55 protein-coding genes (1 of these 55 only partly in view) are annotated in these 56520 nt (G+C 66.7%); 29 read left to right on the forward strand and 26 right to left on the reverse strand.

The features are described 5' to 3' along the window. Positions 1–51 precede the first annotated feature (51 nt). From A5779_RS14100 to A5779_RS14125, 6 genes are all read left to right on the forward strand, one after another. Entirely contained in the window at positions 52–936 is an 885-nt protein-coding gene (locus tag A5779_RS14100; RefSeq protein WP_064882855.1) for a polysaccharide deacetylase family protein, read from the forward strand. A gap of 70 nt (positions 937–1006) precedes the next feature. Further along, positions 1007–1987, forward strand: coding sequence for an Acg family FMN-binding oxidoreductase (locus tag A5779_RS14105; protein WP_064882857.1), 981 nt, complete (start codon positions 1007–1009; stop codon positions 1985–1987). Positions 1988–1996: 9 nt separating this feature from the next. Further along, positions 1997–2449: a universal stress protein gene (locus tag A5779_RS14110; RefSeq protein WP_064882859.1), complete on the forward strand. Its 453-nt coding sequence runs from the start codon at positions 1997–1999 to the stop codon at positions 2447–2449. A gap of 10 nt (positions 2450–2459) precedes the next feature. After that, positions 2460–3101, forward strand: a complete 642-nt coding sequence (gene dosR, locus A5779_RS14115) for a hypoxia response regulator transcription factor DosR/DevR (protein WP_064882861.1) — start codon at positions 2460–2462, stop codon at positions 3099–3101. 77 nt (positions 3102–3178) lie between these two features. After that, entirely contained in the window at positions 3179–3613 is a 435-nt protein-coding gene (locus A5779_RS14120; protein ID WP_064882862.1) for a pyridoxamine 5'-phosphate oxidase family protein, read from the forward strand. A gap of 42 nt (positions 3614–3655) precedes the next feature. Beyond that, a complete protein-coding gene (locus tag A5779_RS14125) occupies positions 3656–5380 on the forward strand; it encodes a sensor histidine kinase (protein WP_064882864.1) in 1725 nt (574 codons plus the stop codon). Positions 5381–5465: 85 nt separating this feature from the next. Here the strand turns inward: A5779_RS14125 and A5779_RS14130 are convergent, their stop codons facing one another. Then, positions 5466–6881 carry a class II fumarate hydratase gene (locus tag A5779_RS14130; RefSeq protein WP_055116701.1) on the reverse strand — a complete coding sequence of 472 codons (1416 nt, stop codon included), beginning with the start codon at positions 6879–6881 and terminating at the stop codon, positions 5466–5468. An 18-nt stretch (positions 6882–6899) separates the two neighbouring features. Beyond that, positions 6900–7928, reverse strand: a complete 1029-nt coding sequence (gene glpX, locus A5779_RS14135; RefSeq protein WP_055116699.1) for a class II fructose-bisphosphatase — start codon at positions 7926–7928, stop codon at positions 6900–6902. Positions 7929–7983: 55 nt separating this feature from the next. Here glpX and A5779_RS14140 point away from each other — a divergent pair, with 55 nt between their 5' ends. Both A5779_RS14140 and A5779_RS14145 read left to right on the forward strand, forming a co-directional pair. After that, entirely contained in the window at positions 7984–8622 is a 639-nt protein-coding gene (locus A5779_RS14140) for a DUF4245 domain-containing protein (RefSeq protein ID WP_064882866.1), read from the forward strand. A 23-nt stretch (positions 8623–8645) separates the two neighbouring features. After that, positions 8646–9449 carry a dienelactone hydrolase family protein gene (locus A5779_RS14145; protein ID WP_064882968.1) on the forward strand — a complete coding sequence of 268 codons (804 nt, stop codon included), beginning with the start codon at positions 8646–8648 and terminating at the stop codon, positions 9447–9449. A gap of 18 nt (positions 9450–9467) precedes the next feature. Here A5779_RS14145 and A5779_RS14150 read toward each other — a convergent pair whose 3' ends face one another. The 4 genes from A5779_RS14150 to A5779_RS14165 form a co-directional block, all read right to left on the reverse strand. Next, entirely contained in the window at positions 9468–10661 is a 1194-nt protein-coding gene (locus tag A5779_RS14150) for an AI-2E family transporter (RefSeq protein WP_064882868.1), read from the reverse strand. A gap of 64 nt (positions 10662–10725) precedes the next feature. Next, positions 10726–11571, reverse strand: coding sequence for an SDR family NAD(P)-dependent oxidoreductase (locus A5779_RS14155; RefSeq protein ID WP_064882870.1), 846 nt, complete (start codon positions 11569–11571; stop codon positions 10726–10728). Further along, positions 11568–12332, reverse strand: coding sequence for an SDR family NAD(P)-dependent oxidoreductase (locus A5779_RS14160; RefSeq protein ID WP_064882970.1), 765 nt, complete (start codon positions 12330–12332; stop codon positions 11568–11570). Before A5779_RS14160 ends, A5779_RS14155 begins: the two co-directional genes overlap by 4 nt. A gap of 5 nt (positions 12333–12337) precedes the next feature. Continuing rightward, entirely contained in the window at positions 12338–13441 is a 1104-nt protein-coding gene (locus A5779_RS14165) for a cholesterol dehydrogenase/isomerase (protein WP_064882872.1), read from the reverse strand. Between the two features lie 399 nt (positions 13442–13840). On the opposite strand from A5779_RS14165, the gene A5779_RS14170 reads away from it, so the two are divergent. Beyond that, complete coding sequence (locus tag A5779_RS14170; protein WP_236732109.1) at positions 13841–14116, forward strand: hypothetical protein; 276 nt, start codon at positions 13841–13843, stop codon at positions 14114–14116. Positions 14117–14128: 12 nt separating this feature from the next. Here the strand turns inward: A5779_RS14170 and A5779_RS14175 are convergent, their stop codons facing one another. After that, a complete protein-coding gene (locus A5779_RS14175) occupies positions 14129–15328 on the reverse strand; it encodes a cytochrome P450 (RefSeq protein ID WP_064882874.1) in 1200 nt (399 codons plus the stop codon). A gap of 165 nt (positions 15329–15493) precedes the next feature. Here A5779_RS14175 and A5779_RS14180 point away from each other — a divergent pair, with 165 nt between their 5' ends. Beyond that, positions 15494–16048, forward strand: a complete 555-nt coding sequence (locus A5779_RS14180; protein ID WP_064882876.1) for a TetR/AcrR family transcriptional regulator — start codon at positions 15494–15496, stop codon at positions 16046–16048. Here the strand turns inward: A5779_RS14180 and A5779_RS14185 are convergent. From A5779_RS14185 to A5779_RS14200, 4 genes are all read right to left on the reverse strand, one after another. Next, positions 16045–16929, reverse strand: coding sequence for a formylglycine-generating enzyme family protein (locus A5779_RS14185; RefSeq protein WP_064882877.1), 885 nt, complete (start codon positions 16927–16929; stop codon positions 16045–16047). The two genes, A5779_RS14180 and A5779_RS14185, sit on opposite strands and share 4 nt — an antisense overlap. 78 nt (positions 16930–17007) lie before the next feature. Beyond that, on the reverse strand, positions 17008–17913 hold the full coding sequence (locus A5779_RS14190; RefSeq protein WP_064882972.1) for an HAD family hydrolase: 906 nt from the start codon (positions 17911–17913) through the stop codon (positions 17008–17010). Next, positions 17910–19463 carry an arylsulfatase gene (locus A5779_RS14195; protein ID WP_064882879.1) on the reverse strand — a complete coding sequence of 518 codons (1554 nt, stop codon included), beginning with the start codon at positions 19461–19463 and terminating at the stop codon, positions 17910–17912. Before A5779_RS14195 ends, A5779_RS14190 begins: the two co-directional genes overlap by 4 nt. 19 nt (positions 19464–19482) lie before the next feature. Next, entirely contained in the window at positions 19483–21033 is a 1551-nt protein-coding gene (locus A5779_RS14200) for an arylsulfatase (protein ID WP_064882882.1), read from the reverse strand. 138 nt (positions 21034–21171) lie between these two features. On the opposite strand from A5779_RS14200, the gene A5779_RS14205 reads away from it, so the two are divergent. The 4 genes from A5779_RS14205 to A5779_RS14220 are packed head-to-tail and all read left to right on the forward strand — an operon-like array spanning position 21172 to position 23591. Further along, on the forward strand, positions 21172–22263 hold the full coding sequence (locus tag A5779_RS14205) for a tellurite resistance/C4-dicarboxylate transporter family protein (protein ID WP_064882884.1): 1092 nt from the start codon (positions 21172–21174) through the stop codon (positions 22261–22263). Position 22264: 1 nt separating this feature from the next. Then, on the forward strand, positions 22265–22540 hold the full coding sequence (locus A5779_RS14210) for a dsRBD fold-containing protein (protein ID WP_055116674.1): 276 nt from the start codon (positions 22265–22267) through the stop codon (positions 22538–22540). A gap of 45 nt (positions 22541–22585) precedes the next feature. Further along, positions 22586–23269: an AzlC family ABC transporter permease gene (locus A5779_RS14215; RefSeq protein ID WP_064882886.1), complete on the forward strand. Its 684-nt coding sequence runs from the start codon at positions 22586–22588 to the stop codon at positions 23267–23269. Then, positions 23262–23591 (forward strand): branched-chain amino acid transport AzlD family protein, encoded by a 330-nt coding sequence (locus A5779_RS14220; protein WP_064882888.1) that lies wholly within the window; start codon positions 23262–23264, stop codon positions 23589–23591. Before A5779_RS14215 ends, A5779_RS14220 begins: the two co-directional genes overlap by 8 nt. A gap of 19 nt (positions 23592–23610) precedes the next feature. Here the strand turns inward: A5779_RS14220 and A5779_RS14225 are convergent, their stop codons facing one another. The 4 genes from A5779_RS14225 to A5779_RS14240 all read right to left on the reverse strand — a co-directional run bounded on the left by A5779_RS14225 (position 23611) and on the right by A5779_RS14240 (position 26854). Beyond that, positions 23611–24705, reverse strand: a complete 1095-nt coding sequence (locus A5779_RS14225; protein ID WP_064882891.1) for a 3-beta-hydroxysteroid dehydrogenase — start codon at positions 24703–24705, stop codon at positions 23611–23613. A gap of 63 nt (positions 24706–24768) precedes the next feature. Beyond that, positions 24769–24981: an exodeoxyribonuclease VII small subunit gene (locus tag A5779_RS14230; RefSeq protein WP_055120573.1), complete on the reverse strand. Its 213-nt coding sequence runs from the start codon at positions 24979–24981 to the stop codon at positions 24769–24771. Positions 24982–25001: 20 nt separating this feature from the next. Further along, on the reverse strand, positions 25002–26276 hold the full coding sequence (xseA, locus tag A5779_RS14235; RefSeq protein ID WP_064882893.1) for an exodeoxyribonuclease VII large subunit: 1275 nt from the start codon (positions 26274–26276) through the stop codon (positions 25002–25004). Further along, entirely contained in the window at positions 26273–26854 is a 582-nt protein-coding gene (locus A5779_RS14240; protein ID WP_064882895.1) for a lipid droplet-associated protein, read from the reverse strand. Before A5779_RS14240 ends, xseA begins: the two co-directional genes overlap by 4 nt. A 62-nt stretch (positions 26855–26916) precedes the next feature. Between A5779_RS14240 and A5779_RS14245 the strand changes: the two genes are divergently transcribed. Beyond that, on the forward strand, positions 26917–27930 hold the full coding sequence (locus A5779_RS14245; RefSeq protein WP_064882897.1) for a 4-hydroxy-3-methylbut-2-enyl diphosphate reductase: 1014 nt from the start codon (positions 26917–26919) through the stop codon (positions 27928–27930). Between the two features lie 46 nt (positions 27931–27976). Here the strand turns inward: A5779_RS14245 and A5779_RS14250 are convergent, their stop codons facing one another. Then, positions 27977–29128 (reverse strand): DUF6542 domain-containing protein, encoded by a 1152-nt coding sequence (locus tag A5779_RS14250; protein WP_330220069.1) that lies wholly within the window; start codon positions 29126–29128, stop codon positions 27977–27979. A gap of 132 nt (positions 29129–29260) precedes the next feature. Here A5779_RS14250 and ychF point away from each other — a divergent pair, with 132 nt between their 5' ends. Beyond that, positions 29261–30343: a redox-regulated ATPase YchF gene (ychF, locus tag A5779_RS14255; RefSeq protein ID WP_064882901.1), complete on the forward strand. Its 1083-nt coding sequence runs from the start codon at positions 29261–29263 to the stop codon at positions 30341–30343. 201 nt (positions 30344–30544) lie between these two features. Here ychF and A5779_RS14260 read toward each other — a convergent pair whose 3' ends face one another. After that, complete coding sequence (locus A5779_RS14260; protein ID WP_064882903.1) at positions 30545–30925, reverse strand: nuclear transport factor 2 family protein; 381 nt, start codon at positions 30923–30925, stop codon at positions 30545–30547. Between the two features lie 59 nt (positions 30926–30984). Here A5779_RS14260 and A5779_RS14265 point away from each other — a divergent pair, with 59 nt between their 5' ends. Then, positions 30985–31326, forward strand: coding sequence for a DUF1801 domain-containing protein (locus tag A5779_RS14265; RefSeq protein ID WP_064882905.1), 342 nt, complete (start codon positions 30985–30987; stop codon positions 31324–31326). Positions 31327–31339: 13 nt separating this feature from the next. On the opposite strand, the gene A5779_RS14270 is transcribed toward A5779_RS14265, so the two are convergent. From A5779_RS14270 to A5779_RS14280, 3 genes are read right to left on the reverse strand one after another with little or no spacing between them, the layout of a single operon-like run. Continuing rightward, positions 31340–31720, reverse strand: a complete 381-nt coding sequence (locus A5779_RS14270) for a VOC family protein (RefSeq protein WP_064882907.1) — start codon at positions 31718–31720, stop codon at positions 31340–31342. 52 nt (positions 31721–31772) lie between these two features. Beyond that, positions 31773–32183 (reverse strand): NAD(+)--rifampin ADP-ribosyltransferase, encoded by a 411-nt coding sequence (arr, locus tag A5779_RS14275; RefSeq protein WP_064882909.1) that lies wholly within the window; start codon positions 32181–32183, stop codon positions 31773–31775. A gap of 40 nt (positions 32184–32223) precedes the next feature. Then, the gene (locus A5779_RS14280; protein WP_064882910.1) at positions 32224–32802 is read right to left on the reverse strand and encodes a P-loop nucleotide/nucleoside kinase family protein; all 579 of its coding nucleotides are present in this window, start codon (positions 32800–32802) and stop codon (positions 32224–32226) included. A 106-nt stretch (positions 32803–32908) separates the two neighbouring features. On the opposite strand from A5779_RS14280, the gene A5779_RS14285 reads away from it, so the two are divergent. Together A5779_RS14285 and A5779_RS14290 are read left to right on the forward strand one after the other, a co-directional pair. Continuing rightward, on the forward strand, positions 32909–33307 hold the full coding sequence (locus tag A5779_RS14285) for a VOC family protein (protein WP_064882913.1): 399 nt from the start codon (positions 32909–32911) through the stop codon (positions 33305–33307). Between the two features lie 28 nt (positions 33308–33335). Beyond that, complete coding sequence (locus tag A5779_RS14290) at positions 33336–34082, forward strand: class I SAM-dependent methyltransferase (RefSeq protein WP_064882915.1); 747 nt, start codon at positions 33336–33338, stop codon at positions 34080–34082. A gap of 24 nt (positions 34083–34106) precedes the next feature. On the opposite strand, the gene A5779_RS14295 is transcribed toward A5779_RS14290, so the two are convergent. Continuing rightward, positions 34107–35531: an aldehyde dehydrogenase family protein gene (locus tag A5779_RS14295; RefSeq protein WP_082941683.1), complete on the reverse strand. Its 1425-nt coding sequence runs from the start codon at positions 35529–35531 to the stop codon at positions 34107–34109. Positions 35532–35750: 219 nt separating this feature from the next. Next, complete coding sequence (locus A5779_RS14300; protein WP_110777324.1) at positions 35751–36431, reverse strand: guanylate cyclase; 681 nt, start codon at positions 36429–36431, stop codon at positions 35751–35753. Between the two features lie 41 nt (positions 36432–36472). On the opposite strand from A5779_RS14300, the gene A5779_RS33550 reads away from it, so the two are divergent. Continuing rightward, positions 36473–36643 (forward strand): hypothetical protein, encoded by a 171-nt coding sequence (locus tag A5779_RS33550; RefSeq protein ID WP_110777308.1) that lies wholly within the window; start codon positions 36473–36475, stop codon positions 36641–36643. A 3-nt stretch (positions 36644–36646) separates the two neighbouring features. On the opposite strand, the gene A5779_RS14305 is transcribed toward A5779_RS33550, so the two are convergent. After that, positions 36647–38311, reverse strand: a complete 1665-nt coding sequence (locus tag A5779_RS14305; RefSeq protein ID WP_064882919.1) for an FAD-binding protein — start codon at positions 38309–38311, stop codon at positions 36647–36649. A 128-nt stretch (positions 38312–38439) separates the two neighbouring features. Here A5779_RS14305 and A5779_RS14310 point away from each other — a divergent pair, with 128 nt between their 5' ends. The 4 genes from A5779_RS14310 to A5779_RS14325 all read left to right on the forward strand — a co-directional run bounded on the left by A5779_RS14310 (position 38440) and on the right by A5779_RS14325 (position 47654). Further along, positions 38440–41211 carry a helix-turn-helix transcriptional regulator gene (locus tag A5779_RS14310; protein ID WP_064882921.1) on the forward strand — a complete coding sequence of 924 codons (2772 nt, stop codon included), beginning with the start codon at positions 38440–38442 and terminating at the stop codon, positions 41209–41211. A gap of 104 nt (positions 41212–41315) precedes the next feature. Further along, positions 41316–41948, forward strand: coding sequence for a sigma-70 family RNA polymerase sigma factor (locus A5779_RS14315; RefSeq protein ID WP_064882923.1), 633 nt, complete (start codon positions 41316–41318; stop codon positions 41946–41948). Next, positions 41945–44773 (forward strand): LuxR C-terminal-related transcriptional regulator, encoded by a 2829-nt coding sequence (locus A5779_RS14320; RefSeq protein WP_236734767.1) that lies wholly within the window; start codon positions 41945–41947, stop codon positions 44771–44773. Before A5779_RS14315 ends, A5779_RS14320 begins: the two co-directional genes overlap by 4 nt. A gap of 40 nt (positions 44774–44813) precedes the next feature. Further along, a complete protein-coding gene (locus A5779_RS14325) occupies positions 44814–47654 on the forward strand; it encodes an AAA family ATPase (RefSeq protein WP_064882925.1) in 2841 nt (946 codons plus the stop codon). On the opposite strand, the gene A5779_RS14330 is transcribed toward A5779_RS14325, so the two are convergent. Together A5779_RS14330 and A5779_RS14335 are read right to left on the reverse strand one after the other, a co-directional pair. Then, positions 47612–50548 carry an aminotransferase gene (locus tag A5779_RS14330; RefSeq protein ID WP_064882927.1) on the reverse strand — a complete coding sequence of 979 codons (2937 nt, stop codon included), beginning with the start codon at positions 50546–50548 and terminating at the stop codon, positions 47612–47614. The genes A5779_RS14325 and A5779_RS14330 overlap by 43 nt on opposite strands. Then, positions 50545–51417 (reverse strand): alpha/beta fold hydrolase, encoded by an 873-nt coding sequence (locus A5779_RS14335; protein ID WP_413784919.1) that lies wholly within the window; start codon positions 51415–51417, stop codon positions 50545–50547. Before A5779_RS14335 ends, A5779_RS14330 begins: the two co-directional genes overlap by 4 nt. A 99-nt stretch (positions 51418–51516) precedes the next feature. On the opposite strand from A5779_RS14335, the gene A5779_RS14340 reads away from it, so the two are divergent. The 5 genes from A5779_RS14340 to A5779_RS14360 all read left to right on the forward strand — a co-directional run bounded on the left by A5779_RS14340 (position 51517) and on the right by A5779_RS14360 (position 55938). After that, positions 51517–52158 (forward strand): TetR/AcrR family transcriptional regulator, encoded by a 642-nt coding sequence (locus A5779_RS14340; RefSeq protein ID WP_236734768.1) that lies wholly within the window; start codon positions 51517–51519, stop codon positions 52156–52158. Between the two features lie 130 nt (positions 52159–52288). Next, entirely contained in the window at positions 52289–52948 is a 660-nt protein-coding gene (locus A5779_RS14345; RefSeq protein WP_064882932.1) for an Rv1363c family protein, read from the forward strand. Beyond that, positions 52945–53790, forward strand: a complete 846-nt coding sequence (locus A5779_RS33555; RefSeq protein WP_110777310.1) for a hypothetical protein — start codon at positions 52945–52947, stop codon at positions 53788–53790. Before A5779_RS14345 ends, A5779_RS33555 begins: the two co-directional genes overlap by 4 nt. Next, positions 53787–54692: an alpha/beta fold hydrolase gene (locus A5779_RS14355; protein WP_110777312.1), complete on the forward strand. Its 906-nt coding sequence runs from the start codon at positions 53787–53789 to the stop codon at positions 54690–54692. The genes A5779_RS33555 and A5779_RS14355 overlap by 4 nt, the downstream gene beginning before the upstream one ends. Further along, positions 54682–55938, forward strand: coding sequence for a WS/DGAT domain-containing protein (locus A5779_RS14360; protein ID WP_110777316.1), 1257 nt, complete (start codon positions 54682–54684; stop codon positions 55936–55938). The genes A5779_RS14355 and A5779_RS14360 overlap by 11 nt, the downstream gene beginning before the upstream one ends. Before the next feature lie 9 nt (positions 55939–55947). Here A5779_RS14360 and A5779_RS14365 read toward each other — a convergent pair whose 3' ends face one another. Further along, positions 55948–56520, reverse strand: partial view of a TetR/AcrR family transcriptional regulator gene (locus A5779_RS14365; RefSeq protein ID WP_064882937.1) — the 3' portion only. 27 nt of this gene lie beyond the right edge of the window; only the last 573 of its 600 coding nucleotides appear in the window; its start codon lies beyond the right edge, outside the window; its stop codon occupies positions 55948–55950.

The following is a 56520-nucleotide window of genomic DNA, read 5'->3' on the forward strand; positions in this document are numbered from 1 at the left end:
GTGGTTGGCACGGCTGAGACTCCACAGATCGCCAGCCGGTAGGCTGCCGGGGTGGCGAGGCTCCCCAACAGTCAGGCATGGCGGTGGACTGTGGTCGGCGTGGTCGCCGCCGTCGTGGTCCTGGTGGTGGGGGCGCTCACCGGGCACATCCGCCGCGACGACCCCGACGACGTGGATTGCGCGACCGAGCGGTGCATCGCGCTGACGTTCGACGACGGGCCCGGCCCATACACCGACCGGCTGCTGCAGATCCTCAAGGACAACGACGCCAAGGCGACGTTCTTCGAGATCGGAAACAAGGTCGCCGCCAACCCCGAGGGTGCCAAGCGGGTGGTCGACGCCGGTATGGAATTGGGCAGCCACACCTGGGAACACCCCAACATGACGACCATCCCGCCCGAAGAGATCCCGGCCCAGTTCAGCAAGGCCAGTGACGCCATCGAGGCCGCGACCGGTCAGCGGCCGAAGCTCGTGCGCACCGCGGGTGGGCTGGTCAACGACCAGGTGCTCGCCGAGGCCGGCAGGCAGGGGTTGGCTGACATCAACTGGGACGTCATCCCGTTCGACTGGGCCAACGACGCCAACATCGCCGCGACCCGCTACATGCTGATGACGCAGATCAAACCGGGTGCTGTCGTACTTTTTCACGACACCTACTCGTCCACCGTCGACCTGGTGGAGCAGTTCATCCCGGTGCTCAAGGCCAACGGCTACCACCTGGTGACCGTGAGCCACATGCTCGGTGAGCGCGAGCCGGGCACCAGTTACGGCAGCCGGGAGAACGGTCCGCCCGTGCCGCCGGCCGAGGCGCTCAAGGACATTCCGCCGGAGGAGATCCCGTCGCTGCCCGCGACGCCGTCGCCTCCGCCGATGCCGAACTTCCCGATCACCGACATCCCCGGTGCGAACTCGGGAGGCCCCAACAACGGGGCGTGAGACGCACATCGCGTCGGTTTGAGGACCAAAGACCCTAACCGACGGGCCTCGGCACGACGAGGCTTGAAGCATGGCCAAGACGATGTTCGATTCAGCGACCCTCACCCATGCGGTGCAGCTGGCATCGCGTGCGCCGTCATTGCACAACACCCAGCCGTGGCGGCTGGTGGCCGACGGCAGCGGGGTACATCTGCACCTGGACCCGAGTCGCGTGGTGACCGCGACCGATCGATCGTCGCGTGAGGCGGTCATCAGTTGCGGGGTGTTGCTGGATCATCTGCGGGTCGCGATGGCCGCGGCCGGCTGGGCCACCAGTGTCGACCGGTTCCCGAACCCGAACGACCTCGATCACCTGGCGACGCTGCAGTTCTCGCCGATGGACTTCGTCACCGATGCGCATCGCCGGCGGGCGGATGCGATTCTGGCCCGGCGAACCGACCGGCTGCCGATGGCCGGGTATGCGGACTGGGATTCCTTCGAGGTGCTGCTGCGGGCGAGGCTGGAGGACGGCCCGGTACACCTCGACGTGCTGGCCGAGGAGATGCGTGCCGACGTGGCCGAGGCGGCGGCGCTGACCGAGACGCTGCGTCTCTACGATTCGGCCTACCATTCCGAACTTGCCTGGTGGACAACTCCGTTCGCGACCGAGGACGGTATCCCGCAGAGCGCACTGATCTCGGCTGCGGAAAGTGAGCGGGTCGCCGTGGCGCGGACCTTCCCGGTCACCTCGCACAGCGACCGACGCCCCTCCGTCCACGACGATTCGGCCACCCTGGTGGTGCTGTCCACCGACGGGTACAGCCGGGCTGACGCCCTCGACACCGGCGAGGCGCTCTCGGCGCTGCTGCTGGAATGCACGATGACGGGGCTGAGCACCTGCCCCGTGAGCCATGTGACCGAATTGCACGCCAGCCGCGACATCATCGGCACGCTGATCGGCCGTGACGCCTGCCCACAGGTGCTGGTCCGGATCGGCATCGCCCCGACCCTCAGCGATGCGCCACCGCCGACCCCGCGCCGCGCCGTCGACACCTTCCTGACCTTCGAATAGGAGCTGACCATGACCGACACCCTGATCGCCCCTGCCCACGCCACCGCACCTGTTGCCGCTGGTGCGGCCGTCGTTGTCGAAGCCGACGGCCGCACCGCCAGCAACGATGCGCTGCACGTCGCGATCGAGGAGGCAGTGCGCCGTGGCGCAGCACTGCGGGTGCTGACCACCTGGGGAGCCCGGCATCGCGAGATGTACGACGCGACCGCCGTCGCCGAGCGTGACCGGTTGTCCGCGGCACAGCTCGAGCGCCGCCTGGCCCGTGCGCTGAAACGATCCCCGGACCTCGATGTGCAGAGCATCGACGGCTACAGCAACATTGCGGAATACCTGACGGCGCACCCAGAGTCGGCTCAGCTGCTCGTGCTGGGTGCCGACCACCCCGATTCGGCCGGGTTGCAGGCGGCGTTGGCGCACTCGGGTTGTGCCGTGCTCACTTGCGATCGGCGCCATCGGTTGTGAGACTCGGGGGATGATCAGGGTCTTTCTGGTCGACGACCATGAGGTGGTTCGCCGCGGGCTGATCGACCTGCTCAGCGCCGACCCTGAGCTCGACGTGATCGGCGAGGCCGACTCGGTGGCACAGGCCCTGGCCCGGGTTCCGGCACTGAAGCCCGACGTCGCGGTGCTCGATGTCCGTCTGCCCGACGGCAACGGCATCGAACTGTGTCGGGACCTGTTGTCGCGCATGCCCGATCTGCGCTGCCTGATGTTGACGTCGTTCACCTCCGACGAGGCCATGCTGGACGCCATCCTGGCCGGCGCCAGCGGCTACGTCGTCAAAGACATCAAGGGGATGGAACTGGCTCAGGCGATCAAGGACGTCGGGGCCGGGAAGTCGCTGCTGGACAATCGGGCCGCCACGGCGCTGATGGCGAAACTACGCGGCGACGCCGAGCGGTCCGACCCGTTGGCCGGGCTGACCCAGCAGGAGCGGGTCCTACTCGACCTGCTGGGGGAGGGGCTGACCAATCGGCAGATAGCAGCCCGGATGTTCCTTGCGGAGAAGACTGTCAAGAACTACGTGTCGCGGCTGCTGGCCAAGCTGGGCATGGAACGCCGCACCCAGGCCGCAGTCTTCGCTTCCACGCTGGACCGTCGTAACCATCAGTGATGCCAGGGTCTTTGGTCCCTGGCCAATAGGGCCTTTGCCCATGGCGCCGCGCTCTGCGCCGCCATAGCGTCGTGGCTATGGAAACCGGAATATCAACGCGCAGTGAGCCGGTCGAGATTCTGTCCGAGCGCGAGAGTTGGGCGCTGTTGGGCAGTGCGTCGCTCGGCCGCCTCGTCACCGCGGTCGACGACGAGGCACACGTCTTCCCGGTGAACTTCGTGGTGCAGAACCGAACGATCCTGTTCCGCACCGCGGCGGGGACGAAACTGATCAGTGCGGCGATCAACAACCATGTGGTGTTCGAAGCCGACGATCACAACGCGGCCGAAGGCTGGAGCGTGATCGTGCGCGGCGTGGCACGCACCCTGCGCACCGACGAAGAGCTCGACGAGGCCGAGCGGGCGCAGTTACTGCCATGGACGGCGACGGCCAAGACGCACTATGTCCGGGTGTCACCCGTACGGGTCACCGGTCGCAGGTTCCGGTTCGGACCTGAGCCGGCTGCGCGGTGACACGTTGGACGAGCTTGGTGCGCTGCGGCCGGTAGTGCCAGCATGGTGGACGTGACTGGTCATGGTGCGCACCCCGACGATGAACAGCGAACTCCTCCGTTGCGGGACACCCTCTCGCAGTTGCGACTGCGCGAACTGCTCACCGAGGTCCAGGACCGGGTCGAGCAGATCATCACCGGCCGCGACCGGATCGACGGCCTGGTGGAGGCCATGCTCGCAGTGACCTCGGGCCTGGACCTCGAGCTAACCCTGAGCACCATCGTTCGGACCGCGATCGAGTTGGTCGACGCGCGCTATGGCGCACTGGGAGTACGCGGCGACGACCACGAGCTGACCGAGTTCGTCTATCAGGGCATCGACGACGAAACCCGCGCGCTGATCGGGCATCTGCCCGAAGGACGAGGTGTGCTCGGCGTGCTGATCGACGATCCGAAACCCATCCGGCTCAACGATATTCACCACCACCCCGCCTCAGTCGGATTCCCGCCCAACCATCCGCCGATGCGGACCTTTCTCGGCGTCCCGGTGCGCATCCGCGACGAGGTGTTCGGCAACCTCTACCTCACCGAGAAGACCAATGGGCAGCCGTTCAGCGAGGACGACGAGGTGCTGGTGGAGGCCCTGGCCGCAGCCGCAGGAGTCGCGGTCGAGAACGCCCGGCTCTACCAGCTGTCCCGCGACCGGCAGGCCTGGATCGCGGCCACCCGCGACATCGGGACCGAACTACTCGGCGGCACCGACCCGGCCAGGGTGTTCCGGATGGTGGCCGACGAGGCGCTCAACCTGACCGGCGCCGACCGCATCGTGGTCGCGGTGCCCGGCAGCGACGTTCCCGCCGCCGAAGCCGACACCCTCGTCGTCGCCGCCACGGCAGGGCGTCCGACCACGATCGACTCGATCTCGGTGGACCCGCACGCAGCGGAGGGCGCGGTGGGCGCGGCGTTCCACGACGGCACCCCGCACCGGCTCGACCGCCTCGAGCTGGACGGCGCGGGTGGCCCGGCGCTGGTGTTGCCCCTGCGTGCCACCGACACCGTGGCGGGCGTGCTGGTGGCCGTGCGCGCCGACGGCGCCCAGAGCTTCACCGCCGAGCAACTGGACATGGCCGCCGCTTTCGCCGACCAGGCCGCGGTGGCCTGGCAGCTGGCCAGTTCCCAGCGCGACGTACGTGAGCTGGAGATCCTGGCCGACCGCGACCGCATCGCCCGGGACCTGCACGATCACGTGATCCAACGCCTGTTCGCGGTCGGACTGTCCTTGCAGGGCACGATCCCGCGGGCGCATTCTCCCGAGGTGCAGCAGCGGCTCACCGATACCGTCGACGATCTGCAGGCGGTCATCCAGGAGATCCGGACCGCGATCTTCGACCTGCACGGTGCCCACGCCGGCACGACGCGGCTGCGTCAGCGGCTCGATGAGGTGATCGCCCAGTTCGCCGACGCGCCGATACACATCAGCACACGGTTCGTCGGCCCGCTGTCGGTGGTCGATGCGACTCTGGCCGATCATGCCGAGGCGGTGCTGCGTGAGGCGATCAGCAATGCGGTACGCCACTCGGGGGCAAGCGAACTCGCCGTTCTCGTCGAGGTGGCCGACGACCTGTCCATCGAGGTGTCGGACAACGGCTGCGGGATCGCCGCCGAGATCACCGAGAGCGGTCTGGGGAATCTGCGGGCCCGTGCGTTGAGTGCGGGCGGTCAGTTCACCATCACCGACCGGCCCGGTGGCGGAACCGTGTTGCGCTGGGCCGCACCACTTCCCGACTAGTTCCTTCGCCGAGCAGACGCAAAAGCACCCCAGAATCGCGGTTCTGGGGTGCTTTTGCGTCTGCTCGCGCAGAGAAACGTGAGGGTTACTCGCCGTCCTTCACCTTGGCCATGGCCAGCACATCCAGGCGCTTGTCCAGCTCGGCCTCGCTCAGCTTGTCACCGATCAGGCCGCGGTCGATGACCGTCTGGCGGATGGTCTTCTTCTCCTTCAGCGCCTGCTTGGCGACCTTGGCGGCCTCCTCGTAGCCGATCGCCGAGTTCAGCGGCGTCACGATCGAGGGGGAGGACTCGGCCAGGGTGCGCAGGTGCTCCTCGTTGGCCACCAGGCCGTCGATGCACTTCTCTGCGAACAGCCGAGACACGTTGGACAGCAGGGTGAACGACTCCAGCACGTTGCGCGCCATCATCGGGATGTAGACGTTCAGCTCGAAGGCACCCGACAGGCCGCCGACGGTGACGGCAGCGTCGTTGCCGATGACCTGTGCGGCCACCTGGGTAACCGCCTCGGGCAGAACAGGATTGACCTTGCCCGGCATGATGGAGCTGCCCGGCTGCAGGTCCGGCAGCTGGATCTCACCCAGGCCGGTCAGCGGGCCCGAGCCCATCCAGCGGACGTCGTTGGCGATCTTGGTCAGCGAGGCGGCGATGGTCTTCAGCGCGCCGGACGCCTCGACCAGACCGTCGCGGGCCGCCTGGGCCTCGAAGGAGTCTGCGGCCGTGCGCAGTTCGGCCAGCCCGGTCTGGTTGACCAGCACCTCGACCACCTTGGGACCGAAGCCGTCGGGGGCGTTGAGGCCGGTGCCCACGGCGGTACCGCCGATGGCGAGCTCACCGAGACGGGGGAGTGTCGCCTTGACGCGTTCGATGCCGGCCTCGATCTGACGGGCGTAGCCGCCGAACTCCTGGCCCAGCGTCACCGGCACCGCGTCCATCAGGTGGGTGCGGCCGGACTTCACCACGGTCTTCCACTGCTTGGCCTTGGCGGCCAGCGACTCATGGAGTACCTCGAGCGCCGGAATCAGGTGGCGCACAGCGGCCTCGGTGGCGGCGATGTGGGTGGCCGTAGGGAACGTGTCATTGGAGCTCTGCGACATGTTCACGTCGTCGTTGGGGTGAACCGTCACGCCGTTGCGGGCGGCGATCGAGGCGATGACCTCGTTGGCGTTCATGTTCGAGCTGGTGCCCGAACCGGTCTGGAACACGTCGATCGGGAACTGGTCGTCGTGCAGCCCGTCGGCGATTTCGCCGGCCGCGGCGATGATGGCATCGGCCTTCTCGGCGGCCAGCAGGCCCAGGTCCTTGTTGACCTGCGCGCACGCCGCCTTCAGCAGGCCGAGTGCCCGGATCTGGGTGCGCTCCAGCCCACGGAAGGAGATCGGGAAGTTCTCCACGGCGCGCTGGGTCTGCGCCCGCCACAGGGCGTTGACCGGCACCCGGACCTCGCCCATGGTGTCGTGCTCGATGCGGTACTCGACAGCTCCGTCGGTATCGGTGCTCATGTTGCCCTTTCTGGCGAGTTACGGGAGCGGGTAGGCGGCGGTCTTGTCGCCGGTGAAGTCGATGGCGGAATATTCGTTGAGTTTGGTCAGCCGGTGGTAGGCCTCGATCATCCGGACGGTGCCGGACTTGGACCGCATCACGATGGACTGGGTGGTGCACCCGCCCGGGTAGTACTGCACGCCCTTGAGCAGATCGCCGTCGGTGACGCCGGTGGCGCAGAAAAAGACGTTGTCACCCGAGACCAGGTCGTCGGTCGACAGCACCTGGTCCAGGTCGTAGCCGGCGTCGAGTGCCTTCTGGCGTTCGGCGTCGTCGGTGGGGGCCAGCTGGGCCTGGATCGCGCCGCCCATGCAGCGGATCGCGGCCGCGGCGATGATGCCCTCGGGGGTGCCACCGATGCCGGCCAGGATGTCGGTGCCGGAGTTGGGGCGGCAAGCCGAGATGGCGCCGGCCACGTCACCGTCGGTGATCAGTCGGATGCGGGCGCCGGCGGCGCGAGCGTCGTCGATCAGTTGGGCGTGGCGCGGACGGTCGAGGATGCACACGGTCAGATCGCTCACCGAGGCGCCGCGCACCTTGGCCACCCGGCGGATGTTCTCGCCGATCGGGGCGGTGATGTCGATCGCGTCGGCGCACTCGGGGCCGACGGCGATCTTGTTCATGTAGAACACCGCGGACGGGTCGAACATGGCACCGCGCTCGGCGACGGCGAGCACCGAGATGGCGTTGGGCATGCCCTTGCTCATCAGCGTGGTGCCGTCGACCGGGTCGACAGCGAAGTCGCACTCCGGCCCGTCGCCGTTGCCGACCTCTTCACCGTTGAAGAGCATCGGGGCTTCGTCCTTCTCACCCTCGCCGATCACCACGACACCGCGCATCGACACCGAGTTGACCAGCTCACGCATGGCGTCGACAGCGGCCCCGTCGCCGCCTTCCTTGTCGCCGCGGCCGACCCAGCGGCCTGCTGCCATGGCGCCGGCCTCGGTCACCCGGACGAGCTCGAGGGCAAGGTTGCGATCCGGGGCTTCCCCCCGCGTGGGACTCATGGCCCAGATTGTCCCAGAACGTGGTCAGCGTTTGGGAGCTGGGATACTGACGAACATGTCCTCCGAGCCGACGTCTCAGCCAACCCCGGTCCCGAAGCCGGAAAAGTCGCGGTTGCTGCAGGACGGCCGGGACATGTTCTGGTCGATGGCGCCGCTGGTGGTGGCCTGCATCGTGCTCGCGGGGATGCTGGGGATGTGCTCGTTTCAGGCGGGTGGGCCCGGGGCCGGTCCGGCCCCCGAATTCGATGCGCCGGCCGCGCTGCAGGCCGACGCCGACACCTTGAAGATCCCGATCCGCCTGCCTCAGCTGCCCGAGGGCTGGCAGCCCAACTCCGGCAGTCGCCACGGCATCGACGGCGGTTTGACGCTGCCCGACGGCCAGCACGCCCGCGCGGTGTCCTCACGCATCGGTTATCTGGCCCCCACCGGCAAGTACCTGAGCCTCACCCAGAGCAATGCCGACGAGGCCGCCCTGGTGGCCTCGATCAAGCCGGACTCGTATGCGGCAGGTACCCAGGACGTCGACGGGGTGACCTGGGTGGTCTACGAGAGCAGCGACCCGGAACCGGTGTGGACGACAAAGCTGAGCGGACCGGCTCAGGTTGCGATCACCGGCGCCGGTGGTACTGATGAGTACCGTACGCTGGCGAGTGCGACGCAGAAGCAGTCGCCGCTGCCGATCAAGAGGCCGTGACGCACTAACGGATGGAGCCCGTGTTGTCGTCGCCAGTTGCAGATCTCACCGGGTGGACCGCTACCCCCTTCACCGCCGCCGATCAGACCTATGACGTCTACCGCAAGGGCGAAGGCCCCGGCGTGGTCTTGATCCCCGAGATTCCCGGCCTGCATCCCGGCGTACTCGCGCTGGGCAACCATCTGGTGGACAACGGCTTCACGGTGGCCGCGCCGTCGCTGTTCGGCACCCCCGGTGCCTCCGCCGTCCGCCCTGGCGCCATCCCGGTCATGCTGAAAGCCTGCGTGACAAAGGAATTCGCGGCATTCGCCACCAATGCCGACCGGCCCGTCGCGCATTACCTCCGGGCGCTGGCCCGCGATCTCAACGCCACTACCCCCGGTAAGGGCGTCGGCGTCATCGGGCAGTGCTTCACGGGCGGCTTCGCGCTCGCCGCGGCCGTCGACGACAGCGTGCTGGCCCCGGTGCTCAGTCAGCCGTCGGTGCCGATCGCCCTGACCGCGGCGCAGAAACGTGATCCGGGTATGTCGGAGGCCGAGCTCAAGATCGTCGAACAGCGCGTTGCCAATGACGGGCTGTGCGCACTGGCCCTTCGGTTCAGCCAGGACAAACTGGCGCCGGGGGAGCGGTTCGCCACCCTCAAGGCCCGCCTGGGGGACGCGTTCGAGGTGATCGACATCAATTCGAAGAAGGGCAATCCCGACGGGTTGTCCGCATCGGCGCACTCGGTGCTCACCGATCAGGTGCGCGAGGTTGACGGGCATCCCGCCTATGAGGCGCGCAAGAGGGTGGTCGCGTTCCTGACCGAGCGGCTGTGCTCGAATTAGGGAAGTGCGTTTGACCGACTAGCTCTCGGCTTCGGCCGTGGCTTTGGATTCGGCTCGGGGTTCAGTCTTCTTTCCCCCGAGCCGTTTCTGTACCCAGTCCCACAGCCGCCGCCACGGCCGCTGACCCGGCTCGTCGGGCTCGGTCGTTTCCAGCTCGACGCCCTTGAACACCGCCAGGTAGACGCTGACCGTGGTGACGATGATGATCATCAGCACCGGCCCGATCACCAGGCCGAAGAAGCCGAACATCGAGATGCCGGCGAACACCGCCAGCAGCATCAGTGCCGGATCCAACCGGGCGGCCTTGGGTACCAGCCACGGCCGCAGCACATTGTCGATGTTGGTGACCACCAGCAGGTGGAACACCACCACGAAGATGCCGCCGATGATGTTGCCGAAGAACATCATTCCGATGCCGAACGGAATGGTCACGATGCCGCCACCGAGCGGGATGACGGACAGTGCCGTCAGCAGGATCGCGAAGACGAAGAACCCGTTGTGGAAGCCGGCGATGTAGATCGAGATGGCACCGGCCACACCCTGGCAGAGCGCGATCACGAACTGCCCCTTGACCGTTCCCTTCACCATGGCGCCGGTCTTGGCCAGGTACAGATCGGTGATCTCTTCGCCGAGCGGGTTGAGCCGGCGGATCAGTGTGGCCATCTCGGCGTTGTTGACCAGCATCGAGATGAACACGTACAGGAAGATGATCGACCCGGTGATCGCGCCGACCATGCCGCCGACCGCGCCCTGCAGAATGCCCAGCAGCCATTCGCCGATGTGCTGAGAAAGCTTGACCACCGTGTCGCGCAAGGAATCCGCGGTCAGGTGGATGTCCAGGAACGGCACCCGGCCGAGCAGTGAGTTGACCAGTTGCAGGGCCCGGTCGCCGAGGGTGCTGACATCGGTGTCGGCGATCCACGTGCTGACTGTGTTGACCAGCTGGGTCACCTGCACGATGGCCATGAACACCACCAACGACACCGGGATGATCACCATCAGGATGGCGACCAACACCGTCAGCGTGGCCGAAAGGCCGGTGCCCAGGCGGCGCTGAAACCGTTGATAGAGCGGGGTGAACAGATAGGCGCCGACCGCGGCCATCACGATCAGGACGAAGAAGCCACGCAGGAAGTAGGCCCCGAGCAACACCGCCAGCACCGTGACGACCGCCAGCGCCCGCTTCTGGGTGAGGCTGAACTCGTCTTTCATCGGGCCCCTTCCCGCCGTTGGGCTGACCCTATCGCCACGCTGGCGTGACGGTCGGCATTGAGCGTCACTCTGGCGTGACGCTGGAGCCTTCAGTCGAGCGGTGCGCGGCCTGGCCGGCGCGCTGTGCGGCGACGAACCGCATCGAGAGTCGCTGCATCAGACCCGGCGCGATGCGGGCGAACAGCCAGGAGGCATGGGCACGACGGGGTTTGACCAGGATGGCCTTGTTGCGCGCGATGGCACGGAGGGTGTCGGCGGCCAGCTGGTCGGCGTCGTAGGCGGTTTTGACGCCCTGGCCTTGCAGGAAGTAGTCGCGGCCGACGAAACCGCCGACCGCGCCCTTGTCCAGGATCGGCGTCTCCACCGCGGCCGGGCACACCGCCAGCACACCTACACCGTGGGCGGCCGCTTCCGATCGCAGGGCCATCGACAGCCCGACGACGGCGTGCTTGGTCATCACATAGCTGGTGAGCTGGCCCGCTGCGGCCAGACCTGCCATCGATGCGGTGTTGACGATGTGGCCGTGGCCCTGCCGGATCATCTGCGGATACGCCGCGGCGACACCGTGGACGACGCCGCGCACATTGATGTCGATGATGGCGTTCCACTGATCCAGCGTCAGCAGTTCGGTGTCCCCGCCCCAGACGATGCCGGCGTTGTTGAACATCAGGTCGAGTCGGCCGGCCCGGTCCACGACGCCGTCGACCGCGGCTTGCACGGCGGCCGCATCGGTGACGTCCAGACGTGCCGACCGGGCGCCGAGCGCAGCCGCAGTGCGGGCTGCGGCGTCCTCGTCGATGTCGGTGCAGAGCACCTCGGCGCCGGCGCCGGCCAACGCCCGGCACAGGGCCGCGCCGATTCCCGATCCGGCGCCGGTGACGATCGCCTGCTTGCCGGCGAGGCTCGTCACGCCTGGGCCAGCTTCATCACGTGTCCGAGGATGTCCGGGTAGCGCTTGAGATGCGCGCCGCCGTTGAGATCGAGCACCTCGCCGGTCAGCCACGAGGCCTGGGGCGAACACAGGAACACGACGGCGGCCGCGATGTCCTCCGGGGTTCCGCTGCGGCCCAGCGCGGTGTTCTCGACGTACTCCTCGACCACACCTGGGATCATCGCCGCAGGATCGGTCAGTGGCGTCTTGACGAATCCTGGCGCGATCGCGTTGACGCGGATGCCGCGTGGTCCCATTTCCAGCGCGGCCACCTGCGTCAGCATCGACAACCCGGCCTTGGCGGCGCAGTAGGCGCTCATCCCGGCCGCGGGCTGGCGCCCGTTCAGCGATGAAATCGACACCAGGACACCGCCTTCGGGCAGGTTACGCCCGGCGTGTTTGGCGACGATGAACCCGCCGTTGAGGCAGACGTCGACGACCGAGCGGAAGTCTTCGACCGCCAGGTCGGTGATCAGCCCGACGTTGCTGAACCCCGCGCAGTTGAGCACGATGTCGACCGGTCCCGCGGCCTCGAACAGCTTCTCCACCGAGCTCTCGTCGGTGACGTCGGCGTAGTGGCTCGTGTGCGGCGCACCGAGCTGAGTGGCTCGGGCCGCCGCTCCGTCAGCGTCACGGTCGGCCACCACGATGCGGCAGCCGTCGGCGGCCAGGGCCTGGGCGCTGGCCCAGCCGATCCCCGAAGCTCCGCCGATGACGATCGCGACGCGTTCCGTCGTCATGCTGCTCATGTCGTCTCCTCGCGCGAGCGCTCGTCGGGCGCCTGATCCGGTCGGTGGTCGCCCCACTTCTTGTCGATGGCATTCCACGGGTCGGCCAACTTGCCCGGATAGTCCTTGTACGCGGACTTCGACCGCAGGAACGCACGGATCAGGGGTGCGGCCAGGCCGATCGGAAACCGCTTCAGCCCGGCGTTCGCCCTGGTGTCGGCCAGGATCTGTGGCCAGGAGTGGTGCTGGAACCCGAGCACCTCCTGCGAGCGGGTGGTGTCCATCCAGTCGGTGGCGAACCAGGCGGCGTCGTCGTCGGGGTTGCCGGGCCGGCCGATCGGCAGGCCGCCCTTGATTCCCATCGCGGCAGCCGCTTGCGAACCGACTGCGGACTGGATGTGGCGGTGCGTCTCGGCGTCGCCACCGATCAGCAGCACCTCGTGGTTGGCGGTCTCGGTCGGGACCGTGGTGGCCGCGACGAACGCCGCCGCCACATCACGCACGTCGACCGTCTGCAGCCGCCCGTCGGCTGGCAGCACGCTCTCGAACGAGATGAGGTCCACGTCGATGCCGAGGCTGAACTCTGAGCTCATGACCCCACCGAGACGCAGGATCAGCCAGTCCAGCTTCGAGGCCCGGACCAGGGCTTCTGCCTCGACCTTGTGCGCGCCGTAGATGTCGGACGGGTTGACCGGGGTATCCGGGGTCAGCACACCGTCGATGTGGTGCGGATTGCGGGCGCCGTAGACCGCGATGCTGGAGGCCTGGACGAACCGCGGCGGCGTGGGCTGGGCTTCGGCGGCCTTCAGCAGCGATGCGGTGGCCTCGACGTTGACCTTCCGGGCCAGCCCGCGGCGCATGTAGCAGAACGGCGGGATGATGGCGGCGAGGTGGATGATCGCGGCCGGTGCGACCGCCGCCACCAATGCGTCGACGGCGTCGGCGTCGGTCAGGTCGGCCCAGCGCACCTCTACAGATGCGGGGAGCGCGGCGGCAGCCTTACGGTTGGCCGGCACGTCGAGATCGGTCGCGACCACTGTGCGTCCGCCGGCGGCCAGCGTCTTCACCACGGCCGAGCCCACCAAACCGAACGCGCCGGTAACCAAAACAGCGTCGGACATAGGCCTCCTCGCTAGAACGTGTTGCAACACTAGCGAACGCAGGTGTGGTGTGTGTCACCGCGATCCGGAACTTCATCGTGCGTTTATCGGCAGGCGTTCGCCCGGGTTTGCTCAGCAACCGGTAACCATCCGTCGTGCTGGGAGATGCCGGGGATCGGCGAATGTTGCTGCCGTTGCCTCATAAGCATCGGCCAGTGGCACTTTGCGGCGTTATGTGTGACCGGGGACACGCTGGCCACCCCACTGTGATGCATTTGCCCGAACAGTCGTCGTCGCCGGATTTGGAAATTTGCCCGAGAGGTATGCAAGGTGTGGCTGTAGGTATCGATCGAAAGTGAGCCAATCGCAGGCGTTTGTGATGTACTCGGTTGCACGCGTCAGTAATTGGGGAGGTGTGGGATGTCCGAAGATGTCGTGACGGGGGTTAACGACAGCGACTCCGGCGAAATTGCCGAAGAGGTTGCTGTGGGTTCCTCGGTGGTCGTGTATCCGGGAACTGACGACGAATTGCACGGCACTGTCGTCGAAGATTTCGCCGACCTTGCCGGGACCGCGGTGGAGGTCGCTGGGGAGCGAATTGTCGAACCGGCGCGCCGGTGGGCAGTCAACCTCGACGACGGCGGTCTGGTGTTCGTCGACGACGACAGCATTGCGCTCGCCGCGCAGGCTGCCTGAGTTCCAGGCAGTTCACCGCAGACTCAGCGGAAGCTGACGTAACCGCCGCACCAACAGGCTGGGCTGCCATTCGGCGTCCCCGGCTGGACTGATGGTGTCGGTGGCGGCGAGCAGAGCCGAGATCACGATGCGGGCTTCGAGGCGGGCGAGTGCGGCCCCGAGACAGAAGTGCCCGCCCTTGCCGAATGCCAAGTGATTCTTGATATTCGGCCGATCCAGCCGGAACTCTTTCGGATCCTCGAACACTGCCTCATCCCGGTTGGCTGCACCCCACAGCAGCAGTAGATGGCTGTCCGCAGGCAACGCGACGCCCGCGAGTTCGGCATCGGCCAGCACATGCCGGTAGTGGCCGCGGAACGGAGATTCGAACCGCAACACCTCCTCCAGGAACGGCGCGATCATCGCGGGATCCTGGCGCAGCTTTTCCGCCAGCTCGGGCTGACGGCTCAGTATCCCGACGGCGCTGCCGATCAACGATGCCGTCGATTCGCCTCCCGCGCCCACCAGTTGGATCAGCATGAACACCGCCGTGTCGCGGTCCACGCGCTCCGCCGCACAGTAGGTCGCCAGGTCGCCCAGCAGATTCTCGCTCGGATTTGCCGATGCTTCGACGAACCGTTCGGTCAGGTAGCCGCCGAGTTCGACGGCTGCGATCCCCGATGCCGTCAGCTGCTCGGCGTCGACGAGCCCGTCCAGGAGCTGGGTGCTGGCATACGCCCATGCCACGAGTTGGTCCACGTCTTCGATCGGTAAGCCCAGGAGTTGCGCGACGACCACCATGGGCAGCCGGTCGGCCACGGCCGACATCCAGTCGAACTCCCCGGCGGCCTCGGTGAGCAGGTCCGCGGCTGTGGCGGCGATGAAGGGCTCGAGCTCAGAGATCCGTTTGGCCGCCATCCGCGGCAGGACCAGTTTGCGGTGGGCGGCGTGCGCCGGTTCGTCAGCGGTGGCCAGTACGTGGATGGGGCCGCCCGGTTCGCCCATGCCGAACGCACTGACGGTGCCGTCGGCCTGGGACCACATGGTGGCGGTGAGGTTCGACGAGAAGTCGTGCGTGCGGGCGGTGGCCTCGAGGACGGCGTCGAAGGAGCTCACCACGAAGAACGGTGAGTCGCCGACCTGTGCCACCGGTGCGTGCGCCCGCAGGCGGTCGTAGAGCGGATACGGATCCTGCAGGCAGGCGGGCTCGAACAGTTCGTGTGCCAGGAGCATTTGGCCAGGTTGGCTGGCTGTTCGAGGCCCGTCAACGGTGCCGGCACATGTTGATATCCGCCGACGGGGTGCCGGTTGCGGGGGCGTCTCAATCGCGTGCGGTGACCTGCGGGTGAGATGAGAACTTTGGGGAACTTTGTCTCAGAATGCGATAAATTGGCTGCTATGTCTCCGAGGCGCGAAGACTGGTTGGTCGGGGGTGACCGACGTGTCGAGGCTGCCGAACGCATCTATGCCGCCGCGGCCGAGATGGCGGCCCGGGACGGACTGGACGCTCTGGACATCGATGCGTTGGCGGCGCGGGTGCACTGCTCACGCGCGACGGTGTACCGGCATGCCGGGGGCAAGGCACAGATTCGCGACGCTGTGCTGGCCAGGTTGGCCATATCGATCGTGGGAGAGGTGCGTCGCGCGGTCGACGGTCTGACCGGAGCGGAACGGGTGCTGGTCGCTGTCACCGTTGCACTGCAACACATTCGGGCCGATCCGATGTTCGGCCTACTACTCAGCTCACTGCGCAGCGGGGGTGGGATGGCGGATCTGACACAGTCACCGGTCCCCGCCGCATTCGCCACCGAACTCACCGGACTCGGCGAGGACGACCCGGCGGCCGCGGCGTGGATCGTGCGGCTGGTGTTGTCGTTGTTGGTCTGGCCGGGGGTCGACGAGGCAGCTGAGCGAGAGATGTTGAGGCGCTTTGTGGCTCCGGCGTTCGGCTAAGGTTGTTTGACGCACCGAAAACCGATGTGGCTCATGCCGGTATCCACCATCTGAGGACGTCGGGCAGCCGGCCGGTAGCGCATGCAGTAGCTGTCGGCGCACAGGAACGAACCGCCCTTGATCACCTTGCGCCCGATCTGGAACTGGGGCTGATCGGGGTCATAGGTGTCTGCGGCACAGCATGGCGTGGTGGCCCGGTCCTCGCCGTACCAGTCGGTGGTCCACTCCCAGACGTTGCCTGCCATGTCGAACAGGCCGTAGCCGTTGGCTTCGAAGCTGCCGACAGGTTTCGTTGTGCCATAACCGGTGTCGGGCAGGTAGGGGAATTCGCCGTGCCAATAGTTCGCGAGGCGCTGCCCGGGTTGCTCGGGCTGGTCACCCCACGTGTACGCCGCACCGGGGATCCCGCCGCGGGCCGCGGTCTCCCACTGGGCCTCGCTCGGCAGTTCCAGCCCGGCCCAGTCCGCATAGGCCGCGGCATCGTCGAAGGCGATGTGCACCACGGGATGCTGCTCGCGTCCTGTCAGTGAGGAGCGCGGTCCGCGTGGGTGATTCCAGCACGCACCCGGCGTCCATGCCCACCATTGGCTGATGTGCCGCAAATCCACGGGGCCGGCAGTGCGCCGGAACACCATCGAGCCGGGGACGAGGTTCTCCGGTGGGGCGCCCGGGAAATCGTCGGGGTTCACCGGACGTTCGGCGACCGTGATGTAGCCGGTGGCCGAAACGAACTGCGCGAACTCGCTATTCGTCACCTGGTGGCGCTGGATCCAGTAGCCCGTGGTCGCAGCCTCGCGTGCCGGCGCCTCTTCGGGGTAATGCGCGTCGGAGCCGAGAATCGTCGTCTGGGCCGGAATCCACACCAGATCGGCTGATGTCATGCGTCGACTCTGCGGTGAGGGCGAGGGGTACTCGCACTTTGGCACCCTGGACGCAGAGTCGACGACCTCGGTGCGTAATCAGTCAAAGACCGTCGTCCAATCGTCGCGCATGCTCGCCACCGTCCAGTCGCGGTCGGCGGCGAGCCCCAGCACCTTCTCGGCCCCTGCGGTGTAATCGAATTCGCGGTCGACATCATCGTGGCGCACCAGCATGCTCAACGACGGACCCGCGCCGCCGGCGGTGTACTCCAGCATCTGGATATCGCCGTTGGAGTTGCCGGCCGCGAAGATCGGCCGACGCCCGATGCGCCCCCAGATGCGCACCGCCTTCACCGGTCCGTCGTTCAGGAACTCGGGGGTGGCTGTCGTCCTGAGTTGACCATCGACGAAATCCAGCCCCACTGAACTGCCGATCACCCGCTCGGGCGGGATGCCGTACATCGATGCTGTCACCGGGCGCATGAAATCGCGGCCGCCGCCGGAGACGATGTAGTTGGTGAACCCGTTGGCCTCCAGGTAACGCAGCAACTCGACCATCGGCAGATAGCCGCACCTGGTGTACGGACGACTCAGCGTCGGGTGCTGCGCCTCGGCGAAGAACGCCCTGATCCGGTCGGCATGATCCTCGACAGACAGTCCGGCGTAGGCCGAGAGTATGCCTCCGGCAAGGATTTTGAGCGCGGAGTCATCGCCGTTGTAGTGCTTGGTGACGGCATCGCCGAACCAGGCCAGATCACCAGCAGCCGCAGCCTGATACGGCTGTGTGGCCGCCAGCGCCGGGTCGGCGGCGGCCTGCTCGGCCAGTCGGCGCACCAGGAAGTCCAGCTGGATGTACGCCGGCTTCTCACACCACAGCGTGCCGTCGTTGTCGAACACGGCGACGCGCTCTTCGGGAGCCACCTGCTCGGTGACACACCCCACGAAGTCGACGATCGCCGACTTCGTAGGCCCATCGTTCCAGGATTTCAGTTCGGCCACGCTCAGCCGCCCCGCGTGGCCAGGAACTTCTCGAGCTCCTCCACGGCATGGTTGATCGTGAACGAGGCCGGCTCCTGACGCGGCGGGAACTCTTTGAAGGTTTCCAGGAACTGATTGACGATCGCACCGGCGTAGAACATGAGGTACAGGCGATCGATCACCCAGTCCCAGTAGGTGTTTGACGTGACATCGGCGTGTTCGAACGGGTCGGTGCGCAGGTTGAACAGCTTCGGGGCGCGCAGCTTGGTGAACGGTTCGAACCACACCTCCAGGGTTCCCTGGCAGCGCTGCTCCATGAACACGACTTTCCAGTTGTCCGCGCGGACACCCAGGACATCGCCGTCGTCGGAGAAGTAGATCATCCCGCGCCGGGGGGATTTGTCGACCTCGCCGGTGAGATAGGGCAGCAGGTTGTACCCGTCGATATGGACCTTGTATTCGGTTTCCCCGTCGGCGCCGGCCTTGTAGCCCTGTTTGAGCTTCTCCACGATGTCAGGATCGCCCGCGGCAGCGACAAATGTGGGCAGCCAGTCATGGTGTTGCACAATCTCGTTCGAGACCGAACCGGGCGAGATCTTCCCCGTCCACCGGATCATCTCGGGAATGCGGAAGGCACCTTCCCAGTTGGTGTTCTTCTCGCTGCGGAACGGAGTGGTCGCGCCGTCGGGCCAGCTGTTGGCGTGGGGTCCGTTGTCCGTGGAGTAGATGACGATGGTGTCCTCGGTGATACCGAGCTCGTCCACCAGGTCGAGTAATGTCCCGACGTGGCCGTCGTGATCGATCATCGTGTCGTGGTACCGCGACTGCCAGCGTCCGGCCTGCCCCTCGCTCTCCGGCTTGGTGTGGGTCCGGAAATGCATGTGGGTCATGTTCATCCATACGAAGAACGGTGTGTCTGATTCGTGCTGGCGCTTGATGAAATCCACACAGGCTGACGTGGTTTCATCGTCGACGGTCTCCATCCGCTTCTTCGTCAGCGGCCCGGTGTCCTCGATGCGCTGCTTGCCGACCGGTCCGTAGCGTGGGTCGACCTCGCCGGAATCCTCTTCGGTGGCCCAGGAGTGGATGACGCCGCGGGGCAACAGCGCCTTGCGGAGCAGAGGTGCTTCTTCCTCGGTGGGATAGTCCTCGTGCTCGGGCTCCTCCTCGGCGTTGAGATGGTACAAGTTGCCGAAGAACTCGTCGAACCCGTGCGCGGTCGGCAGGTACTTGTTCAGATCGCCCAGGTGGTTCTTGCCGAATTGTCCGGTCGCATAACCCAACGGTTTCAGCAACTCGGCGATGGTCGGGTCCTCCTTCTGAAGGCCCACGTCGACGCCGGGCATACCCACCTTGCTCATTCCGGTGCGGTAGACACTCTGGCCGGTGATGAACGAAGCCCGACCGGCCGTACAGCTTTGTTCACCGTACGAGTCGGTGAAAAGCATTCCCTCGTTTGCGATCCGGTCGATGTTGGGCGTCTGGTAGCCCATCATGCCGCGGCTGTAACAACTCAGGTTCCAGATCCCGATGTCGTCACCCCAGATGACCAGGATGTTGGGTTTGCCGTTGGACATCTTCCGTCTGCTCCTTCGCTCAGTCTTTGGCCAGGAATGCGTGCAGCTTCTCGACGGCCTGGTCCACGCTGAAGCTGGCCGGTGGATGCCGCGGCGGGAACTCTTTGAACGTCTCAAGGAATTTCGTGGCCATTGCCGTCGCGTAGAACACGAAGTAGTCGTGTCGCAGGAACCACTCGTAGTAGGTGTTCGACGTGATGTCGGCGTATTCGTACGGGTCGGTGCGCAGGTTGAACAGTTTCGGTACTCGCAACGGGGTGAATGGTTCGGCCCAGATCCGCAACGTGCCTGGGCAGCGCTGTTCGGAGAAGACGATCTTCCAGTTCTCGAACCGCATGGCCACCAGGTCGGCATCGTCGGAGAAGTAGAAGAATCCGCGCCGGGGACTCTCGTCCACCTCGCCGGTCAGGTAGGGCAGCAGGTTGTAGCCGTCGATGTGCACCTTGTACTCGGTTTCCCCGTCGGCGCCGGCCTTGTGGCCCTTCTTGAGCTTTTCCGCGATGTCGGGATCGCCGGCGGCGGCCAGCAGCGTGGGCAACCAGTCGTGGTGCTGGATTATCTCGTTGGAAACCGTGCCCGCCTTGACCTTTCCGGGCCACCGGATCAGCTCCGGAACCCGGAAGGCGCCCTCCCAGTTGGTGTCCTTCTCACTGCGGAACGGAGTCGTGCCGGCATCGGGCCAGGTGTTGCGGTGCGGGCCGTTGTCGGTGGAGTAGATGACGATGGTGTCGTCGGCGATCCCGAGCTCGTCGAGCACGTTGAGCACGGTGCCCACATTTCGGTCGTGGTCGATCATCGTGTCGTGGTAGGGCGACTGCCACAATCCGGCCTGCCCGCGACTTTCCGGCTTGGTGTGGGTGTAGAGGTGCATGTGGGTGAAGTTGCACCACACGAAGAACGGGTTGCCCGCGTCATGCTGGCGCTTGATGTAGTCGACGGTCGCGTCGGCGATGTCCTCGTCGATGGTCTCCATGCGCTTGGTGTTCAGGGGGCCGGTGTCCTCGATGGTCTGCTTGCCGACCGCGCCGTACTTCGGGTCATCGGGTTCGGTCGAGACCGTGTCGGTGGCCTTGCACTTCAAGACGCCACGCGGTTTGGCCAGGTTGTACAACCGCGGGTAGCGATCCTCGTGCGGATAGTCGAAGTTCTCCGGCTCTTCCTCGGCATTGAGGTGGTAGAGGTTGCCGAAGAATTCGTCGAAGCCGTGCACGGTGGGCAGGTACTTGTTGAGGTCACCGAAATGGTTCTTGCCGAACTGGCCGGTGGCGTAGCCCATCGGTTTGAGCAGCTCGGCGATCGTCGGATCCTCGGCGGCCCAGCCGATGTCGGCGCCAGGTATGCCGACCTTGCTCATACCGGTGCGGTAGACGCTTTGTCCACTGATGAATGCCGCCCTGCCGGCGGTGCAACTCTGCTCACCGTAGGAGTCGGTGAATCGCATGCCCTCGTTGGCGAGGCGGTCGATGTTCGGTGTGCGGTAGCCCATCAGCCCGTCGCTGTAGCAACTGAGGTTGCTGATGCCGATGTCGTCGCCCCAGATCACGAGAATGTTCGGCTTGCCGTTTGGCATGTTGGCTCCTCGCCTCGACAGATGCACCCCGACCCGTTTCCGACCTTAGGCGCTCTGTGACGTGCTCGCCGCGGCTTCGTCCGCCTGTCGCCGGATATTTACGCATTCGTCCAGCGTTGCGGTGGTAAGACCAAAGCCATGAGTGAGCCGACAGTCCGCGAGGCAGTGCGCACCCTGCACCCCGGTTACTTCGCGCTCGTCATGGGCACCGGAATCATGTCCATCGCAATGACTTACCACCGTGCGCATGCGGTTTCGGTGGTGCTGTTGTGGATCGCGGGCATCGCCTACGTGGTTCTGGTGACGCTGACGGTCCTCCGTATCGTCGCCTTCCGCCGGGAGTTCATGGCCGATCTGACCGATCCGAGCCGCGGTTTCGCCATGTTCACGTTCGTGGCCGCGACCTGCGTGGTCGGGACGCGACTGGCCGCTGACGGCCATTACGGCTTGGCGTTCACACTCTTGGCGATCGGCTGGGTCGCCTGGATGGTGCTGGGCTATGTGGTGCCGTGGACGGCGGTTCTCGGTCAAGCCGTCCGGCCAGTGCTGCAGAGTGCCAACGGCACCTGGTTCATCTGGGTGGTGGCCAGCCAGTCCATCGCGGTGCTGGCCGCGGCGTTACAACCCGAAATAGCCGTGGGCCGTTCGGAATTGGCGTTGTTGGCGGTGTTCTCTTGGTCGGTCGGGATATTTCTCTACGGCGCGGCCGGCATCTTCGTGGCTGTCCGGATGCTGGTGTACCCGCTGCTGCCCACCGATCTCACGCCGCCGTACTGGGTGGCGATGGGGGCCACCGCCATCACCGTGGTGGCCGGGGCCCGGATCGTGGAGATGGCGGATGCGCCCATGGTCGCGGCCACGCGCGGCCTGATCGCGGGAACGTCGGTCTTCTTCTGGGCCTTCGGTACCTGGCTCATCCCGCCGCTGATCGCGGCCGGGATCTGGCGCCACTGGGTTCATCGCATTCCGTTGCGCTACGACGCCACCCTGTGGAGTGTGGTCTTCCCGCTCGGCATGTACGGCGTCGGTGGCCACTACCTCGGTCAGGCCGATCAGTTGCCGATCGTGGAGCGCATCGGATACATCGAGAGCTGGATCGCGCTGGCGGTGTGGGCGCTGGTGTTCGTGGCGATGCTCCGCCACCTCGTCCTCACGCTCTGGCTCGATCGCGACGCCACCCCTGGCGTGGACGCCGTATCCGGCGCACCCTTGGAGGTGGAGGGTGATTGACATGTACGACAAGGATCTGACCAACAAGTGGCTCGTCGAGATCGAGTTCTCCGAGGACGAGGTCCACACCCACGCGTCGGCCCGGGCGCAGGTGCGCGACGACACCATGTCCACCACCGGCGACGCCTACCGCAACCCGAAAGACCCCGGCGCACCGATGATCGGTGAGGAGATCGCTGCGGCCCGTGCCCTCATCGCCTTGGGCAGCGATCTCCTGCATGCCGCATCGGCACGCATCGAGCAGTCCACGCACCACCCGGTGCATCTGTACCGCTGAACGGGGCTGCCAGGGTGTCCGCCCGGGTGCGGCACACTCTTCGGCATGTCCGACCACTCTTTGCGCGGGGTCATGTCGGTGACCGCGCCGATCGGCCTGGCGTTCATTCCGCTGGGCATGGCTCTGGGGCTGCTGGTGGTCCACGCGGGCCTGGATTGGTGGTGGGCGCCGGCCTTCGCCGCGGTGATCTACGCCGGCTCCCTGGAATTCCTGATGGTGGGACTGGCGGCAACGGCGGCACCTCTCGGCACGGTCGCATTGACCACGTTCATCGTGAACAGTCGGCACGCGTTCTACGCGCTGTCGTTCCCGTTGGACCGCGTCAAGAGTCCCGTGGGCAAGCTCTACAGCACCTACGCGCTGTCGGATGAGGCGTACGCGGTGGCGGTGAGCCCGGCTGCCGAGCACTGGACAAGTCGGCCGATTCTGATGATGCAGGCCGCGTTGCAGGCGCTCTGGGTCACCGGCGCCGCGCTGGGCGGACTGATCGGTTCGGCACTGCCGGTCGAACGATTGCAGGGGCTGGATTTCGCCCTGACTGCGCTGTTCGTCGTGCTGGCCATCGACGCATACCGGCAGCGGCCCGACCGGCTGACCGCACTGACGGCAGTGGGCTGCGCGGTGGTCGCCTGGCTGCTGGTGCCCGGCCAACTGCTGGTCTGCGCGTTCGCCGGCTTCACGGTGGTGCTGCTGGCCCGACTCGGCGTCGAACGGCGTCGTCATGCCTGACCACGCCGGTCACATCGCGCTGCTGGTGGCTGTCGCGGCCGGCATCACCTGGGCGTTGCGTGCCCTGCCATTCGCGGTTCTCGCGCCGATGCGGCACAGCACCGTGGTGCGTTACCTCAGTACGCACATGCCGCTCGGGGTGATGGCCATGCTGGCGATCTATACCTTGCGGGGCCACACCGACGGCGGCACCCGGCAACTGCTGTGGCTGGGCATCGCGGTGGCGTCGACCGCAGCCCTGCACTGGGTGCGCGGCAGCGCGCTGTTGTCGATCCTGGCCGGTACGACGATCTATGTCGTGCTGATGTCGTTTTGGGCGTGAGAATTTCGTGGAAGCGTGCTCAGCGAGCGGCCGCGGCGGCCGGCTCCTTCTTCGCCGACTCCATCTGGTGGAACATGTCGACGTAGTAGGGCATGCATTCGGCCATCGCCTGTTCGGTGGTGAACAACGGCTCGTAGCCAAGGTCGCGCTTGGCCTTCGCGATGGAGAAGTAGTTGTTGAGGTAAAGCCGTTCCACCGCAAGGGGTTCGATCAACGGCTCGGGCAGGGCGAACTTGAAGTGAAGCCACTGCCAGGCCATCATCACCTTGTGCACCAGGCGTCCTGACACATAGAACGTCGGCAGCGGACGGCCGCATGCCGCCAGGACGGGACGGGCGAACTCGAACATGTTGATGGGCTCGCCGTCGTTGATGAAATAGGCCTGACCGGGTGCGGTGCCGCCGGGGACCAGATGCTGGCCGGCCAGGATGAACCCGTGGATCAGGTTGTGCACGTATGAGTTGTCCAGCTTGATGTTCTTGTTGCCGACCAGCACCTTGACGTGTCCGGCGAGCACGTTCTCGAACACCTTGCGGAACATGGTCTGATCGCCGCGGCCCCAGATGCCGCTGGGCCGGATCGCGCAGGTGAGCATGCCGTGTTCGCCGTTCTGTGCCAGCACGAACTTCTCTGCCACGACCTTGGTTTCGGTGTAGAGGTCGTTGAACCGGGCGGTGTACGGCATGGTCTCGTCGCCGTTGACGATGTCTTGTCCGCCCATGACCACGCTGTTGGAGGCGGTGTAGACGAAGCGCTTGACGCCCGCCTCCTGGGCCGCGTGTACGAGGTTCTTGGTGCCCTCGACGTTGACGGCGAAGCTGCGCTGCCGGTACTCCTCGGTGACCGAGGCGCCGCCCATCAGGTCGATGATGGCCGCGGTGTGGATGACGGTGTCGATGTCCTTGACGGCCGCGGCCACGGTCTGCTTGTCGCAGATGTCGCCCTCGATGACCTCAAGACCGGCGTGATCGGCCAGTGGCGACGGTGCGCGGTCGAAGGAGCGCACCACGTATCCGCGGTCGAGCAGCTCGGTCACCAGATTGGCGCCGACGAAGCCGGAGCCTCCGGTCACCAGGACGCGGCCGAGTTCAGTGGTCAAAGATGCGTCACCCATGACGGGCAGCTTAACTGAAACAGGTTCCAGTTTCGAGCGCGATGCGCAAAAATAGTTGCTGGATCAATCTTCTTCGGCCTCCCGCGCAGCCAGCGCCTGCTCGACGCGCTGGCGTGCTCCCGCTAAGTGCTCTTCGCACCGTTGTGCCAGCTTCTCGCCCCGCTCCCAGAGGTTGAGCGAAGCATCGAGATCGAGGCCACCCTGCTCCAACTGCTGCACGACGGCGATCAGCTCATCGCGGGCCTCTTCATAGCCCAACTCACTAATAGGCTTAATACTCACGATGCTCACACCCTCTACTCATTGCCGTCGCTCACGTCATTGCCGTCGCTCACGGCTGCACCCTCATTGCCGTCGCTCGCGGCGGTGATCACTCCGTCCGACACCCGGACCCGCAGTCGGGTGCCTTCCGGCGCATCGGCCACTGAACGTAAAACGGTCGGTTCACCCGACGTCGGAACCGTCTGCACCACCGCATACCCGCGGGCCAGGGTGGCTGCCGGGCCGAGCGCGGTCAGCCGTGCAGACAGGTGGCCGATGGTATCGGCCTCCGCGGCGATCAGCCGCGTGATGTCACGTTGGGCGGTGGCCCTGGCCCGCGTGATCTCGTCGGCGCGTGCGGTGAGCGCCGCCAGGGGTTGCGCGAGGACCGGGCGGCTGCGCAGCTGCTCCAGGTGATGCTGTTCGCGGTGCACCCAGTTGCGGAGTGCGCGGGCGCTGCGCCGGTGCAGATCGGTGATCAGCGCCTGTTCGGCGGCGGCGTCGGGAACGATCCGCTTGGCCGCGTCGGTCGGGGTGGCGGCGCGCAGGTCGGCGACGAGATCGGACAGGGGAGCGTCGGGTTCGTGGCCGATCGCGCTGACCACCGGGGTGCGGCAGGCGACGATGGCGCGACACAGCGTCTCGTCGGAGAACGGCAGCAGGTCCTCGACGCTGCCGCCGCCGCGTGCCAGGACGATGACATCGACGTCGGGATCGGCGTCCAGCGCCGCCAGCGCGTCCACGATCTGGGGAACGGCATTGGGTCCCTGGACGATCGTGTTGCGGATCGCGAAACGCACTGCGGGCCAACGGGTGGTGGCGACCGTCGTCACGTCCCGTTCGGCGGCTGACGCGCGTCCGGTGATCAGACCGATGGTGTTGGGCAGGAACGGGATCGGCCGTTTGAGGCGGGGGTCGAACAGTCCTTCGGCCTCCAGCAGCCGACGCAACCGCTCGATCCGGGCCAGCAGCTCACCGATACCGACCGCACGAATCTCGCTGACCCGCAACGAGAATGTGCCGCGACCGGTGTAGAAGTTGGGCTTGCCGCAGATGATCACCTGGGTGCCCTCGGACAGCTTGACCGGTGCATTGCGCACCAGATCGCGCGGGCAGGTCAGGGTCAGGGACATGTCGGCGGCCGGATCCCGCAGCACCATGAAGACGGTTTTGGAGTCCGGGCGGATCTTGAGCTCGGTCAGCTGCCCTTCGACCCACACCGTGCCGAGCCGGTCGATCCACTTGGCGACGCGGGTCGCCACGGCGCGGACCGGCCAGGGGTTTTCCGGTGACTGGCCCGGTTCGGTCACTTCGCGGTCGCGCGGGTGATCCTGTTGGCGAGCAACGTGACGAACGGTGCGCGGGCCCGGCCGGCCTCCTCATAGGCCAGGAGCGCTTCGAGATCGGCCACGCGCAACGAGGTCAACCGGGCGCGAAGCTGCGCCAGCGTCAGCGCGTCGTACCCGAGTTCGGCCGCGATGTCCGGCGCGGCCCCTGCGTCGGCAGCACGTGCGGACTTGCCGTTCGTCCCAGCTGCGGACTCGGGCTCCCCGGTGCTGTACAGCGCGAACCGCCCCTCGGTACGCCGGTCGCCGTCGGTGGCCTCCGCGTCGTCGACCGTCGCGCCGTCGAGGTCGGAGTCGAGATCCTCGTCGAAGGTGGCCCACTCGGGCTGCTCGTCCTTGGGCGGAAACAGTTGTTCGAGCGTTTCGTCGCCCTTGACCACGAGCTCGGCAAGGTTCTGCTGGACGTGCATGACGATGTTGGCCGCCTGGCTGGCCACCGTCATGGGGTAGGTCAGGATGGTTTGGGGCAGCTTGCGAGTTTCCTCGATCGCGGTCGCAGCCGCGCCCACCAGCAGCCGGACCCCGTACGGTGCAGTTCCCATGTGCACAGACTAGCCACAGCCACGGCTGGCTCCCTTGCATTGTCGCCCCGTACCCTGGAGACATGCCGCCGACAATCAACATGGGTATCCCGGGTGCCACGAGCTCGGTGAGGTCGGGCGGCGGTTCGCAAGCCTTTGGCAAGCGCGTCCTGCTGGCCGAACCGCGCGGATACTGCGCGGGTGTGGACCGGGCCGTCGAGACCGTCGAGCGCGCCCTTGAGAAGCACGGCGCACCGGTCTATGTGCGCCACGAGATCGTGCACAACGTGCACGTCGTCGAAACGCTGGCCAAGGCCGGCGCGGTGTTCGTCGACGAGACGGACGAGGTGCCCGAAGGGGCGATCGTGGTGTTCTCGGCGCACGGCGTCGCGCCGACCGTGCACGTCGAGGCTGCCGCCCGCAACCTCAGGACGATCGACGCCACCTGCCCGCTGGTCACCAAGGTGCACAACGAGGCCAAGCGGTTCGCCCGCGACGACTACGACATCCTGCTCGTCGGTCACACCGGTCATGAGGAGGTCGTCGGCACCGCGGGTGAGGCGCCCGACCACGTCCAGGTCGTCGACAATCCGGACGCGGTGGACCAGGTGACGGTGCGTGACCCGAACAAGGTCATCTGGCTGTCGCAGACCACGCTGAGCGTCGACGAGACGATGGAGACGGTGCGCCGGCTCCGCGAGAAGTTCCCGACGCTGCAGGATCCGCCGAGCGACGACATCTGCTACGCGACGCAGAACCGTCAGGTTGCCGTCAAGGCGATGGCGCCCGAATGTGAGCTCGTGATCGTGGTCGGCTCGCGCAACTCGTCGAACTCTGTGCGACTGGTCGAGGTGGCCCTCGGCGCCGGATCCGACGCCGCCCACTTGGTCGACTACGCCGAAGACATCGACCCGGCCTGGTTGGAGGGCGTCACCACGGTGGGCGTCACCTCCGGGGCATCGGTTCCCGAGGTGCTCGTGCGCGGTGTGCTCGAGCGGCTTGCCGAATACGGTTACGGCACTGTGCAGCCCGTGACCACCGCCAACGAGACGTTGGTGTTCGCCTTGCCGCGTGAGATCCGCCCGCCGCGCGCCTGACCCACATGCCTGATTCCGGGCAACCGGGGTGACGGCTGAACCGCCTTCAGTCGTCGTACTCCCAGGAGTGACGTCCCCGGGGCGTCGAACCCTTGGTCGAGCGCGGTCGCGTCCGGTGCCCCACGCGGTGATCCTCGTCGTCGGCACCGCGGTACCGCACCCGTGACACCGGGTGGTGCGTCGAACGGCCTGAACCGTTGGACTGGTTCGGTTGCTCGAATGATTCCTCGAACGGCTGATAGTCGTCGAATCGGCGACGCTGCCGCTGTGGGCGCTCACGCGGGGCCTCGAATGCGCCGGCCTCGCGCCGCTCGGGCGGTGGCTGCTTGCGCGGTTCGCGCGGCTGGCTGCGTACCCGCCGGCGCGGCTCGCCTGCCCCGGGCTCGGCCGAGCGCGGCGGCCTGGGCCGCCGTGGCCGCTCGGGAATGGCGCCGTCGAGTTCGTTGCCGAGATCGCCGGTGGCCGTGCGGTCGGGGCGGGGGCGAGGCGGGGCGGTGCGTTTGGTCGGCCTGCGTTCGCCCCGGGGACGCCCGGCGCCTGCTCCGGCCGCCGCTGCCACCCCAGCGCCGGATTCGGCACCGGCGGGACGTCGCCGTGTCGGTCGTTCAGAGGGACGACGCCGCGGCGGGATATCCGAGGCGGGGTCGTGCTCGGCGGTCCGGTCCCGGCGCGGGGACGCCGTGGCGGGTTTGCGGAGAACCAGCCCGGAAAGTTTCGTTGTGACAGATGACACAATTCCCGCGACGGGCGATGCCGCAGCTGTTTTCGCCGTCCCGGAGCCGGCCGCTTCGTCCACGCCGGTGTCCTTGCGCGATGTCAGGCCGACGTACCACCGGCCGAGGCCGATCAGCAGCACTGTGGCCGAGAGGAACAGCATCAGCGGGAAGCGTTCGATCAGGGGATATCCGCAGTTGATGGCCAGGTCTTTGACGCCCTGCAGCTCGCCCCCGTGGAACAGGAAATAGGACCCGGGTACGGCGACGAACAGGATCAGCGGGGGCTGGATCACCGCGGTGAACAGCCCGGCCTGCTGGACGGCCAGAACGGCCAGGATGCAACCGAGGGAATAGCAGATCGCGAACACCGAACTGAGCTCTCGATTGCCTGCACCGGCATCGAAGGCAAAGCCGATCGCGGTAGCCGTGACCGCCAAAAGGACAGCTCCCCACCACGGCACACCGGCGAATCGCGGGTGCACAGAGCGATGGTCAGCCGGCACTGCCGACTGTGCGCGCTGTCCTGACACACGTTGACCGTACCGGCTCTGTCTGGCCGCGTGCTGCCAGCTCGCGCTGGCGTGCCGGTCACACGGGCCTAGACTCTCTTCTCTGTGAGCCTGAACCTGGGAATCGTCGGTTTGCCGAACGTCGGAAAGTCGACTCTGTTCAATGCCCTGACGCGTAACGACGTGTTGGCGGCCAACTACCCGTTTGCGACCATCGAGCCCAATGAGGGCGTGGTGCCGTTGCCCGATCCCCGGCTCGACAAGCTCGCCGAGATCTTCGGCTCGGAGAAGACCGTGCCGGCGCCGGTGACGTTCGTGGACATCGCCGGGATCGTCAAGGGCGCGTCCGAAGGTGCGGGTCTCGGTAACAAGTTTCTCGCCAACATCCGTGAGTGCGATGCCATCTGTCAGGTGGTGCGGGTGTTCGCCGACGACGACGTGGTGCACGTCGACGGGCGGGTGGACCCGCGGTCGGACATCGAGGTGATCGAGACCGAGCTGATCCTGGCCGACATGCAGACGCTGGAGAAGGCGGTGCCGCGCCTCGAGAAGGAAGCCCGCAACAACAAGGAACGCAAGCCGGTGCTGGACGCGGCGGTCGCGGCGCAGGCCGTGTTCGACGACGGCAAGACTCTTTTTTCCGTGTCCTCGTCGGCCCAGGACTGGTCGATTCTTCGCGAGCTGAACCTGATGACCACCAAGCCGTTCCTGTATGTGTTCAACGCCGACGAGTCGGTGCTCACCGACGAGGCGAAGCAGGCCGAGCTGCGGGCGCTGGTGGCCCCGGCCGACGCGGTGTTCCTGGACGCCAAGATCGAATCGGAGCTGATCGAGCTCGACGACGAGTCCGCCCAAGAGCTGCTGGAGTCGATCGGGCAGACCGAGCGTGGCCTGGACGCGTTGGCCCGCGCCGGTTTCCACACCCTGCGACTGCAGACCTATCTGACGGCGGGGCCGAAGGAGTCGCGCGCCTGGACCATCCACCAGGGCGACACCGCGCCCAAGGCAGCCGGCGTGATCCACACCGACTTCGAGAAGGGCTTCATCAAGGCTGAGGTGGTCTCGTTCGACGATCTCGTCGAGGCCGGGTCGATGGCCGCGGCCAAGGCCGCCGGCAAGGTCCGCATGGAAGGCAAGGACTACGTGATGGCCGACGGGGACGTGGTGGAGTTCCGCTTCAACGTCTAGTGCCGCTGACTCTGCGGCTATGGCGACGTGCTCTCGAAGTTTTGCGCCCTGACCGCAGAGTCAACGATGAGCAGGAGCGTCAGTCGTGCCACACGTCCCAGCAATCGTGCGGCCGGCGATCAAGTGCCAAGCCCGGCGCCGGCGAATGTTGATTGGTGAGATAACAGGCTGGAGTTCCCCTTGAACGGGTGATGCGCGGGATCAGCCGATGGATTCGACCCATCGAGTGCGGGATGGACCGGGGCTGAATGGATCGCCGAAATACTGGGTCTCGCGGACTACTTCGCCGTCCATGAATTCCATGATGCTCACCACGTAGGACGGCTGCCCGTCGTAGGTCAGGACCAGTTCGCTGATCCACAGATCACCGCCGCCGAGGATCCGGCGGACAGTGAAACGTTTCGCGTTCGGCTGAGCTTCACGCGAAGCCCGAATGCCGTCGCGGCCGCGGATTCGCTCACCTGATTGGGGATATTCGAGAACTGCGTCGGCCCGATAGATCCGATGTTCAGTGTCGAAATCGTTCACATCGGACGACGCCCAGTGCTCCTCAAGTGCGGTACGTACATCGTCGTCTGCCATGGCAACGACGTTATAGGGACGGGGTGGGCACCTATGTTGATCGGAGTACATTGACGGTTGTGAGTGGGGACTGGCGAGTCGATCGGGTCGATGAGATCCGATCGCTGATCAAGCAAGCCGAACCCGACGTCGTCGAGGAGATCAAGTGGCGCAAGCCCTCGAATCCTGATGGTGTGCCTGCGTTTTCGCTCGACGGCCTGATCTGCACACTGGAGATGTACAAGGGTAAAGTCAAGGTGAATTTCGCCAAAGGCTCGTCGGTGAACGACCCCGACCATTTGTTCAATGCGAGCCTCGAGGCGCCAGTCGGACGTTCCATCGATCTGCGCGAAGATGACGAGATGGATGCGGACGCATTCAAAGCGCTGATTCAAGAGGCAGTCAGAGTAAACCGCAGGTAGTGCGCTGAGACGATCAGTCCGCTACGTGGTTCTCGAAGTATTGGACCAAGCAGAACTCATGACCTTCGGGATCCAGCATGTTCAGCACCACCCCCTCGTCGTAGTCGTGTCGGAAGCCGGAGAAGCGTCCACCCAGCTCCTCGACCTGACGACGTCCGGTGGCGATGTCATCGACCTCGACGTCCAGGTGGATGCGCACCTTTCCGGCTTTCGGTTCAGCTACACGCTGGAAGGTAAGGCGGGGAAGCCGTCCCGCGCGTGAGCCCACAGTCGCCCAGGCCGGATCATCGCCGTGTTCGCTCGACGCGGGAATGCCGAGCACGGCGGCCCAAAAGATCGACATCCGAATGGGATCGGCGCAATCGATGGTTACTCCGGACCAACGGTTGGCCATCGTGTCTCCCGGTGTTCTCGGCACGGAATGCCGCGTTAGCGTTCGGTCGTACCTAGTTGATGATCTCGCCGCGGCCCTCGGCGTGGATCGCGGACAGCCGTTCCCGCCACATCTGCAGAGCCTCGGGTGTCAGTCGCGTCCAGTCGGTGATCTCGCCGACGATGCGGAGCGGCTCCCTGGTCCGGTAGGACCGGGTGGGGTTGCCAGGGAACTTCTTGTCGGTGACGTTGGGATCGTTCTCGAACTCCCCGGTCGGTTCCACGGCATAGACCCGCGGAATCCCGTCGCCCGCGGCGAGTTCGGCAGCGAGGCCTGCGCCGTCGCGCAACGCGGTGAAGTAGATGTGGTTCATCACGATTTCGGGCCGGTAGTTGGAACGGAAACCGGCGGTGAGGTGATCGCCCACCCGCAGGTCGGCCTTGGTGCCGTGAAAGAACGGCCCGTCATCCGAAACCTCGTCCATCTCGACAGGTTACAAACAAGCCAGGGATGCCGAACGCTCTTCACATTCGGGGTTCGGCCGGCGGATCGAACGCGGCTGCGCGTGCATGGTGAACCGCGGTGACGATGGCCGCGGTCGCGGCCTCCACTCCCGCCGCAGTGTCGACGCGAAGAATCGCGTGGCCCCACGGCTCATAGGTCCGGTCCTCGACCTGTTGCCACGTCGGCACGGTCAATCCATCGATGTCTGAGGCCCGGGCTTCGACGCGTTTGCGGTGCAGGTTCTGATCACTGCAGGTCACCTCGACGTCGACGAGTGTGGCTCGCGCGGTCCGTGCGGCCTCAGCCCAGGCTTGTCTCGTGATGCCGAGCGGATTCACGCTGTCGGCCACGACGTCATGCCCAGCGCACAGGAAATCGGAGGCAATCGCATTGGCGATCCGATAGCCGGCATCGGGGACAGCCTCCCAGCCGCCGGCCCGGTCGATGAATCCCGATGCCGTCATGGCCGCTTCGATCGTGTCGAGTCGTACATGTACTGCACCGATTTCAGCGCTCACGTGCCGTGCCACGGTGGTCTTGCCGACGCCAGGAAGCCCCGACAGCACGACGAGGACCGGGGTGGTCTTCTCGGCGGTCACGGCATTCGATGTTACGTCCGGTTGTCGGAGTGCATGTCTAGCATGCTGCGGTACCGGCCGCCGAGCACGCCGGCGCAGTGACCGCAAATCCCCAGGAGTTGTTGACATGAAATTTCTTTCGACCCGCATCATCACGGCCGACGTCCAGCGGCTCGCATCGTTCTACGAGATGGTCACGGGGGTCAGCGCGGTATGGGGCAACGAACTCTTTGCCGAGATTCCGACGCCGGTGGGCACGTTGGCGATCGGCAGCGACAAGACCGTTCCACTGTTCGGGCCAGGATCTGCAGAGCCCGCGGCAAACCGAAGTGCGATCATCGAATTCATAGTCGACGACGTGGACGCCGAGTACGGGCGGTTGGCCGGACAGTTGGACGACGTCGTCACCGAGCCCACCACGATGCCGTGGGGTAACCGCGCGCTGATGTTCCGGGATCCCGACGGCAACCTCATCAACCTGTTCACGCCGGTCACCGAGGCTGCTCGGGCCAAATTCGGGCTGTGACTCGGGGATGCCGACGTAGCATTTCGAGGTGAGCTTCGAGGTTCCGCCGGACGCCTATGCGCGATTCATGGGCCGGTACGCCGAGCCTCTTGCGAAGGTCTTTGCGGCGTTTTCCGAGGTGAACGCCGGCGACAACGTACTCGACGTCGGTTGTGGGCCGGGTGCACTGACGGCGCATCTGCTGTCGGTCGGAGCCCGGGTCTCGGCAATCGATCCGTCACCGCCGTTCGTCGACGCGATCCGTGCGCGCTACCCGGAGGTCGACGTGCGCCAGGGCACGGCAGAGGAATTGCCCTATGGCGCGGCTGCCTTCGATGCCGCCCTCGCCCAGTTGGTGGTGCACTTCATGACGGATCCGGTGGTCGGCATCGGGCAGATGGCCCGCGTCACGCGGCGTGGCGGAATCGTCGCAGCATGCGTGTGGGACGGGCCGACCGGCGCACTGGCACCATTCTGGGAGGCCGTTCACCTGATCGAACCTGACGCCGAGGACGAAGCGCTACTTTCCGGTGCTCACCGAGGGCAGCTGACCGAGATATTCGAGGCCGCCGGACTGCGTGACGTGCAAGAGCGTCCGATTGCCGCCGATGTGGTGCATCCGACGTTCGAGGAGTGGTGGGAGCCATACACATTCGGTGTCGGCCCGGCTGGTGACTATGTTCAGAGCCTCGACGACGCCGATCGTGCCCGACTCGAATCGGTGGCGCGCGAACATCTCGGCAGTGGCCCCTTCACGGTTACCGCCACCGCGTGGGCCGCGCGCGGGACGGTCTGACCGGAACCGGTGACGCTCTAGCGGTCAGAACAGCTTGCGCGCCAGCTTCCAGGCCCGGTCGCTGTAGGGGGGGTACAGCATCTTGGACAGGTCAGGCCGGGTGGGTTTGGTGAGCACCGTCTTGGAATGGCTGAACTCCTGGAAGCCCCATCGCCCGTGGTAGGCGCCCATCCCGGAGTTGCCGACGCCACCGAACGGCAGCCGGGTGGTCGATGCCTGGAATGCCACGTGGTTGATCAGCATTCCGCCTGCCGACACCTCGGACACCACGCGATTGCGGACCGCGCGGGATCGGCTGAAGAGGTACGCGGCAAGCGGTTTCGGGCGGGAGTTCACGAAATCGATGGCATCGTCAAGGGAATCGACGGTCACCACCGGCAGGATCGGCCCGAAGATCTCCTCGGTCATCAGCGGTTCTGAAGGGGAGGGATCGAGGATCACGGTCGGCTCGACGGTGAGTGATGAGCGGTCGAGCCCGCCTCCGAAAGCGATCTCCCCGCGCGTTTCGATCAGGTACTCACTCAGTCGCTCAAGGTGGTCGAGGTTCAAGACGCGCATGCCTTTTGGCTGGTCCACCCGCTGACGAACCCAGGCATCGCACAGCCCGTCGACGAATCGCTCGGCGACGTCGCGGTGAGCGAGCACATAGTCAGGGGCGACGCATACCTGGCCGGAGTTGATGAGCTTGGTCCACGCGACCCGGGAGGCTGCGACATCGACGTCGCAGTCGTCGGCGAGGATCACCGGGCTCTTGCCGCTCAATTCCAGAGTGACGGGTGTCAGATGTCGCGCTGCCGCCGCGAGAATCTTGCGGCCGGTCTCGGCGCCACCGGTGAACAAGATGCGGTCGAATTCCTGTTTGAGCAACAGCTCGCTGGTCGAGCGTGCGCCTTCGACCACGGCGATGGCATCGTGATCGAGATAGCGCGGAACAAGCTCGGCCAGCAGTTGTGATGTTCGTGGTGCGAACTCAGAAGGCTTGATCAGCACGGTGTTTCCCGCCGAAATGGCGCCGATGGCGGGCCCGAGCGTCAGAAGGTAGGGCAGGTTCCAAGTCCCGATGATCAGGACGGTTCCGTAGGGTTCGTACTCGACCCAGCCCCGTCCCGGCAACTGGGGCAACTCGAGCATCCTCCGGTCGCGGCGCATCCAACGCTTGACATGCTTTGCGGCGTAACGGGCTTCGGCCACCGTGCCCGCAATATCGGTCAACCAGGATTCGAAGGGCGCGCGGCCGAGATCTGCCGACAGCGCATCGATGATCTCCGTCTCGTTGTCGGTCATCATCTGTGCGAGTCGGTTCAGCTGGTCTGATCGCCATTGCGCCGATCGCGTCCGGCCGCTGTCGAAGGTGGCCCGCAGGGTCTTGATGATTCGACTGATGTAGACCTCGGTCGCCTCGTCATCGACCGCTGCGCCGTTGCCGTTCCTGGATGTTGTTCCCGTCATCGCTGCCCCCGGTGAGTGAATATATATTCACATAATTTCTCGACAGTGTGTTCTATTTCCACTATCAGACCTGATAGAGACCCGTATCTATCAAGAATGAACATTAACATAATGCCGCGTGCGGGGGAACCGTGTGCAGGCTGGGCACCACTCTTGACCGATTGATCCGGGCAGGCTCGTTGATCCGAGGAATCGACTACCCGTCGGACCATGTCGGTCTCAGTCGACGATTACCGAGACTTCGTCACCCAGTCGGTAGCCCGCGGCCAGGGGCAATTGATCGCCGCTCCAGAACGAGCCGGGATCGAACCAGTTGTAATGCTTCTCGGTGGTCAGCAGGCCCATCTCCTCGTAGGTGATGGCCACGGTTTCGGCGCAGTAGGCGGTCTCCAGCCCGACCTGGCGGCCGCGCGCCTTCTTGCGGTCGGCTGACTCGCGAACCTTCTTGTGCACAAAGGGAATTCCGCGGGTGAAGTCGCTGACGATCGGTACCCGCCCGCGCAGCCAGCGTCCGGTCAGTCGCGCGGTGGTGGGGAAGGCGGTGCCGTTCATCCGGGCGATCACCTTGAGCAGCTGGTCTTCCTGCTCGCGCGACGCGAAGGGGGTGAGCTGACGCAACCAGCAGCGTTGCCCGTAGCTGTGCGCCCATCGTTCGACGACTTCGCGGGCATCGTTGAGTTGCACCCCGCGGTGGTTGGTGCCGGTCCATACGTCGAGCATCTTGTCGCCGAGTTCGGCGTGCCAGATCAGCGGAGGCAGGTCATCGATGGCCACCGTCATCCCGACGTGGTTGACCGGGCTGTTGGTGAGGGTCTGGATCGCCCGGTCTGGTCCGGAGCCGCCGCGGAACAGCCAGATGTCACCGGTCCGGGTCTCCTCGAGCGCCTTGGTCAACGACACGGTGTTCGCTTTCACAAGCGCAGCTTATGCACACTGGGTGCATGCGAAGCATGTGGAAGTGGGTGGGACTGGCCGGTGTCGCCGGGGTCGTGGCGGGCGGCGTCATGGTGGCGCGTGATCAGCGCCGCCGAAATGCCTACACCCCGCAGGATATTCGCAAGCGTCTGCACCAGCGATTGGCCGAGGCCGAGCACGGCGAGCCGAAGCGCTGAGTCCTACTGCATCAACTCGGCAATGTCGGTAGGGATCGGTGCGACCGGCTCGCGGCGCACGCCGTGGTGCGGTGACCACACCAGGTTCACCTGCAGCGCCGGGTCGAGATCGGGGTAGTCGGAACGGATGTGACAGCCCCGGGTCTCGCGTCGTTCCAGCGCGCACTCGAGCGTGGCACGGGCAGAAAGCACTGCAGACCGGAGGTCGAAGGCGTGTGCCAGGTCCGCGAAGCCGCTGATGTCGGTGTGCACACCCACGTCGGCCATGCGCGCCTCGATCTCCCCGAGCGCTGCCAATCCGGAGAGCAGGCCGGCCTCGTCTCGGACCACTCCGGCGTGCTCGGTCATCAGGTTGCGCACCGCACGCTGCAACCCGCGGATGTTCTCGCTGCCATCGGCGGCCAGCAGTCGGTCGACTCGCGCCTCAGCTTCACGGACCGCCGCCAGTGACCGACGCTGGGCGGTGAGCCGCGCCGAGTAGTCGGCTGCGGCTTGCCCGGTCAGCCGGCCGTAGACCATCACCGCGATCAAGGAGTTTCCGTCCAGCAGGCCTGCGCCGTGCAAGCCGGTGGTGGCTTCGCCGGTGACGAACAGCCCGTCGATCTCGGTGCCGTGATCCTGGGGCCGGTCAGCGATCCCGCCCAACGAGTAGTGCGCGGTCGGGGCCACCTCGATCGGGTCCCGGGTGACGTCGCGCCCCTGGAGCTCCAACACGGTCTGGTAGACCTGCGGCAGTCGGGTCATGACCTTCTCGGCAGGCAGATGCGACAGGTCCAGCCAGACCCCGCCGGGCCGGGTGCCGCGCCCCGCCTTGATCTCGGCGTAGGACGCCATCGCGACCCGGTCCCGACCGGCGCGCTCCAGGTGCTCGGGGTCGTAGCGGGTCATGAACCGTTCGCCGACGGTGTTCAGTAGTAAACCGCCCTCTTCGCACACCGAATCGCTGATCAGCGTCCCTGCCACGTTCTCGGGACCGAGTAAGCCGAACGGCCGGAACTGCACCAGCTCGGCGTCTCGCAACCGGGCGCCCGCCTCGACGGCGAGGCGAAACGAGTCGCCGGTGTTCTCGTCCCGGCGGGCCGATGTCCGGCGCCAGATCCGGGTGTGGCCACCTGTCGCCAGGACGACCGCGTCGGCGTGCACGAGATACCGTGCGCCGTCGACGAGATCGAAGCCGTAGGCGCCGAAGACCGCTCCGTCGTTCACCAGGATCTGAGTCACATAAACCGTCGGGAGGATCGGGATCCCGAGCCGGACTGCGTGTTCGCGCAGGACGCGTTGCACCTCGCCGGCGTCGGCCTTGCGCCGGTACGGATGGGTCCCGGCGGTCCGGCCTGCGTCGGGTCGCTCGACGCGCATGCCGAAGCGCTCCAGGTCATGGATGCCTTGGGTGGCGCCCTGGGCGACCCGCTGCACGGTGCGAGGATCGGCCAGTAGGCGGCTTTCCAGCAGAGTGTCGGCCGCGTGTTGTTCCCAGCCGTCGGCGGTGTCCAGCGCCGCGTTGATCCCACTGAGGGTCAGACCGGTGTGATCGTCATCCGGTGTGTGCTTGCCCACTGCCGTGACCGCCACCCCGGCCTCGGCGAGTTCGATGGCCACTCGCAACCCGGCGGCCCCGACCCCCACCACCAGGACAGACGTGGCGAGCTGATGTTCGCGGGGTGACATGGAATCTCCTGGGGCAGACGGCCGGTTATAAGTACCGACCGGGCGGCGTCACGGTTTGTGACAATCCCGGTAGATTTCTCGCCAGCCGTGCACACCCGTGCCGCCCAGCCCTGCCAGGAGCCGTACGCATGAGTGCCAGCCCGTTGCCCAACCTGGTTGGCAGGCAACGCGAGTGCACCCAGCTGACCGACCTGCTCAGCGGTCTGCGCCGCGGTGAGTCCGGGGTAGCGGTGATCCGGGGCGAGGCCGGTATCGGGAAATCGGTGCTTTTGGAGTACGTGGCCGCTCAGGCCGCGGGGATGACCGTGACCACCGCCCGCGGGATCGAGGCGGACATGGAGCTGGCCTATGCCGGCCTGCACCAACTCTGCGCACCGTTTCTCAGCACGATAGATGCGCTGCCCGAGCCGCAGCGGGATGCGCTGCGGGTCGCCTTCGGATTGGCGGCGGGGGACCCGCCGGATCGGTTCCTGGTCGGCTTGGCGGTGTTGACCCTGCTCACCCGGGCCTCGGAGGCCAAGCCCGTACTGGTCATCGTGGACGACGCCCAGTGGCTGGATCAGGTGTCGGTGCTGACGTTGGAGTTCGTGGCACGCCGGCTGCTGGCCGAGGCGGTCGCGATGGTGTACTCCGTGCGCGATCCGGAGGGCCACGCGGTGCTCAGGGATCTACCCGAGCTGCGGCTCGGCGGGCTGGATCCAGCGGCGGCGAGCGAGCTGTTGGAGGGCGCCGTGGAGGGGCGGCTGGAGGAGCGGGTACGGGATCGGCTGGTAGCCGAGACCTCCGGCAATCCGCTGGCACTGCTCGAGCTCTACCGCGGCCGCAGTGCCGCCGAGCTCGCCTACGGCGTCGAGACGGGGACTGCGACAATTCGTGAATCGGTGTCGAGCCGCGTCGAACAGGACTTCGCCGACCGCATCCAGATGCTGCCTGCGCAGACCCGAACGCTGCTGTTGATCGCGGCAGCAGAGCCGATCGGGGAGGCGCGGCTACTGGTGCGCGCGGCGGACGCGATGAACATCGCGCCCGATGCCGCGCCCGCGAAGGCGGCCGGTCTGATCGAATTCGGTGAGTCCGTCCGGTTCCGCCACCCACTGGTGCGCTCGGCGGTGTACCGGCAGGCCGATCCCGAGCAGCGCCGGGCCGTGCACCGGGCGCTGGCGGCCGTCACCGACCCGGTACTCGATCCGGACCGGTGTGCCTGGCACGCGGCAGAGGCGGCCGACGGGCCCGACGAGGAGGTCGCGGCGGGTTTGGACCACGCGGCAGGCCGGGCGCGGCAGCGCGGTGGCATGGCGGCCGAGGCGGTTCTGCTGGAACGCGCCACTGAGTTGACCCCGGACCTCTGGCAGCGCGGGCGACGGGCGCTCGCCGCCGCCGAGGCCCATTTCTCGGCCGCCTCCCCGGATCGTGCCACCGAGTTGGCGACCATGGCCAGCTTGTGCCCACTCGACCCGCTGGACCAGGCCCGGCTGGCGCGTCTGCGGGCCCGAATCCTGTTCGGCCGCAGTCGTAGTGACGAAGCTGCGCCGTTGCTGCTCGACGCCGCCGCGCAATTCGCGGCCGCCGGCTCACCGCTGGCCCGCGAGACGTACCTGGAGGCGATCAGCGCAACGGTCTTCGCCGGCCGGGTCCACGGCGCGGCCGGTGCCAAGGCCGCGGCAGTCGCCGCCCGGGCTTCCGGCGCTCCGCCGTCGAACTCCGCGGCCGCGGACCTGTTGCTCGACGGTGTTGCCACCCTGTTGGCCGACGGTTATGAGACCGGCGTGCCTGCGTTGCGCCGGGCCTTCGAGCCCTTCGCGCAGGAGGAACTGCACAGCCGCGAGGCGACGATGCGATGGCTGCTTCTGGTGCCGGTCGCGCTGGAATCGTTCATCCACTACGGGTGGGATCTGCCCGCGTGGGACTCCTTCGCCACCCGTGCCGTGCGGCTCGCGCGTGACATCGGTGCGCTCGGGGTCTTGCCGCCGGCGCTGATCTACCTGGGCGGCGTCTACATCCACCATGGCGACTTCGCCACGGCGGCCCGCATGATCGACGAGGCCGACGCGATCTCCGCGGCGACCGGACAAACCCCTCACGCCTATGCCTCGCTGGTGCTGGCCGCGTGGCGCGGTGAGGAAGAGGGCGCCGCGGGCCCGATCGCCGAGGCCAAAGCCCGTGCTGCCCAACACGGCGAGGTCTCCCTGCTAGGGGTCGCCGGCTACATCCAGGGATTGCTCTACAACGGCCTGGCCCGATACGACGAGGCACTCGCGGTCGCCCAGGCGGGCATCGAGCACGACGGCTACAACTTCACCGGCTTGTCGTTGGTCGAGCATGTCGAAGCTGCGGTGCGGTGCGGTGAGCTCGAGGCGGCTCGGTCATCGCTGGACCGTATGGTCGAACTGACCCGCGCGGCCGGTTCCGGCTGGGCCCGCGGCATCAGCGCGCGCAGCCGCGCCCTGCTCACCGACGGTGACGAGGCGGACGCGCTGTACCGCACGGCCATCGAGGAACTTGCCCGCGACCGCGTGGTGGTCGAGGTGGCACGCACCCACCTGCTGTACGGCGAATGGTTGCGCCGGAACCGTCGGCGGGCACTGGCGCGGGAGCACCTCCGCACCGCACACCAGATGTTCGATGGCATGGGAGCCACGGCGTTCGCCGAACGGGCGCGCCGCGAACTGCTGGCCACCGGTGAGCACGTGCGAAGCCGGGAAACCGGGCCGACGACCAGTCTGACCCCGCAGGAGGCACAGATCGCCGCGTTGGCCGCCGCTGGAATGACCAACCCGAAGATCGGCGCGGAACTCTTCCTCAGCCCACACACCGTGGAATGGCACCTGCGCAAGGTGTACGCGAAGCTCGGCATCAGCTCCCGCCGCGAGCTGCCGGGTGCCCTGGCACCGTCGGCCTAGCCCCGGTACGTAGCCGGCCCGCGTAGTCCGTGGTGCACACCCCACGGACTCGACCACGCAGTTCCGTGGCGCGACGGAGGCCCCGTGGCATCCAAGGTGGAGGTATGTCGACACCGGATGAACTGGACCTGGCTCTCGACATCTTTCTCACACATCGCACGCGGCTGTTCGGTATCGCCTACCGAGTCACCGGCGAGGTGTGCGGTGCCGAAGACCTGGTCCAGGAGGCCTGGCTGCGGTGGCAGCGCACCGATCGCACGATCGTGGAAAACCCGGCCGCATTTCTGACCACCACCACGACCAACCTCGCGATCAACGTCATCCAGTCGGCCCGGTACCGCCACGAGGCACCGACCGCGTCGCCGTTGGACTACCTGATCGACACCGTCGACGACGAGCCCGTGTCGCGGACCGAACAGACTGCTCTGGTCGAGGAGCTGGTTGCCCTGCTGATGGCGAGGTTGACGCCGGCGGAGCTGGCCGCCTACGTGCTGCGCAAAGGCTTTGAATACGCCTACGTCGACATCGCAGCGCTCCTGCGGACGAGTGTGGCGAACACGCGGCAACTGGTCCGCCGGGCCCAGACCCGGCTCGTTACCGGTGAGCGTGCTTCAGCGGTCCTGATCGCCACGCACCGCCGGCTTGCCAACGCGTTCTTGCGGGCCGCGCGCACCGGCGACCGCCGAGATCTGGAGCGGCTCCTCACCGGCGAGTACGCCGGCTCACGGGCCGCATGAGGGCCGAAACCTCAGGCCGGTTGGCCTGGACCGTCGAGACACCTCGCGTCGAGGAGATGGAGCGGCTCGACGGAACCCGGGGACGGCTTGTCGGCCGGCGATGGGAGCGCACCACTCTCGACGACATGGTCACGGCGGTGGCGGGCGGTCGCAGTGCAGCACTGGTGCTGCGGGGCGAGGCAGGTATCGGCAAAACCGCGTTGCTCGACTACGTGGGCGACCATGCGCCCGGTTGCCAGGTGGTGCGCATCGCGGGGATCGAGGCGGAGGCGGAGCTGGCTTTCGGCGGGCTGCACCGGCTGTGCGAGCCGTTTCGGGAACATTTCGACCGGCTGCCTGTCCCACAGCGGTCGGCGCTCGAAACGGCGTTCGGGCTCAGCGCGGGCACTCCCGCGGACCGGTTCCTCGTCGGCCTGGCAGTCCTGAGCCTGTTGGCGGAGGCGGCGGCGCGGCAACCCGTGGTGTGTCTGATCGACGATGCGCAATGGTTGGATCGGATTTCCGCTCAGATCTTGTCGTTCGTCGGTCGCCGGCTGCTGGCCGAGCGGGTGGTCCTGCTCTTCGCGGTACGTGAGCCCGTCGTGGGGGATGCCCTGACGGATCTACTCGCGCTGCGGATCGAGGGCCTGGGCGATCACGACGCCCGGACTCTGCTGGCACGGGGCTGCCCGGGCCGCGTCGACGACCGGGTGCTCGATCGTATTCTGGCCGAGTCCCAGGGGAATCCGCTTGCACTCCTGGAACTTCCACGTGAGGTGACTGCTGCGCAGCTGGCCGTGGCTGCCGGCGGGCTCGACGACCATTCGCTGGCCGGCCAGATCGAGCAGGGCTTCCGGCGCCGCCTTGGTTCGTTGTCATCCGAGGCCCAGCTTCTGGTGTTGCTCGCCGCGGCTGATCCGGTGGGAGATGTGGCGCTGCTGCGGCGCGCGGCCACACAGTTGGATATCGACATCGTCGCCGCGGGCGCCGAAGCACAGGCCGGGGACCTGCTCACGGTCGGCACCATGGTCCGATTCCGGCATCCACTGGTCCGTTCGGCGGCCTACCGTTCGGCGACGACATCGCAGCGGCGGCATGTGCACCGGGCGTTGGCGGAGGCGACCGACCCCGAACACGATCCCGATCGACGCACGTGGCACTTGGCAAGTGCCGCAGGGCACCCGGATGAGGAGGTGGCCTCCGCACTCGAGCTGGCCGCCGCCCGCGCCCGCGCCCGCGGGGGTGCTGCCGCGGCGGCGGCATTCCTCGACCGGGCCGCAGAGCTGACCCCTGATCCGCATCGACGTGGCTCCCGCGCGTTGGCCGCTGCGCAGGCCAAGAGCGAAGCAGGTGAGTTCGGCGAGGCTCTCGAACTGCTCGACGACCTCGCGACGCTGCCGTTGAACAAGCGTGAGCATGCCCTGGCCGAACTGGTGCGCGGACGAAGTCTCTTCGCCTTCCGCAGTGCCAGCGCGGGCCTGCCCTCACTGCTCGCTGCTGCCAAACAACTTGAGCCAGTTGACCGCGGTCTCGCGACCGAGACCTACCGCGACGCGTTCTACGCCGCCCTCACCGCCGGCAGATTGCCTGACGAGGTCGGCGTGGAGCAGGTGGCGGCTGCGATCCTGGCGATGCGGCGGCCCACGGACCCGGCTTGCTCAGATCTGCTCCTGGAAGGCGTTTCCCGGATCACGGTTGCGGGTTACGCACAGGGGGCGCCGCTGGTTCATCGTGCCCTCGCGGCCTATCGAACGGGCGAGTTCTCCCCAGCGGACAGGCTGGGCTGGCTGCCCTTGGCGTGCCGATTGGCGCACAACACTTGGGAATTCGACGCCTGGTCCACGCTGTCGGCCAGGCTGGTCGAGCTTGCTGTGGACGCCGGCGCACTTGCCGTCCTGCCGTCGGCGCTGCTGCTGCGGCTGTCGAACCGCGTCTATGCAGGTGACCTGGCGGCCTCCGACGCGCTGGTCGCTCAGGCGGCAACGTTGGGCGAGGTCACCGGAAGCAGCTTTTTCGCGCACTACGGCGCCGTGGTCGTCGAACCGTGGCGCGGTGACGAGACACGCACGCGGCAGGCCATCGACCTGATCACCTCCGACCCGTTGCTGCGCGGCGAGGGAAAGACGCTGACGGCGACGGAATGGGCGGCCGCGGTGCTGTACAACGGGCTCGGCCGGTATGACGAGGCCCTCGCTGCGGCCCGACGCGGGTCCGCCTACCCGCAGGAGCTTGGACTCTCAACCTGGTCGATGGTCGAGTTGGTCGAGGCGGCAGCAAGATTGGACCGTCCGGCCGAGGCGGCCGAAGCGGTACGACACATCGAAGACATGGCTGCGGTGAGTGGTACCGATTGGGTGCGCGGCACAGCGGCCTATGTCAGCGCGCTGGTGGCAGACGGCCCGGTCGCCGAGCAACGCTATCGCGATGCGATCGAGCTTCTCGAGCGTACGGGCGTCCGAATGCTCACTGCACGGGCCTATTTGGTGTATGGCGAGTGGCTGCGGAGCGAACAGCGACGGGGCGAAGCGCGCGAATGCCTCCGCCAGGCATACACCCTGCTGAGCGACTTGGGCGCCGACGGGTTCGCCGAGCGGGCCCGCCGGGAACTCGCCGCCGCGGGGGCAGCGACTTCGGCCAGGGCAACGGGCCGGCGGGTGGTCGACGCCGCATCGCTCACCGCGCAGGAGATGCAGATCGCCCGGCTCGCCGCCGACGGACTGACCAATTCGGAGATCGGCGCGCAACTGTTCATCAGCGCTCACACCGTCGAGTGGCACCTGCGAAAAGTGTTCGGCAAGTTGGGTATCCGTTCCCGTCGGCACATCGCGGCGAAGCTGGGGAAGTAGAGGCTGTCACAAAATCGGCTGCTGCTCGGTCGATATGTGTATGTGGCGGAAACCTTTTCACGATGCGGGCGCGCGTGTCCTGATCGGACGCGATGCCGAATGCCGGGTTCTGGAGGATCTGGTCACGGGAATGCGGAGCGGAGGCAGGGTGCTGGTGCTGCGCGGACAGCGCGGCGTCGGGAAGACCGAACTGCTGAACCACCTTCTCGAGCGGGTCGGGCACTACCGATCGGTACGGGTGACCGGAGTGTCGTTGGACATGGACCTCGACTTCGCCGGTCTACAGCAGTTGTGCCGACCGCTGCTCGGCCACCTCGCCGGGCTGCCGGAAGACCAACGCGACGCACTGGTGGTGGTTCTGGGACTCGGATCCGGTGCGCCGCCGACCGAAAAATTGGTGCAGTCAGCGGTTTTGAATTTGCTGACCGCCGCCTGCCGCGATGAACCGCTGGTCTGGGTTCTCGACGACGCACATTGGCTGGACCCTGCGACGCTGGCCGTTCTGGCCGCTGTGGCGAGGCGGTTGACCACCGAACGGGCCGGGCTGGTGTTCGCGACCCGTGACCTCGGGGTGGACGTGCTGAGCGGATTGCCCGAGCGCATGATCGGCCCGTTGTCGGATGAGCATGCGCGAGACCTGCTGGGCACGGTGATGATGACCCGACTCGACCCGCGCGTCAGCGATCGGATCATCGCCGAGACCCGGGGTAATCCGCTTGCGTTGGTTTCACTTCCGCATGATCGTGCCGCTGCAGAACTTGCCGGGGCGCTGCGCCGCGGCGACACCCCTTCGGGGGTCAAAAGAATCGAGCTCGACTATGTCGAGTTGATTCGCGCGCTGCCCGAAACGACTCGGCAGCTGCTCCTCGCCGCTGCGGCCGAGCCCGTCGGTGATGCCGCTGTGTTGGGTCGCGTCGCGGACCGGCTTGGGATCACTGCCGACATGCTGGCGCCCGCGGTGGTCGCCCGAGTGATCGAAATCGACTCCGATGTGCGGTTTCTGCACCCCCTGGCCCGGTCGGCCGCTTACCACGCTGCCGACCCGTCCGCACGCCGCGAGATGCACCGTGTACTGGCCGAAGTCACCGATGTCGAGATCGATCCGGACCGCCGGATCTGGCATATCGCCAACGCCGTGACGTGGCCCGACGATGAGGTGGCAGCGCAACTGGAAGTCGCTGCCGGTCATGCGCACGCGCAGATCGGTATGGCCGTTGCCGCAACATTTCTCGAGCGGGCCGCGGTCCTGACATCGGTTCCGGACCTTCGCTGTGACCGCGCGCTGGCCGCAGCGCGGGCCAAGCTCGATGCCGGCGCCTTTTCCGATGCCGACACGTTGCTCGGCATGGCAGGCCTGGCACCGATGACCGGCCTGCAGCGGGCACGAGCCGCGCGGTTGTCCGCGCAGATGGAGTTCGCCAAGCGGCGCAGCGGCGACGGCGCGGCGGCTTCGTTGAGTGAGATCGCATCCCGGATGAGTGATGCTGCAGTCGAATTCGAGCACTTCGACGCTGAAGTGAGCCTTGAGACGCATCTCGAAGCTCTCGCTGCGGCGATGTACGCAGGCCGGCTCGGAGATATCCCGGCCGTGGCGCGGACGGCCGAGACCGCGCGGTGCGGTATCGAACGCCTATCCACCGGTTCTGGGCCGGTGGGCACCGTGTTGCGGGGCATGACGGCTCAGATCACCGGTGTTCCGTATGCCGGGGAGGGATTGCCGGCGGCGGTGGAGAGGCTGGGCGCGCATCGTCTCGATGCCGATTCCCCGGCGTCGCGGTGGATGGTGCCCGCGCTGCCTCTCATCCAGCAGTCCACGGCCTATGAACTGTGGGATGACGGGTTGGTGCACCGGCTCTCCACGGCGGCGGTGCGACGAGTCCGGGCGTCCGACGCGTTGGCGCTGCTTCCGGAGACCCTGGCCTACCGGGCCGTCGTGCACATGTTGGCCGGCGAGCTCGTTGCCGCCGAAGCCCTTCTGACGGAGGCTGATTCGACCTTTCTGTCGACCCGCTACTACTCACCGCTGCGCTATCACTCTCTTGCGCTGGATGCGTGGAAGGGTGATCCGGAAGATCTCGATGCGCTCAAGGCTGGTGCCGAGGCGGCATCGGCCTCTGGGGAAGGCCGGGTGCTGGGCCTGGCCCGATATGCGACCGCCGTGCTCTGCAATGGTCTGGGCCGCTATGAGGAGGCGTTCGTCGCGGCCCAGCAGGCTGCCGAGTATGAGGACCTCGGACTGTATGGCTGGTATCTGGTCGAACTGATCGAGGCGGCGACCCGCATCGGCAACATCGACGCTGCGCAGGAGGCCTGCGGGCGCCTTACCGAGCGTTTATCGGTTCGCGACACGGATTGGGCTCTGGGGACTTTGGCGGGTGCACGGGCTCTGGTGGCCGACGATGGAGATGCCGAGGCTCACTACCGTGAAGCGATCGACCGGTTGGGGCGTACCCGCATCAGGGTCCACCTGGCCCGGGCCCATCTGCGCTACGGAGAATGGCTGCGCCGTCGGAAGCGCCGGTCGGCGGCCAAGGAACAGCTCACCATCGCGCACGACATGTTCCGCACCTTCGGTGCCCGGGCTTTCGCTGATCGTGCCGGGCGCGAGTTGATCGCGAAGGGCGAGCGCGCGGGCCGGCGGCCGGTCGCCGGCGGCGACGTCCTGACGGCTCAGGAGGCACAGATCGCGCGGCTCGCAGCAGCCGGACTGACCAACGCTGCGATCGGAGAGCAGCTGTTCATCAGCACCCACACGGTCGAGTGGCACCTGCGGAAAGTGTTCGCCAAGCTCTCGGTTACCTCTCGTCGGCAACTTCGGGGCTTGTCGGACAGCCTCGCTCACCAGCCTTCGGTAAGTACCCGGTCCAGGGTGTCGGCGTAGAAATCGGCCGCTTCGATGTCGATGCACAACGGCGGCTTGGTTTTCAGGATGTTCTGGTGGTCGCCGGTCGGCTGGATGATCACCCCGAGTTCGAGCATCCGATCACAGATGAGGGCCGTTTCCTCGGTGGCCGGCTCGAGGGTGTCGGGATCGCGGATCATCTCGACGCCGAGGTACAGGCCGACGCCATGGACGGTGCCGATGATCGAGTGCCGCTCGGCCAGTTCCTCCAGTCGCGACTTCAGATGAGCGCCGACGCGGGACGCGTTGCCTTGCAGGTCTTCGTCGTTCAGCACGTCGAGCACCGTCATTCCGATCGCGCATGACAGTGGACTGCCGCCGGTGGAGGAGAAGAAGTAACCCTGGCTGCGGAAGGCCTCGGCGATGGCGCGGCTGGTGACCACCGCCCCCAGCGGATAACCGTTACCGACCGATTTGGCCATCGACACAATGTCGGGGACCACTCCCTGTTGGTCGAAGCCCCAAAACCATTCGCCCAGACGACCGTAGCCGACCTGGACTTCATCCGCGACCGCGTATCCGCCCGCCCCGCGCACCGCCGCGTAGACCTGCTCCAGGTATCCGTCGGGTAGGGCCATGCCGCCGGCATTGCCGTATACCGTCTCGCAGATGAACGCGGCCGGGGCGCGCCCCTCGGCGATCAACTGGTCGATCTGGGCCACCGCGTCCACCGCGTATCGCCCGACCTCACTACCGCGGTACTTGCCGCGGAAGCTGTTGGGCGATTCGACGGTGTGCACCCAATCCGGCCGGGTGGTGAGCGCATTCGGGTTGTCCGCGGTAGAGGTCGACACGGCGTCGGTGCCGTACGTCCAGCCGTGATACGCCTCGCGCATCGCCACCACATCGGGGCGCCCGGCCGCTGCGGTCGCCAACCGCAGCGCCAGGTCACTGGCCTCAGATCCGGAGTTGACCAGAAATACCGTGTCGAGCGGATCTGGCAGGAGCTCGGCCAGGCGTTCGCTGAATTCGACGACGGAGGCGTAGTTGAACCGTGAGTTGGTGTTCAGCTTGCGCAGCTGCCGGGCTGCTGCCGCCGCGACCCGCGGGTGCGCGTGGCCCAACACCGTGACGTTGTTGACCATGTCCAGATAGCAGCGTCCGCTGGTGGACATCAGGAAGTGTCGCCAGCCCCGTTCGATTCGCGGCGGTCGGCGGTAGTAGTGCTCCTGTACGGGTGCGAATGCGCGGTCGCGCCGGACCATCAGATCGGGCTCGGAATCATCGGCGGATAATGGCGGTAATCCCAGCAGCGGCCGTGGATCTCGGCACAGTGCCAGCCAGCCGGGAGCGAGTGCGGGCGTGGTCAGATGCGGTGCCACCGGCGCGCCGACGGGCCGCACTGCGAGTTCGACACGTCGACCCGGTGCGGCCACGCCCATCCCGTCTCCCGAACCGGCGCTCACTCCGGTCAAAGTCAGCTCGAAGTCGGTGCCGCGGAACGTCACCGCAGAGGCTGAGCGATCGACGATCTCACCGCTGAAAGGCACTACCAGCGGGGTGGATTCAGCAGCCCACATACTGATTCCGGTCGGCGCCACGGCCGGCTCGTCCTGGCTCAACGCGGGAGCCTGCGCGATCCGCGGTTGTCCGTACCGGGTCACCACCAGTGCGGCGCCGTCGGCCAGTGCGGCCCTGGCCAATTCGTCTTCGATATCGGGTTTCACCCAGCCGCCGGCCGTGAAGGCGTCGCTCAGATCATCGGACGTCGCACCCAGATCCAGCGTCACCACCGGCCCCGGCACGGTGAGCATCGGCCGGTCAACCGGAACCGGCTCGGGCGGTGCGGCCAGCCCGAGGTCGGCCTTGATCAGCGCCGTCATCACGTCCATCGGCACCGAGGTGGCGGACTCGAACATCTGCCACTCGCCGTCGGACTGCTCGGTGAGGTAGTCGTTGTCCGGGTCGAAACCGGCCTGATGTGCTCCGCTGATGATCAGCACCGCGGTGCGCAGTACCAGCAACGGCCACAACGCTTCTGCCTCGGCAACGCTCAAGGGTCGGATGGCATGGAAGGCTCGGATGCCGGGCAGCACGGCCACCGGGTCGGCTCCGGGATGTTGCAGTACCGAGGACAGTGTGATGGCCAGTTCGCTCACGGCCCAACTGTCGGCCAGATCGCCGAGATCGATGATGCCGTCGGGGTGCACGGTACCGCCGACGCCGCGGGAGACCACGACATTGGCGTCGGTCAGGTCCATGTGCACGGCTTGCCGGGGCAGTGCGTCGGCCAGTGGTGCGATGCGGGCCCACGCCGCATCGGCCGCAGTCTCCAGGCGGGTACGTGCAGCATCGTCGTCGACGTGGACTGCCAGGTGGGATACCACCTCGGCGCCGTAACGCAGGTCCCACTGCAGGATCCGGTCGAGGCCGGGATGGCTGAAACCGGCCAATGCTCGGCTGACCCGTCCGGCCAGTGCACCCAGTTCGGCGACCGTGGCCGGCGGCAGGTAGCCGGACTCGATGAGGGTTCCGCCGGGCAGGTGTCGCAGCAGTCGCACGTAGGCGGTGTCGTCGGTCCGGTTCAGGCCCAGACCGGTTACCGCGGTGAGCTTTTCGCCGCGCTGGTTGGGCAACGGCTGCGCCACGCGCAAATTCGGTTCGGCTGCTGCGATCAGGTCTGCGGCCAACTCCTGAGCACTCAGCTCGATCTCGTTGAACGCGGGGTTCGCGATCTTCAGCACCCCGGTGATCGCGTCGCCGTCACCCACCAGGAAATTCTTATCCTGCTGGCTGCCCAGCGATTTCACACTCGCCCGTAGGCCGAAATGGGTGGCCAGGATGTCGCGGGCGGATGATTCGCCGACCTGAGGTGCGGGCAGCTCAGGCTGGCGCAGAAAGTTGAAGCCTACGGTGTCGCGGGTGGCGCTCACCGCCCGACGAACTCCACGACGACCTCGGTGAATGCGTCGTTGTCGTCCCCGGCGGCGGTGTGCCCCGCATCGGACAGCTCGACGAACTCGGCGGCAGGCACCTTCTCCAGAAAGTCCTGCACGCCCTCGGGGCTGACCACATCGGAGAGCTTGCCGCGGATCAGCAGGATCGGGATGGTCAGGTTCATCGCGGCTGATTCCAGCTTGTCGACACGGGCGAACGGATCGTCCTCGGGCTTGGTGAGGAAGGCCGGATCCCAGTGCCAGTACCAACGCCCGTCGCGCTGCCGCAGGTTCTTCTTCAGCCCCTCCGGGCTGCGCGGCTTCGTGCGGTGGGGCAGGTAGGCGGAGACCGCCTCGGCAGCCTGTTCGAGGGAGTCGAAACCGTCCACGTTGGTGAACATGAAGTCGCGGATACGCGCGCTACCGCTCTTCTCGAACCGGGGCACCACATCGACCAGCACGAGTTTGGTGACCAGCTCCGGGCCGGCCTCGTGGGACGCCAGGATGCTGGTCAGCCCGCCCATGCTGGCCCCGATCAGCACCACCGGCCGGCCGACTTGATACAGCACGTGCTGCACGTCGGAGCTCAGCGCTTCCACCGAATAGTTCGCGCTGGGGGAGCGGTCGCTGTCGCCGTGACCACGCGCGTCGAGCGCGATCACGTGCACGCCGTCGTCGGCCAGGATCTGCCCGGTGTTCTTCCAGGAGTACCGGTTCTGCCCGCCGCCGTGAAGTAGCAGAACCGTAGGTCGGTCAGCAGCGGACGCGGCGTCGCGGTTCCATTCGTCGCCGACCAGATTCAGATCGTCGACGCCCCGGAACGTGACGATGCGTGACTCGCTGTGCGCGGTTTTCCCGGTGCTCACGGACATTCCTCTCGGCAGGCCCCGGAAGTCACGTTACCCAGGGGTGTTTTCGTCGCATCTGCGACCCGTGCAAGCGGGCCGTTTCTAGAATCGTCAATCGTGCGGATTGATCCAGGTATCGAGCCGGATGACGCGGCGCGCGACGCCGCCGAGCGCCGCGCGATCATCAGGGCCGCCTTCACCTGCCTGGCCGAGCCCCACACCGGTGCCGTGCCGATCGCATCGGTGCTGGCTCGCGCCGGGCTGTCCACCCGGGCCTTCTATCGCCACTTCGAATCCAAGGACGCGTTGTTCCTGGCCATGCAACAGAGCGCGGGCAGGGCGTTGGGTCGCAGGCTCGACGAGATCGCCGACGACACCGATGGTGCGCCCGCAGAACAGCTCGAGCAGTGGATCAGGGTGTCGTTCGACGTGATACACGACGCGCGACTGCGCGGGCAGGCGTTGGTTCTGGATCTGGAGGAGGTTCGCTCGGCCAAGGGCTACCTCGCCGGGCAGGAACAGTGGCGGATCGACCGCGAACGGTCGCTGGCAGCTCTCCTGCGCCGCGGCCTGGACGACGCGTCGTTTCCGCTGACCAGGCCGGAGCGGGATGCCGCGGCCATCCGCGCAGTGGTCAGCCATGAGCTGTCCCGGCTGGGAGCCGACGGGGATTGGGAGGGTGCGTGCGCCGCCGCGGTGGACTTTGCGCTGCGCGCGGTGGGGGCGCGCATCACGTGCAGAGAGCCCGGTAGCACGTAAGGGCGGCCGCCCGAGAGGCGTATCCGGGACTGCCGGTACCGCTGATGACGGTGTGACCGGTGCCACGTACGTTGGACCGCACGCGTGCTGTCGCACGCGCGATACCGCAGTGCCACCGAGGAGCAGATGTATGGCAGACGACAGCGCCGACGCCGAGTCGGTCGAGCCGACCGAGGCCGAGGAGCCGAGCCCGTCCGCCCCAGAACCCGACGCCCAGGCTGTCGAACAAACCGACGAGGACGCCGACGGTGAGGTCGCCGAGGAAGAGTCGGACGAGGCCGAGCACACGGCCCCCGAACGACGCCGGTCCCTGCGCCCGAAGACTGCGTCGGTTGTCGGCGGCGTGCTCGTTGTCGCACTCGTGGCGCTGACCGGTTGGCTGGGCTATGACTACTACCAGGTCCATCAGGAACAGCAGCGACGTGACATGTTCCTGGAAACTGCCCGCCAAGGCGCGTCCAACCTGACAAGCATCGACTGGGAGCACGCCGAAGACGACGTCCAGCGAGTGCTCGACTCATCGACCGGGCGCTTCTACGACGACTTCGAGAAACGTTCGAAGTCCTTCCTGGACGTGGTCAAACAGATCAAGTCGAAGTCGGTGGGCACAGTAACCGCATCGGCTTTGGAGTCCTACTCGGAGGACAAGGCGGACGTGCTCATGTCCGTGACCGTTCGGTCCACGAATGCGGGCGTGCCCGAGCAGGATCCCCAGGTGTGGCGAATGGTATTGACAGTGCAGGATATTGAGGGCAAGGCAAAGGTTTCCAACGTGGAGTTCATCCAGTGAGCGGCCGGCACAAGATGCCGCCGGCGGGGCGTCGTAAGGCCGCAGCCGAATCCGCAGAGTTTGCCGAGCCCGTAGCCGCCGAGCCGGTCAGCCTGGAGAAGGCGAGCCCCGAGCCCGACAGCGTCGAGTCGGACAGTGCCGAGCCCGGCAGCGTTGAGCCCGGCAGCGTCGAGCCGGGCAGTGCCGAGTCGGACAGCGTCGAGCCGGACGGTGCCGAGGAGGCGGCGGTCGAGGAATCGGTCGGGCCAGCCGACGAGCCCGTCGTCGCCGACAAGCCCGCCGACGAAGCCGACGAAACCGAAGAAGCTGACGAGGCGGTGGAGCCCGCGGAACGCGCCGAAGAGGCCGAACCGTCCCATCCGCGCGCTCGGGTCAGCCTGCCTGTCGTGCTGGCGATCATCGCCTTGGTGTTGGCGACGGCCTCTGGGGTGCTGCGCTGGCTGACCGTGTCGCAGAACGAAAGTGACACGGCACGAGTCGAATCGGTTCAGGCGGCCAAGGACATCACGGCCCAGATGCTGTCGTATGAGACCGAAACCGTCGACCAACAGCTCACCGCGGCCCGCGACCGGATGACCGGGAATTTTCGCGGTACCTACACAGCGATGATCAACGAGGTGATCCCGGCCGCACACGCGCAGCGGATCGCGGCAGTCGCCGACGTACTGGAGGCTGGGACCGCGACCGCGAAACCCGACCGCGTCGAGTTGGTGCTGTTCGTCAATCAGAGTGTCCAGGTCGGCGACGAAATGCCGAAGAAGCACCCGTCGGTGGCGCGGGTGACGATGGTCAAAGACGGTGGCCAATGGCTGATGTCCGAGTACGAGCCGGTGCCACTGTGACCGAGCCGCGCTGGATCGATGTCGCCACCCCTGCAGTACAACTGCGGGCGTTGGCGTGGGGGCCCGATGACGGTCCGGTGGCGTTGTGCCTACATGGGTTTCCCGACACCGCCTACGGTTGGCGCAAGGTCGCCCCGACCTTGGCGGAGGCCGGCTGGAAAGTGGTGGCGCCGTTCATGCGGGGCTACGTGCCCTCGTCGATTCCTGCCGACGGCAGCTATCACGTCGCTGCGCTGATGGACGACGCGCTGAACCTTTTGCAGGCGGTCGGACCGACGGGGCGTGATGTGATAATCGGCCATGACTGGGGTGCCATGGCGGCAGCGGGAGTGGCTGCGCTGCCGGACAACCCGTTCGCCAGAGCGGTGATCATGTCGGTACCGCCGATGGCCTCGTTCCAGCCGCTGGGACGGGTGCCTGACGCGGGCAAGCTGTTGGCTCAGCTGCCGCGTCAGGCATTGCGCAGCTGGTACATGATGTACTTCCAATTGCCTTGGTTGCCTGAGCGTTCCGCGTCCTGGGTGGTGCCGCGGTTGTGGAAGACATGGTCGCCGGGATACGACGCCGCCGAGGACCTGCGCCACGTCGACGCCGCGATCGGGGCGCCGGACCGCTGGCGCGCCGCGCTGGGCTACTACCGGGCCACGATCCGGATGAGCAAGCCGCCGGCCCGGTACGCCGAGCTACACGAGCACTTGGCGTTGCCGCCGGTACTGCCGTCGCTGTATCTGCACGGTACCGATGACGGCTGTGCCGCACCGCATTACATCCGCTGGGTGCGCGAGGTGCTGCCCGCAGGCAGCGACACCCATGTCGTCGAATCCGGTGGTCACTTCCTGCAACTCGATCAGCCCGACGCCACAGCGGCCCGCATCCTGGACTTCATCGGACGTGCCGGTTAACCGACTCACTGCGGTCGATGCGCAGATGTTCTGGATGTCGTCCAGGATGCCCAACGACACGTTCCTGCTGTACGGATTCGACGGTGTGCCCGTCGATCTGCCCGGGGCGCTCGTCGAGTTGGCTGCCAATGCCGGCACCAGCCCGGACCTCTCACAGCGGATCGATGACAGTGCGCGGCTGCACTACCCGGCCTGGGTACCAGCTCCGGTCGACGAATTCCGGTTCGTGGTACACGATCTCGATCAGCCGACCTGGCTGGGTTGTCTGGCCGCCGTGGGCGAGCTGGTGGATGCTCAACTCGATGCGCAGTTGGCGCCGTGGCGGCTTCATGTCTTCCCCGGCGTCGAGGGGATACCCGGTGTCACTGGTGCCGGCACCGTTGCGGTCCTGCAGATCACGCACGCCCTCGGCGGCGGTGGGCGCACCTGCGGTCCGGCAGCGGTGATGTTCGGTCGTCAGGGAGCGGTTGCACCGGTTGTGCCGGTGTACGGCCACCCGGCGATGCTGCCTTGGCGGAGCATCGAAGCGGCCCGGGCGCACCGGCAGTTGGTGGCCGACACCGAGGCCGGCCGGGTGCCGCCGGCCGCGACACCGCGCCGTCCTCTTCGGACCAACGACCGCCCGACGGGTGTACGCAGTATGCGGACGGTGGTCCGCGATCGGGCGCAGCTCGCGGGCGCGACCGTGACGGTCTGTGCCCTGGCCGGAATCTCCGAAGCCCTGGCCGGGCAGCTCCGTGAGCTCGGGACGGATCCGGCCACTCTCGGCGCCGAGGTGACCATGGCGAAATCCGGTCCACGCCAGGCCTACAACCATTTCGGCACGGTCGGCGTTGGGCTGCATCCGTCGCTGCCGGTGACGCAGCGCCGCGCCGCGATCGCTGCTGAACTGGCGGCGCGGCGGGAACGCGCCGCACACCCGGCGATGCGGGCCTCGGAACGTGCCTTCGCCGCCACTCCGGCCCCGCTTCTGCGGTGGGGGATCGGCCAGTTCAATCCTGACGCACGTTCGGCGACGGTCACCGGGAATACCGTGGTGTCCAGTGTGAACTGCGGTGCCGCGGATTTCTCGTTCGGAGGTATGCCGGTACGGCTGGCGGCGGCGTTTCCCGGATTGTCGCCGATGGTGGGGCTCACTCACTGCGTGACGGGCGTGGGGGACACCATCTCGATCAGTGTGTTCGGGGCAGAGTCGGCGATCGGGGACGTCGACGGGTATGTCGAGCGGCTCGAAGCGGCGTTGTGATTGATCGGCCTAGCGACGCAGCATTGCGATGCCGACATCCAGCGCGGACTCGAGGTAGCTCAGGTCACCGGAGGCCAGCATCACGCTGACCCCGCCCTGGATCCCGGCCAGCAGGGCGGCGCCCACCTTTTCGGCATCCAGATCGGCAGCCATCTTTCCCTGCGACTGCATGTGCCGGATACCTGCTGAGATCTCGTCATGCCATTGCTGCAGTAGGGCTTTGGTGACCGCCTGGGCGCCGGGAGTGGTGCGGCCGATCTCCGACATCAGCAGACTCAGCGGGCAGCTCTGTCCCTGGCGGCGGTAGCGTTCCACGACCGCGTCGCGCCAGCGCTGCCAGGCGGCCCAGGAGGTCAGCTCACCGAGGTAGGGCTGCTGATCCTCCAGCACCATCTGGGCTTCGCGTTCGGCCACCGCGAGCAGCAGTTGGTCCTTGCCGTCGGGAAAGTAGTGGAACAGCTGGCTCTTGGACGTCTGGGTGTGGGCGCGGATATCGTCCAACGTGGTGGCAGCCACCCCGTGGCTGCGGATCACCGACGCGGCACCCTCGATGATGCGGCGTCGGGTGGCCTCGCCCTTGGC

The organism is Mycolicibacterium peregrinum (genome assembly GCF_001665625.1).
Lineage (GTDB): Bacteria > Actinomycetota > Actinomycetes > Mycobacteriales > Mycobacteriaceae > Mycobacterium > Mycobacterium peregrinum_B.

Coding starts and splice junctions, on each gene's coding strand:
- A5779_RS14105 (WP_064882857.1), top strand. CDS start 1,007: ATGGCCAAGACGATGTTCGATTCAGCGACCCTCACCCATGCGGTGCAG.
- A5779_RS14110 (WP_064882859.1), top strand. CDS start 1,997: ATGACCGACACCCTGATCGCCCCTGCCCACGCCACCGCACCTGTTGCC.
- dosR (WP_064882861.1), top strand. CDS start 2,460: ATGATCAGGGTCTTTCTGGTCGACGACCATGAGGTGGTTCGCCGCGGG.
- A5779_RS14120 (WP_064882862.1), top strand. CDS start 3,179: ATGGAAACCGGAATATCAACGCGCAGTGAGCCGGTCGAGATTCTGTCC.
- A5779_RS14125 (WP_064882864.1), top strand. CDS start 3,656: ATGGTGGACGTGACTGGTCATGGTGCGCACCCCGACGATGAACAGCGA.
- A5779_RS14130 (WP_055116701.1), bottom strand. CDS start 6,881: ATGAGCACCGATACCGACGGAGCTGTCGAGTACCGCATCGAGCACGAC.
- glpX (WP_055116699.1), bottom strand. CDS start 7,928: ATGAGTCCCACGCGGGGGGAAGCCCCGGATCGCAACCTTGCCCTCGAG.
- A5779_RS14140 (WP_064882866.1), top strand. CDS start 7,984: ATGTCCTCCGAGCCGACGTCTCAGCCAACCCCGGTCCCGAAGCCGGAA.
- A5779_RS14150 (WP_064882868.1), bottom strand. CDS start 10,661: ATGAAAGACGAGTTCAGCCTCACCCAGAAGCGGGCGCTGGCGGTCGTC.
- A5779_RS14160 (WP_064882970.1), bottom strand. CDS start 12,332: ATGACGACGGAACGCGTCGCGATCGTCATCGGCGGAGCTTCGGGGATC.
- A5779_RS14165 (WP_064882872.1), bottom strand. CDS start 13,441: ATGTCCGACGCTGTTTTGGTTACCGGCGCGTTCGGTTTGGTGGGCTCG.
- A5779_RS14170 (WP_236732109.1), top strand. CDS start 13,841: ATGTCCGAAGATGTCGTGACGGGGGTTAACGACAGCGACTCCGGCGAA.
- A5779_RS14175 (WP_064882874.1), bottom strand. CDS start 15,328: ATGCTCCTGGCACACGAACTGTTCGAGCCCGCCTGCCTGCAGGATCCG.
- A5779_RS14180 (WP_064882876.1), top strand. CDS start 15,494: ATGTCTCCGAGGCGCGAAGACTGGTTGGTCGGGGGTGACCGACGTGTC.
- A5779_RS14185 (WP_064882877.1), bottom strand. CDS start 16,929: ATGACATCAGCCGATCTGGTGTGGATTCCGGCCCAGACGACGATTCTC.
- A5779_RS14195 (WP_064882879.1), bottom strand. CDS start 19,463: ATGTCCAACGGCAAACCCAACATCCTGGTCATCTGGGGTGACGACATC.
- A5779_RS14200 (WP_064882882.1), bottom strand. CDS start 21,033: ATGCCAAACGGCAAGCCGAACATTCTCGTGATCTGGGGCGACGACATC.
- A5779_RS14205 (WP_064882884.1), top strand. CDS start 21,172: ATGAGTGAGCCGACAGTCCGCGAGGCAGTGCGCACCCTGCACCCCGGT.
- A5779_RS14210 (WP_055116674.1), top strand. CDS start 22,265: ATGTACGACAAGGATCTGACCAACAAGTGGCTCGTCGAGATCGAGTTC.
- A5779_RS14215 (WP_064882886.1), top strand. CDS start 22,586: ATGTCCGACCACTCTTTGCGCGGGGTCATGTCGGTGACCGCGCCGATC.
- A5779_RS14220 (WP_064882888.1), top strand. CDS start 23,262: ATGCCTGACCACGCCGGTCACATCGCGCTGCTGGTGGCTGTCGCGGCC.
- A5779_RS14225 (WP_064882891.1), bottom strand. CDS start 24,705: ATGGGTGACGCATCTTTGACCACTGAACTCGGCCGCGTCCTGGTGACC.
- A5779_RS14240 (WP_064882895.1), bottom strand. CDS start 26,854: ATGGGAACTGCACCGTACGGGGTCCGGCTGCTGGTGGGCGCGGCTGCG.
- A5779_RS14245 (WP_064882897.1), top strand. CDS start 26,917: ATGCCGCCGACAATCAACATGGGTATCCCGGGTGCCACGAGCTCGGTG.
- A5779_RS14260 (WP_064882903.1), bottom strand. CDS start 30,925: ATGGCAGACGACGATGTACGTACCGCACTTGAGGAGCACTGGGCGTCG.
- A5779_RS14270 (WP_064882907.1), bottom strand. CDS start 31,720: ATGGCCAACCGTTGGTCCGGAGTAACCATCGATTGCGCCGATCCCATT.
- arr (WP_064882909.1), bottom strand. CDS start 32,183: ATGGACGAGGTTTCGGATGACGGGCCGTTCTTTCACGGCACCAAGGCC.
- A5779_RS14285 (WP_064882913.1), top strand. CDS start 32,909: ATGAAATTTCTTTCGACCCGCATCATCACGGCCGACGTCCAGCGGCTC.
- A5779_RS14295 (WP_082941683.1), bottom strand. CDS start 35,531: ATGACGGGAACAACATCCAGGAACGGCAACGGCGCAGCGGTCGATGAC.
- A5779_RS33550 (WP_110777308.1), top strand. CDS start 36,473: ATGCGAAGCATGTGGAAGTGGGTGGGACTGGCCGGTGTCGCCGGGGTC.
- A5779_RS14305 (WP_064882919.1), bottom strand. CDS start 38,311: ATGTCACCCCGCGAACATCAGCTCGCCACGTCTGTCCTGGTGGTGGGG.
- A5779_RS14310 (WP_064882921.1), top strand. CDS start 38,440: ATGAGTGCCAGCCCGTTGCCCAACCTGGTTGGCAGGCAACGCGAGTGC.
- A5779_RS14315 (WP_064882923.1), top strand. CDS start 41,316: ATGTCGACACCGGATGAACTGGACCTGGCTCTCGACATCTTTCTCACA.
- A5779_RS14320 (WP_236734767.1), top strand. CDS start 41,945: ATGAGGGCCGAAACCTCAGGCCGGTTGGCCTGGACCGTCGAGACACCT.
- A5779_RS14325 (WP_064882925.1), top strand. CDS start 44,814: ATGTGGCGGAAACCTTTTCACGATGCGGGCGCGCGTGTCCTGATCGGA.
- A5779_RS14345 (WP_064882932.1), top strand. CDS start 52,289: ATGGCAGACGACAGCGCCGACGCCGAGTCGGTCGAGCCGACCGAGGCC.